We start from the raw sequence: 43,700 nt of genomic DNA, 5'->3' as shown, positions 1-43,700 counted from the left end.
ATCCGAACGGTCAGAAAGAGCCAGCGTAATGGTAACCACTAACTTAGAGTTCTCCCGCTGGGTAGAATTTTTTCAAGACACCATGCTGACAGCAGCTTTAATAGACCGTTTAACCTTTAGATCTCATATACTCAATATGAACGGTACGTCATACCGCTTAAAGCAGCAAACAGCAGCTCAGCGAGGATAGAGCCATACCCGGTCTTGTCAAGGGTCGGTGAAAAGCGTGAGCATAAAGGCTTCGCGGGTCAGGCCTTGAAGAATTTATCCCTCCCGCTTTTTACCTGACCGGCTCCCCCGATGTAACTGTAGAACTCGATCATTTAGTTTGCCTCGGACTCAAAAAAGAAGCAAAAGAACTCATTTTGCAGGATTTAAAAGCAAATCCTGCAAAGGTGGCTCAAAATTTCGATAGCAAGTGGCTCAAAAATTCATTGACGATCGCATTTTATGGTGGTATTGTAAAAACAGTATTTTGTAACATATTTTAATTCTTTGTTATATTTATCTGTTATATTCAAAAACTTCATAAGTTAAGAAGTTTTTGACTTCAAAAGTTATCGTGTTATTGTCAATTTTCCCTCCTACGTATTTCCATTGATTTATCTTATCTTTTGAAGAGTATACTCTTGCTCTTCTTATATTTTTTGCGCCTTTTATATCAAATGTCATTTTTACTGGACAACCTAATTTTATGTCTTTGTCTCCTGCTTTTATTGTTATTTCATAGGCGCTTGTTATTGGTTTGAAAGATACTGCTTCATTTTTGCCTCTGTTGTTTATGTTAAGTTTTATTGCCCTTGCTTTGTTTATTAGATCAATTGCTTCTTTTGATGCTCCCCAAGTTTTTGCATCCAATTGAAGAGTTATTTCGTCCGATTTTACTACTACGTTTTTATTGTTCTCTTCTATTAAATTAAGCACAGATACAGGTATCTCTAACGCTTTTTGCGGCGTAGTCCCTATATTCGTCAAGTTAAATTGTATTTCTTTATTTGCAGTATCTTTTATGTTATTTAATACTTTGGCTTCATCTATTATAAGTGTTGTTGTGTTATTTTCTACAACTACTTTGCCTTGTGAAACTTCTTGAGGCGGTTCAGTTGTTCCTGTTGGCGGGACAGGAGTAGGTTCAATCACTTGAGCGGACTTCTGCCTCGTAACAGTTATTGTTATATCTTTTGTAAGTTCATTATCCTCGTTAGCATTTGGTTCTACATGTATTTTAATAGTATTTACACCATATTCTAATGGAACTATCTTTGTAAATATACCATTCTCTTGTTGTACAAAAGATTCATTATTTATAGTTACTTTTGCACCTTTGTAAGTATTGCCTTTAATCTCTATTTCACTCGTATTTGCATCAACAGTGGTTTTGTCTTTTGGGGAATAGATATATACAGGCAAATCACGCCATCTTTGTACTGTATCATTTACAACCATTTTATTTGAACCTTGATTAACAACAGTTATTTTCCTGTTGTTAATTTCATTGCCGTATTCACCTTTTTCCACCTTATCCCAGCTGCCTCTCGCATATTTATATTCAATTTGTATACCTTCATTTAAAATTAACTTAATGCTGTATGTGTTAGGTCCTATCTTTGTCATTTGCTGAGCTCCTGGATTCCAGGAAGCATCAGGAAAACCGCCGGCAATATTTACACCATCATCAGGAGTGTAATCCGGTACTGTGACATTAAATGTCACTTCTATAGGTATTATATCAGGTGTCGCTTTTACTGTATTTGATGCTGTCCTATTATAGGATGTATCAACTGCCACGACTTTATAATAATACTCATTGCCATTTACTACATCTGTATCTACGTAGTTATACACACTGTCGGACACGGCTGCAATCTTTATAAATGGACCTTCTTCACTTGAAGACTTGTAGATTTCATAGCCGTAAATATTAACATTATCAGTTGATTGACTCCAATTAAGCGCAACTCTTGAGGACTCAATTCCAGGTTGTTGTAATTCTGGAGCTGCAGGTATTTCGGTATCATCTGATGGAATGACAACAAACTGTTTTGATTCATCTGTTTGCCCATCTTGTCCTTTTGTAGATATCCAATCATGACCTTGGTTGGAAGAGAATCTCATAATATATTCCCATGTGCCTACCATATCCGGCGTAAATTTAGCCATATATTTATCATTATTTCCAGAGTCCCCTACATATTGTGCATTAACCCATTTCCAGTCATTACTTATTTCAGCACCTTCCACTTTATTGCGTGTAGCGTCTTGCTCACCATTTCCACTATACTTATATCCTAGCTGGGCAATTATATTTTCTCCTTGGCCAGTTTTATTTGTTAGTCCTTCGGCAAACACTTCAGCATATACCTCAACTGGATTATTTACGCCTATTTTATGTTCTTCAACTTGATTCATATTTCCTGCCCAGCCAATAGAAAATGCTGGATATGCCTCAACTTCGTTGCTTAAAGCACTTTCATTTCTATAACTATCTGCAGTGGTTACAGCATAAACGTACTTTAGGCCGTTAGTAACCTCTGTATCAGTATAGGTGGTTTGCTTAACATTTGAAGCTATTTTTTTATATAATCCACCCTTAACTGTAGAACGGTAAACATTATAACTTTCTGCTTCATCTACCGCACTCCATGAAAGCTCCACTTTGCTATTCTCTGAAACTGCTTTAAGGTCTGCTATTGGCTGAGGCGCAGTCAAATCCTGGCTTGAATCTGAAATAAGTATTGCCCCATTCATTGATCCAACTTCTACAAAAATTTGGCCATCATGAACCGTGTACGTCTTGCCGCTTAGGGCATCTGTAAAAACAACTTCATCTCTTATAAACTTAGTTGTATCTATAGGCACTTGCTTTTCGTTACCTTTATTTATTACAACAATAGCTGCACTATCAGGATACGATTTCCCAAAAGCATCTTTTCCATTTGTGATTTTCCTTCCAAATGCATAGACATCGCCTTTTGCATAAAGTGTTCCAAGGTCTCCTGTTTTTAAAACTTGGTTTTTATTTCTTATATTTGAAATATTCTTAAAGAAAGCTTGCAAATTTGTGTCTTCCGCTCCCCAAGGGAACATCCTTCTATTATCCGGGTCTTTTCCTCCAGATTGGCCTGCCTCATCTCCATAATAAATGGAAGGCATACCTGGATAACCCATTTGCATTATCGCGGCAAGTTTAAGCCTTTTAACCGCAAGGTCTTTTGCTTCCTGAGAATTTTGATTTTCGTCTGCAGAGTTATATCCAAATACTGTTAATATCCTCATGGTGTCATGAGAATCTAAAAGATTCATAGTAGAATAAAACACCGGAAGAGGATACCTCTCATATATGCTCGTAAGCCTTTGGTCGAGCTTAGCCGCATCTATAGGATTATGGACACCATTGCCGTCATTAAATGATTCATTCAAGATAAAATCAATTACGGCATTTCTAAAGAGGTAGTTCATAACAGAGTTAAAAGAATCTCCCAGTAAATCAAGTGAAGCATCATTCCAATTTTCTGCAACCATTGGAGCATTTTGCTTCACACTATTAATTGAACCCCTAAAATGAACCCAAAAATCGTGAGCAACTTCATTCGCGACATCTAATCTCCAACCATCCGCGCCTAAATTTTTATCACCTTCAGGATTTAACCAATATTTAGATATTGCATTAGAGTTATTTATAATAAAATCTGCCCAACTTTTGACATTATATTCGCTGCCGTTTATCTGCCTTATTACAGGTAAACTGTCATATCCCCACCATCCTTCATAGCTGCCGTCAGGCTTTATCTCATACCAGTCACCATACGGAGATTTTGACTGATCTCCTTGTTTCCATGCTTGATAAGCACCTAAAACTTCGGTATTTAAGTATTTGCCATATCTATCGAAGTAAATGCTATCATCACTTGTATGATTGAAGACGCCATCAAGTATTACCTTGATCCCTTTCGCATGTGCATCTTCCATGAGCTTTTTAAAAGCAGGTAAATCTCCTAATAGTTCGTCTATTTTCGTGTAATCACTTGTATCGTACCTGTGATTAGAAGGCGATTGAAAAATTGGATTGAGGTAAATGACTGATATGCCAAGGTCTTTTAAATAATCCAATTTATCATCTATACCTTTTAAATCACCGCCAAAGAAGTCATTTGACCATATACCATCTCCCGTATATCCCGGTTTATTTTTATTATCTGGATTATCTGGGAGTCCGCCACTACGATATTCAACAGGATCAAAGCCCCTGCTGTATTCCTTTAACTGGTCATTTGAAGAATCCCCATTAAAGAACCTGTCGGGGAATATTTGATACATTACTGCCCCTTTCATCCAATCTGGGGTGTCTAAATTTTTATCGTAGACAGTAAGTTCGAAGTCTTTATTTACGGTATCTGTGGCTTTACCTACGCCACCCAGTTGTTCATCGTTATCTCCATAATAAGCAGTTTTTGTTCCATCTTTAAGTATAAAGTAATACCAAATTCTTGTGGGGCTATCGAAACTTAAGTTAACTTCCCAATATTCGTATCTCCCGTCGGGGCTTTGGCCAATGCTGTACATCGGGACTTCTGTCCTTGTTTTTTTAATATCATCCCAACAAGAAATTTTAGCTGATTCAATATCATGGCTTTTTGTTTGTATTCTCAATGTCACAGTATCTCCAACTTTTATTGCACCGAAAGGCGAGCGGAAGAATGAATCGTGTGTATCATGTTTTAAATTATCATAATATATATTATTATCAGGGCCTACAATAGGTGGATTATAGTCTGTCCATATATTATGTGAAATCGAATCATAATAAAATGTAATTTTACTATCATCGACCACATTCAAAGGGATATTCGAACCACCTTGTTGCCCATTTAAGCCATAATTTGTATCCCATGATGGGCCCAAAGCAACTTTAAATTCATAGTTCCCTTTTGGAACGTTTGCGGTGTATGCGTAAACATTATCGAACTTATAGTCCCTCATTATAGCAGTCGATGTGTCAGGAGACCAATCACTGCCTGCCCCTATTTCGGACTGCATGCTCCCTACAAGCCTTGGAAGATTTTCTTCGGAAATTGGTGTATATTTTGTGGAATCGGTAACGCTTGAAGTGTTGTAATTGTAATAAAAAGTTACTACAGAATCTGAATCAAGATGGAAGCTTAAATTAGCTTGTGAAGGAATTCCTCCACCGTCCCATGAATGATTAAGACAAACTTTATACTCATAATCACTCGCAGGCAGCTCAACTGGAGTAGTAAATTCATAAAAGCCATCACCTTTATATGTCATTATCGTTTTAGCACTATTTATATCCCAGTCGTCAGAATCTCCAAGTTCGGATTGAAAACTGCCAACAACATTGGCTATCGCTGGTGCTGCATCTGTCTCAGCCTTTGCAAATTCCAAAGGCATTGTGCCAAATACTGCTGTAAAGACTAAAAGAAAAGCCAACAAAAATCCTAAAGCCTTCTTTTTAAACATCTATAATCCCCCTATCTTAATATTTTGATTTATTTTTCTCTCTCGTTCTCAGGATTGCTCCTATTTTCATCGATTCTGAAAATGAGAGCAAATGAGAGTACTTGCCCTATTTACACCAGCTGCCTCGTATAAATAATATTTGTAGAGGCTGCCAGTATTATCTCCAAGGCTTGCTGCTACGCAGTAAGCGCCCGCTCATATCTTCGCGGCTTTGTACCTTGTCAATTAAATATTACTATTGCTCTTTACTTTGCTTCTAGCCTATGTAACAGCGGCTTTGTCCAATATCTCATTGGTACGCTGCAATCGACGGTTCTGCTGACGGCAGCTTTGGCAAAGCGCTTAGCCTTCAGAGCACATATATTTATTTAAATCACGCAAAGGTGGCTCAAAAATGCGTTGACGATCGCATACTAATAAACGTCTATGGTGCTCAGTCCGTTGGCTTCACCAGCATCTATAACATCTGATACTGCCTTATCCGGCACAACCTTTGGCCCTCCCAATATCACTATAACATCGGCCATTATAGCGGTATTATCCCTTATAAGGTCTATTACAGTATCGTCTACAGGATTACGGGCATCGCCGGTCAGCAACAGGGCATAACCGTTTTTAGCAGCGTATGGGCCGCCTGCCAAAGCATCAGGATAATCCTTACCAGTGGCTAACACAACACCCTTATATCCATCGTCAGGCACAAATGCAGCGGCTATTTGCGCAGCAGTCTTAAATCTATCATCGCCACCCACGCGGAAAACATAGGATACCACATTACCGATCTGCTCTTCTATAGCCTCAGACACAGCACCTATATCACCTACTATGACAACATCCTTTACGCCAAGATCTACCAAAGCATTCTCTGTAGTTTCTGGAAGCAATGTGTCTGTATGCGAACCAGCAAACAATATGGGCAATGCAGGTTTTACAGCTGCTGCGGCTAAAGCATCAGCATAATCGTCACTGCGCGTTATTATGACACCATCGGTTGAAACGCCCAAATCTTTCAGCTCCTTAGCTACAGCTACAGCTGTTTCATGCTTATCGTTGCCACATATGCGCTTTACGGGCTTATCGATCGTATCAGCCACATCTTCACTTACAGCAGCAGTACCACCCACTATGTATACCTTCTTAGCGTCTAGCCTATCTATCTCATCTTTGGTAACATCTGGCAGTTTATCCTTCATTGTAAGAAGAATTGGTGCATCCAGTTTCTGAGCCAGCGGCCCTGCAACTAAAGCATCCGGGAAATCCTGACCACTTACCAATACAACACTATCAGATGACTTCCATCCTTTCTGACTGATTTCTGCGGCTGTTTCATACCTGTCACTGCCGTATAATCTTGTGCCTTCATCAGCAGCAAACCCTACAGCTCCTATACCACTGAATAGGCTAGTAAATACGAAAGCCAATGCCAGCAATAATGTTATGCTCTCAGCTTTTCTCGGTTTACTCATGTTTAAGTCCTCCTCTACCTCTAAATTTTTTTAATATGTTTGATATATTAATTAAGGCGTCATCGAATTTCCCGGCGCATAACGGCAGAAGCTCTGCGGCATCCTTCAATACCTGCTCAATGCTGTCCAATGTTTTTTCGCTTTGGTTATAGTAAATCACAACGTTCCAATCATCCTTATTGCAGTAGTGCTGCAGGCTTTCCGGAAGCGCTTCCGGAAAGCCTGCAGCAAAAAGATTGGCCATATTTGATATGCAAGTGTAAAGCAGCTCCAGATGACTCATCTTTTTGATATCGGACGCTACTATCATATCATGGCTCATATATCGCTGTTTGATAAGGATCTAATTTCACCTGCACTTTATTTCCATTTATATCTATATGCGATACACCAGAGATAGAATCTTTCAGCTTGCCATCCTTTATACCTAAATCATTGGGTAAATCAAAAGTTTCGTCTACTATTTTGTCAGTATTATTTATAAACACAATAGCATATTCATCTCCATCTTTTCTTATAAAACCTACGACATTCCCCTCAAGGGAAATATAATCGCCATGTGTAAATGCGCTGTTTTCTCTCCTTATGCCTGATAGTTGCTTTAAGTATTCAGCTAGAACTGGTTCCTCATTCCAGTCCATATCCCTGCGGTTATCTGGGTCTGCTCCACCGTTCATGGCTGCCTCAGTGCCGTAGTATATCACCGGTATACCCCTGGTGGTCATGAGATAGGTCAAGGCAGCTTTTAACTTTTTTATACTGTTTTCGCCAGCTTGGTTCACAAACCTAGGAACATCATGATTGTCCAAAAAATTTGCTAGCATCCCGGCATCAGTAAAGACCATATCCTCAAACTCTATAACATTGTTCGGGATCATTGACCCATACCTCGCCCAATAGGAAAAAGTCGGGATACTTTTGTTTTATAGTTTGGGAGAGCTTGGTCCAGAATTCCTTGGGAACATGCCTTACTGTATCCAGCCTAAAACCATCTATACCCGTCTCATCTATCCAGCTCATAGCCATATCTATAAGATATTTTTCCACATCAGGATTAGACTGATTGAGATCCGGGAGTCCAGACAACCATCCTTTTTCTACTTCTTCCTGATTATTATAATTTACAATATCCATTTTCTCATTAAACCAATCGCTTTTGGCAGGATCGCTAAGCCATGGACTATTATAGCCTGTATGATTAAACACCATATCCAGTATTACTTTTATATCTTTGTCATGAGCTTTATCCGTCAGTTCCTTCAGCTTAGCTGTATCACCTAGGTGTTCATCTACCCTTTCGAAATCATAAGCCCAGTAACCGTGATAACCCCCCTCTTCATTGTCCACAACCGGCGTTATCCAAATGGCCGTAGCACCTAGGTCCTTTATATAGTCAAGCTTATCTATAATACCTTGCAGATCTCCACCATGATATGCCTTAGGGTCTGACGGATTGGCATCCATATCGTTGGTTGTATCCCCATTATAGAATCTGTCCGTCATGATAAAGTATATTACTTGGCTTTCCCAGTCTGTCTTTGTCGTTTGGGCACATCCTGAAAATACAACAGATACAAGAATTAATATAAGGAAAAACGCTGTATATCTATGTCTTTTAAGCATGCTGGTGTATCATCCTTCCCAAATGCTTATCCTGGACAATCACGGCCGCTGAGTAAGGCTCTGTTTCAATAGACCGTTTCTCTTCGAACATATATTTTCTCCCGCTTATTATGTCCGTAGACAATCCGACCTCCACTCCTACCAAGGGTACTGACATTCTCTCGCCGGAATTGTTTATCACGATAAATATATCGCTGTTTGTATATGCGTATACATTGCCCTTGGCATACTTCGTCTTTATATTTCCATCGGACATTTCTGGACATGTTCTGCGTAGCTTTATAAGCTTTTCATATAGCCCACGAAGCTCATTATCCCACACTCTCTCGTCCCATGGGAAGGTCCTGCGGCAATCAGGATCCCCTTTGCCCTTTATGCCTATCTCGTCACCATAATAGACCATAGGCAACCCGTGATATGTCAGCATGAACACAGCCGCCAACGCAGATTTTCTTGCATCACCGCAAAGTGTCTTTATCCTCGGTGTATCGTGGCTTCCTAGTAAGTTCAGCAACCCCGGCCATATGTCAGTATGATAAGACATACGAAGTCTTGTCAATCTGTTGTCAAATCCTTCAGCATCTATATTCCCCCTGGCAAAAAAGTCCAGAACAGCCTCCCTCCATGGGTAGTTCATCACTGAATCGAACTGATCTCCTCTAAGCCATTCCAAAGAGTCGTGCCATACCTCACCTATGATGAAGGCATCTGACTTTACTGCCTTAATGCGCTTTCTAAATTCTCTCCAAAAAGCATGGTCTATCTCATTGGCTACATCCAACCTCCAGCCGTCTATATCAGCCTCTCTTATCCAGTACTCGCCAACATCTAGCAGATACTCCCTTACCTCTGGGTTTTGTGTCATCAGCTTTGGCATCGTCCATATACCATTAGCAAATGTCTCATAATTAGGGTTTTCACCCACATATACAGGAAATTTATATATATTAAACCAATCTTTATATTTTGACTTCTCACCTTTATCCACTACATCGCGGAATGCAAAGAAATCCTTGCCACAATGATTGAACACACCGTCCAAAATAACTTTTATATCCCTCGCATGGGCCTCGCATACCAGCATTTTGAGGTCTTTCTTGCTACCGAAGGCTGGGTCTATATCATAATAATCAATAGTATCGTACTTGTGGTTTGATGGCGAACGAAATATTGGTGTCATATATATTATTCCTATTCCCAGATGCGAAAGATAATCCAGCTTGTCTGTTATCCCTTTTAGGTCTCCACCAAAGAACGAGTCCGCCTTAGGCGGTACGCCCCATTTAAGGCATCCCTTAGGATCGTTACCCGTATTACCATTATGGAACCTATCCGGGAATATCTGATACATGGTCCTTCCCCTTATCCAACTCGGCTCTTTGATGATATCAGCAAGGCAAATATATGGATACTGGAAATAGCCAGAACGCGGCCTGGAGTTCTTGAAACCTTCTTCAGTGTACCATACTATCTCTTTGTCGCTTCTAAGACGAAATATATACCTTACTCTCCTTGTCTCTGTATGAATTCTTGCTGTAAAGTAATCAAAGAGTCCATCCGAGGCCTCTTTATCCATACGTAGCCTGTCATCCTTGCCTAAAGGGGCATATCTATCGCCATAGTATACATTAACTCCACTAAGGTCATCCTTACAAGCCTTAAGGACCACTCGCAGTTCATTCTCGCCGATTGGCCATGCCATAGGCATTGCTGCTCTGTGACATACGCACGCCAGGTTCATTAAATAAATTACCTCCTTAACCTTTTACGCCTCCTGCCGCCAGGCCCGCTTGCAGGTATCTCTGCAACAGCATAAAGACTATGGTTATAGGTACTGACGCCATAACTGCCGCTGCAGCAAACAGAGTCCAATGGGCAGCAAACTGATTAACTATAAACCTTTGAAGACCGAGAGCTACAGTATAGCTTTCCGGATCATGGATAACAATACTGGTAATAGCAAACTCGCTGTATACACCTATAAAGCTAAATAGGAATATGACTACCAGCATGGGTAGAATAAGGGGTAATATAATTTTTGTAAATGTCTGCCAGAGTGTAGCCCCGTCCACCTTAGCCGCCTCATCTAATTCTTTTGGTATACTATCTATATAACCCTTCAAAAGCCATATATTAAAGGCATTCCCTCCTGCTAGAACAATCATTAGCGCATATATACTATCCAGAAGATTTATTCTTGCTAATATACTGTATATGGCTGGTATGGCCATTATGGTCGGGAACATTTGAAGTATCAGCAAGGTCATAAGACCGTATTTTCTTCCTTTAAACCTCATCCTACTGAAGGCATATGCCGATGTCGTCGTCATAAAGAGCTGGATTATAGAAACTCCTGTGCAGAGTATCATGCTGTTTTTCACCCATATAAGGAAATCAGTATCATTTATAACCTCAACATAATTGTCCAAGCTCACTTCCCTAGGCAAAAGGCTCCCTGTGAAAAACGCATCTCCAGGGCTTAATGAAGCCATTAAAACCCAGTATGCAGGAAAGATTTCTACTATAATCGCAGCCCATATTATTATTCTGCTTATCAAAAGCAGCCTCCTATCTCCAGGCTTTAATCTTTCTCTATAGTCATTCCCTTTCATTGAGACTGTCGCTACAGGTTCCCGCATTTAGTCCACCTCCTCGAAGGCGTGGGTTGCTCTCATATTTATAATGCTGATAACGGCAACTATTAAAAATATGATTACACTTAGGGCAGCTCCGAGGTCATATCTGTTGAACTGCATAGTCATCTTATACGATGATGTAAGCAGTATATCTGTGTATCCGGCAAACTGGGTGTCCGGCCTGGGCGGCATGCCCTGCATAATAAGATAAGCCGTACCGAAATTGTTGAAGTTATATGCAAATGTAGAAACCAATAGCGGCAGCGATGAAGGCATAATCATGGGAATGGTTATTCTAGTCAGCTTCTGCCACCATGTGGCCCCGTCCAAATCAGCCACCTCGTACATCTCGGGCGGTATGGCTTGTAGGCCGCCTAGGCATACGTTCATCATAAATGGATACCCTAACCATAAGTTGGCTATAATTATACCTGCTCTGGCCCAATTAGGGTCAGTCATCCATGGCCTTGGCGATATATTGAGCATACTGAGAATCATATTTAATCCTCCATATGTCTCATTTAAAAGGCCTGACCATGCCAGCACTGCTATAGTACCAGGAAGTGCCCACGGAATAATTAGTATTGCCCTGTATATATTAGTCTCCCACATATTCTTGTTGTTCAAAAGTACAGCCAATATAAGTCCCACAACATAACAAAGTATAGTAGATAGAACCGCAAAGGCTAGTGTCCACAAAAAAACGGAGAGAAATATCTCCTTAAAAGGCCCCGTAATCACATATTTAAAGTTTGCAAAACCCACAAATTCATAGTTCTTAAAATGGTTGAGATTAAAGTTTGTAAATGCAATATAAACCGTATATCCTATTGGAAATAGGCTCAATATAGCTATTGAAATAAGGGCGGGAGACAGATAGGCATATGCTGCCCATCCGTCTCCACTATTTTTTCTTTTCACTATAATACCTCCTCTACCTTTTTCTATTGCATCGTGGCAATGCCTTCCTTCATCTGTGCCACAATCTGGTCAGCAACTTTGTCAGGAGCAAGCTTACCTGATGTAAGCAGTGTTAAATTATTATTAGCAGGTGTCCACATTGCTTGGACCTCAGGTATATTAGGCATAGGTTCTCCCTTTGAAGCAGAATCTGCAAACCCCTTCATTATTTCGTTAGACTGAACTTCATCACTGTTTAATACGGAGTTGACAACAGGTATTCTGTTGCCGATTTCAAACAGCGGAATAGGTGTGTTTTTAATCAAATATTTCATAAGGTCCCACGCCACATCCTTATTCTTGGAATTGGCGTTCACAAATGCAGCCTGCACACCCACGAAGGGCTTCATGTCATTCCCATTTTCCAGCTTTGGCAACGAAGTAACGGCAAAGTTTACACCCGCATCCTCGAAACTTGGCACATCCCATGGTCCTGAGATGTACATACCTATCTTCTTGTTCTGGAAATTGCCCTTTGCTATATCGCCCTTTATATCAGCCGGCATAAACTTGTACTTATTAACCAAGTCGGATATAGTGGCGAATCCTTTCTTTGCACCATCATTGTTAAGACCAATATCGTTAATATCATAGGCTCCGTTATTATTCTTGAATACGTATCCCCCATACCCGCTCACAAAAGCATATGAATAATAAAAGTTGTTTATGTCATACATAAAGCCATATTGCTGCGCAGCATTGATAAATTCGTCCCATGTTTTAGGGGGGTCTTTTATCATATCAGTGTTGTAGAAAAGGGCATAGGACTCCATTGCCAGAGGCACAGCATACTTCTTTCCGTCAAAACTTACCGCCTGTATTGACAGCGGCACATAATCGCTATCGTTTATCAAATCATCAGGTATAGGATCTAATAGGCCGGCTTTGTAAAAAGTACCGAGATTATCATGGGGAAGCCCGAACATAATGTCTGGCCCTTTACCGCTGTTTGCCGCCGTAGCAAAAGCCTGGAAATCGCTGGTATCAGCCAAGATCTTTGCCTTATTGCCCGTCTCGGCCGACCATTTATCAGCAACCTTCTGCACCTCTTCAATCTCTTGGTCAGTGAGATGTGACCATACGGTAATCTCAACGCTCTGTTTCTCCGTTGGCTGAGTCTCTTGACCACCTTCCTGGCTGCCTTCATTACCTTGCTGCGACTGGTTTGAACCACCGCACGCCACCAATGAAACAGCCAAAACTACCGCCAATAAAGCTACTAAAAACCTCTTCATTTTTATACCTCCTAAAAATATTGTTAAGTACTTTCGAAAACTTCGAAAGCTCTTAAAATCTATGTCAAAGGCTCGACTATTTATATTTGTCTTACCCCCAACATCCATTTGAGACCGATCACACAATTATGTTATTTCCAATATATAATAACTCTAATTTGTGTTGCATTACGCTACGCCTTAGCCCTCCGTTAGGCTCTACTACCACAGCTGTAGTATTATGCTCGAAATCCGCTAAATCCCCATCAGCTTTCGAGATTCTTCATAGTAATTTTATGCTACAGAATGTGCAAATTTGCGCAAATAATATTACACAATTTAAATTGTTTATACAAATATTTGCGCTAACATTTTTATTATATGCATACTTTGCATACTTGTCAAGCAGTTTTTTTTGGTTTGGACGCTTTGATGAGCTACCACCGCGAAAGCCCACCTTTTTGCAAGTTATATTAAGGACATAACATTAGCAAGAAGCTCTTTCCACAAGCCTTCCATGAATAATAACGTGATCGCTATATTCAGACCCAATTTCGATTCTTTTCAGCAATAATTCAACCGCTGTTTTCCCAAGCATATATGCGTATACTTCTACGGATGTCAAGGGTGGTGTAATATATTGGTCAACATTCATATTATTAACACCTATTATACCTATATCATTTGGTATAACATATCCCCTATCTCGGCAAGCTCGCATAGCTCCTATGGCGAACATATCATCTACGGTAACAACAGCTGAGGGTTTACCGTTGCGCAGTATTTTCAACATAGCATTATAGCCCCCATCTTCACAAACATCGGCTTCTGCCATATAAGCCCTGCTAGTTGATTTGCCAACAGCCTCCATAGCTTGCTTATACCCTTCCAATCTGTCTATATTCACTACAAATCTTAGATCGCCGGTTATAATACCTATATCTTCATAGCCCTTATCTATGAGATATTGAGTTATCATCCTACCTATCTCCACATTATCGTTATCTACCCAGCATATTCTTTCCAATCCTAATGGCCTAGGGTTGCCTATCACCACAAATGGGAAGTTTATCGAATACAACCACGTTATCAATTCGTCAGAAATACGCGATGATAGCAGTACAACACCATCTACTTTGCCGCTTAGCACCATACGTTGAAGTGCTCTGCGCTCTTCTACTGCATTGCTGGCAGGGCTGAACAATATATCGCGATCGTGCATGCGCAATACCGCGCTTATACCGCGCAATGCTTCAGGAAAAAACGGATGGTTGAATTCCTCATCATTTGGCTTGGGCAACATTATACCTATATTGCCGGTATTCTTGCTAGCCAGATTTTGAGCCATTGCATTCGGGAAATAGCCCAGTTCATTCATTACCTGTCTGACACGTTTCTTAGTTTCATCGCTTATGCGCGGGCTATCTTGCACAACGCGCGATACTGTAGAAGGCGATACATTGGCTGCTTTAGCAACATCTTTAATAGTAACACCCATAAATTCATCTCCTATCGTTAAGACAAACTGTTGCATAATTTTGCTTTTATTATATCATACACGTCATACAGTAGCAATCATAAATGAATAAACATGACCTTAAACAGCAAAAATATAGTATATGCATTGGAGGATGAATATGGACAAAAAGGTCAAAGGCAATTTGATCATTATAGGCGGCGCCGAGGATAAATATGGTGACCGCACAATATTAAAAGAAACCGTGGCATTAAGCGGTGGCAACGACAGCACTATACTTATCATCACCGTCGCTACCGAATACCAGAAAGAGGTTGGCAATGAATATATAGATATATTCGATCAATTGGGAGTAAAAGATGTAAAAGTATTGAATATAAACGACAGGCAGGACGCTAATGAACAAAAATATGCCGATGCAATATACAATGCCAGGTGTGTCTTTTTTAGCGGCGGTGATCAGCTTCGCATAAGCAGTATACTAGGCGGCACGTTGGTAGATGAGGCGCTATTGCGGGCCTATGAGGAAGGACTGCTCATAGCGGGTACCAGCGCCGGTGCTTCGGCAATGAGTCAAACTATGATAGTATCGGGTGAAGATGACGATTCACCCCGAAAATGTACGTTGAAAATGGCACCCGGGCTCGGATTATTAAAAGACGCTGTAATAGATCAACACTTTGCGCAACGGGGAAGGATAGGCAGATTGCTGTCGGCTATAGCGCAAAATCCATATATGCTCGGCATAGGCATAGATGAAGATACCGCCATACACGTTATGCCGAATGGCTGTTTCCGCGTCATAGGTTCCGGAGCCGTAACGGTATTGGACGGTATACATATCGACTACACCAATGTATCGGAACTAAAACCTGATCAACCATTGGCTCTAACCAATGTAACATTGCATATCCTGCCGGCAAGCTACAGGTTCGATATGAACATACGTCAGCCATCGTTCGCTTATGATACAAAACAGGAGGAGACAAGCATTGCACATCTGTGAACTCAAAGCATATAAAGGCAGAAATATATACAGCCATAAACCTGTCATAAAACTGGTAATAGATCTCGAAAACTTCGATAATATTGCTACCAAGGATATAACAGGTTTTAATCAACGTTTACTTGAAATGTTCCCCGGCCTGAGGCAGCATAGGTGCTCGCGGGGCCACGAAGGGGGCTTCGTGGAACGCCTGTATGAGGGAACTTATCTGGCTCATGTTATAGAACATCTATCATTGGAGATACAGCATTGCCTGGGCTACGACGTAACCTTTGGCAAAGCCCGCTGCATAGATGAAACTTCACAATATCTCATAGTATTCGCATATGATGTCGAATGTGTCGGTCTGGAAGCCGCGCGGTTGGCAATAGACATCGCGGAGGCATTGATAAACCAGCAAACCATCGATACCGACAACAGGCTAAAAAGGCTAAAAGCCAAGGCCGTCGGCGCACAGCTAGGTCCCAGCACGCAAGCTCTGGTAAATGCCGCCAGAGAAAGCGATATACCGATAATGCGCATAGGCGATGGCAGTATACTGCAATTAGGCTACGGTAAATATCAAAAGCGGATAGAAGCCACTATAACCGAGAATACAAGCTGTATCGCTGTTGATATAGCTTGTGATAAAATGATCACAAAATCCATATTGGCAGATATCGGCATACCCGTTCCCATTGGTCAAAGCTGCTTAGAAGCGGACGAAGCGATATCGATAGCCGAAAGCATCGGCTATCCCGTGGTAGTAAAGCCTAAAGGGGGAAATCAAGGCAAAGGCGTATGGTTAGAGCTTAATAACCCCGAGGCTGTAAAGCAAGCATTCAAAAGCGCCAGCCTGTTCGACCAAGAGATAATAGTAGAAAAATATATAAAAGGCCGCGATTATAGAGTACTGGTAGTAGGAGATAAGGTAATAGCCGTATCCGAGAAAATACCGCCTTACGTCGTAGGCGACGGCCATCACACTATAATCGAACTGGTAAATATGATCAACAGTGACGAAAGGCGCGGCGATGATCATGAACGTCCGCTCACTAAGATCAAAATAGACGAACAGGTAACATCCTATCTAGACAAAAATGGCTTAAGCATAGACTCCATACCTCAAAGCGGACAAAAGGTGTATTTAAGGGCCAACGGCAACCTTAGTACCGGTGGGATAGCGATAGATCGTACAGACAAAATTCATCCTTATAACGCAGATCTGGCATTGCGCGCTGCCAGAATTATAGGCCTAGATGTAGCCGGTATAGACATAACAGCCTTGGATATAGGTGCTCCATTAGACGGCGTAAATGGCGCCATCATCGAGATCAATGCGGCACCCGGAATACGCATGCATCACTATCCTTATAAAGGAAAGCCGAGAAATGCCGCCAAAGCCATAATAGATATGCTTTACCCTCAAGGGCAACGCTCGTCAATACCCATCGTGTCGGTTACAGGCAGCAACGGCAAGACCACCACCGTGCGCATGATCGCCCATATGCTGCGTACTCAGGGTCTTAATGTCGGTATGACCACAACGGGAGGTATATATATCAACGATGAGTGCATAATGAAAGGCGACACTACAGGGCCGGCCAGTGCGCAGATAATATTAAGCGACAAATCGGTGGAAGCCGCCGTATTGGAAACCGCACGAGGCGGTATAATACGCTCGGGACTGGGTTATGATCTTAGCGATGTGGGTGTCATTACCAATATAACCGGCGATCACCTGGGTATAGACGGTATACACACATTGGAGGATATGCTGCATGTCAAATCCCTTATAGTGGAAGCTGTTAAGGACAACGGCTATGCCGTACTCAACGCTGATGACGCTATATCGGTACAAGCAGCTAGGCGCGTACGCTGCAACCTAATTTACTTCTCCTTTAATCAAAATAACATCCTGATACAGCATCAGATAGACAACGGGCGACCTGCGGTATATCTAAAAGACGATTATATAGTATTGTTCGACGGCGAAAACATATATAATGTTATAGCTATCGATGAGATACCCGCCACATGGGAAGGAAAGCTTACCTACAATATTGAGAATAGCATGGCAGCCATAGCAGCCGGCTATGGTATAAAGATACCCGTATCGGTTATGGAAAAGGCGCTGCGGACATTCTACAGCGATTCGCTGCAAAACCCCGGGCGATTTAATATATTCAACGTCCGCGACTTCAGGGTTATAGTCGATTACGCGCACAACGTCGAAAGCTACAAATCGGTGATAAGCGCGTTAAAACAAATGAATCCCGCCAGGCTTATAGGCGTTATAGGGGCGCCGGGTGACCGAAGGGACGAAGATATTATCGAGATGGGCCGCATAGCAGGGCATGGATTCGATCGCATAATAATAAAAGAGGATATAGAACTACGAGGAAGGCAAACGGGCGAAGTAAGCCGCCTGCTTCAGCAAGGGGCATTGAGAGCAGGCATGCCAAAAAGCAGCATAAACATCATATTATCGGAAACCGACGCTATAAGTGCTGCCATGGGTCAGGCGCAACCGGGCGATATAGTAATAGTATTCTATGAAAGATTAGAGCCTATATTGGACGCTATAAAGAGAGCATCGCCGCTCGAACCGCATGTTTTCAGCACAGCCCAAAATATGCTACTATAATTTCGCTTATATACTGAGCAGCCATATGAGCGCCGGCAGTGTTACCAAACTTATCAATGTGGACACCAACACGCATTGAGCTCCATAGGTATAATCCGCACCATAGCGACGGGCTAATGCCGGTCCCAGCGCCGAGGCCGGCATACCCACTTGCACGACCACTACCAGTTTCACTAGATCGTTTACATGCAATAACGTCAGCAGTCCATACAGCAAAAGCGGCATAACAGCCAATTTGGCTATAGAGAGTACAAATGTGCTGCTGTTGGTGACAGCCTCCTTTATATTGAGCTCAGCCAACGCCGCTCCTATAAATATCATCGAGAGATATATAGTAGTTTTCCCTAGAGGACTCAATGCGGCAAACACCAGACGTGGCAGCTTTATACCTGTCAAAAACATTACCAGGCCTATGAAAAACGCTATAGTATTCATATTAAAAAGATTTTTCCAGCCATTGGTATGACCATCCTGTCGGCGCGTCAATAACCATAAACCAAGCGTCCACAAGGCCGTATCATTGGCTATAGTAAAAACACTGCCGTAGAATATACCTTTGTCGCCCATAAGTGCTGACAGCACCGGGTATCCGAGATACACCACGTTGCCAAACATCAGCTCAAACCTCAATACATCGGCACGCTCATCGGGCATATTCAACCTGCCGGACAACAACCATCCCAAAACAAAGGATATAATCAAGGCTATTATAGCAAATAATACTATAAGCGAACCATCCATGAGTATCTGAGCAGAAAAATCATAGTCGCTTAGCGTGGTTATAATGAGCGCCGGCTGCGTTATCTTTATCATGACGTTCGATATGCCATCTTTATCCGATGAGCTTATGAAATTAGCCTTGGCCGCTATATAGCTAACGGCCAACAATATCATCAATATGACTATCTGATCTATAATCGATGAAAAATCTGCCATATTCCTATTTGCCGCGCGCCCGATGCACTATATCGATAAACTTGCGTGCCGTTTCAGTGACAGCAGTGTAATCCCCGTCTTTAGACCTGCCGGTCAGAGCGCCTCCCACACCAAGAGCTACCGCCCCTGCTGTAATCCATTTCTCGGCGTTATCCAGGCTTATACCGCCAGTAGGCATAAACGATGCCTGTGGCAATGGTCCCTTAAAGGCTTTTATAATATCCGGCCCAAATAATTCACCGGGAAATATTTTTATAATGTCGGCCCCTGCCTCCATACCCTCCACAGCCTCTTTTACAGTCATAGCGCCCGGCAAGCATGGTATTTGGTATCGATTGCATAATTTAACAGTGTCGATATTCAACGATGGACTCACCACATAGTTAGCGCCATTTATTATTGCCAGTCTGGCCGTCTCGGCATCCAATACCGTACCGGCTCCCAGCACGAGCCTATCCCCATAATGGCTATTCAATTCTTTTATAACCTCCACCGCACCTGGTACGGTAAAAGTGATCTCTATAGCCGATATGCCGCCCTGCATGCAAGCATCGGCTATATTCAGAGCCTTCTCAACGCCCTCGGCGCGCACAACGGCGACAACGCCCGCCTCTATTATGCGCTGTTCTATCATAAGTTTCTGCAGCATAACATAACCCCATTTCTATTATATTTTATCAGGTTTTGGCGCCGTAGCCTTTAATTTCGCTACAAGCTCATCCTTTTTCTTTATGCCCCTCAAATAGCCTATACCGGTGGCTATAGGCATAAGAGGCAGCGTTACATACGCCAGCGCTATCATGATATCCTCATGTGTGCTGTATATCTCAATATACGGGCTCATCCATATGCGATGCACAGCCTTTATCCATGCCACATCGCCCCCGCTTACCGTCAATATAATGGTCAACACCAGGCCGGGTATAGATGCTATAGCACCCGCTATAAAGCCATTATATAGTATGCGCTCCCTATCCGCAAAGCCGGAACCCTGAGCCACTAACACCATTATAAAAAGGTATAAAGCGCCTGTGATAAGGCCGGCTATAAACTCTGCCGTAAGGTTTCGTTCAACCTCCGCAGGCAATACCTCACCCGGCTGAGCGGTTCCGGCTTGATCCGGCAGGGTATTCTCTGGTTGAGCAGGGTTATCTGCACCGGACTCCGGCTGCTCTCCGACAGGCTGCTGTATATCGGGCGTATCCGGCTGAGCAGCGTTATCACCGGCGCCCGGTTGCTGTTGAGCGGGTTGTTGATCTGCATCACCCTGCTGTTGCGACATATCTGCCGGCGGCGTGCTTGTGCCCAAATTGCCGCTTAAAAGATTGACCAATCCCAACACTGCCGGTAAAAATGCAAAAAAAGCTATGGCCAGTACGGCATGAGTGGCCAGGAAATTCATGCTCAATTTCCATGTAGATGATTTTATCAAAAAATTTACCTCCATTCTCAAACGAGTGAACGATTCATCATCAGCTTATACTATGTTAACATTATACGGCAATTCGCGTCCATGCTCAGTGCCGGCTGGTCGGGCGTCCATGCCCGACCTACGCTTGCTCTGCGCTACACTCATTGAGTACGCCTACGCAATATTTTAAGGCGTTCTCCGGCTTTATATCATTTGCATCGCTTTATGTCACTCGTTTTGGTCATATATTACGGATTGAAGTTATTATATATGTCTTGTCATCTGTATAGACATTCAAGCGAAAACGTGTTATTATATAATAAAACCAATAGTACTTTAACATGAAGAAGGTATGGCAAATGGATGAAACCGTCTTGCACAGGATAAGCGTGCTGAAACAGGAACGCAACGCCGTTATACTGGCGCATTTTTATCAGCGCCCGGAGGTACAGGATATAGCCGATTTCGTGGGTGATTCATTGGAATTAGCCCGCAGAGCATCGACTACCGATGCCGATGTGATCGTATTTTGCGGCGTGCATTTTATGGCTCAAACGGCATATATTTTGTCCCCGGATAAGGCCGTGCTGCTGCCCCAGATAAAGGCCGGCTGCCCCATGGCTGATATGGCTGACGCCGACGACGTGGCTGCACTGAAAGAGCGGCATCCGGACGCGGCGGTGGTCAGTTATGTAAATACCACAGCCGATGTCAAAGCCATAAGCGATATATGCTGTACGTCGGCCAACGCAGTAAAAGTGGTCAATTCCATCCCGGCCGATAAGGAAATCATATTTGTACCCGATAGAAACCTCGGGCAATACATTATGGAGCAAACCGGACGCCATCTCATATTATGGAACGGTTACTGCAATACACACGATCGGCTTACGGCAGAAGAGCTATCGGCAGCCAAAAGGTTGCACCCCGAAGCTGAAGTGCTCGCCCATCCGGAGTGTCGTCCCGACGTAGTGCACATGGCTGATTTCGTAGGCAGTACCGGCGGTATGGTAACGCATGTATGCGACAGCCATGCGCCCGAATTTATCATAGGCACAGAGGTCGGGGTTATACACCGCATGCGGCAGCTTTGCCCGGATAAAGGCTTTTATCCGGCCTCCCAAAAACTAGTGTGTCCGAACATGAAACTAACATCATTGGACAATGTGCTCAAGGCACTGGAAACCATGAGTCCGCGTGTAACGGTAAACGATGATATACGCTCCCGTGCTTTATTGCCAATAGAAAGAATGCTGGCTTTATGAATGTAGCATCATACTGCGTAAACTTCGACTCCGAGTCATTGCCTCAGCAACAATACGACTATATAATAATAGGCGGTGGCATAGCTGGATTATACGCCGCGCACCTGGCCAAACAGCATGGCAGCGTCGCCCTTATAAATAAAGGCGACTTCGACAGTTCAGACGCATACAGGGCGCAGGGCGGCATAGCGTGCGTATGGAACGACGATGACAGTTTCGCCTCACATATAGCGGACACGTTATCAGCCGGCGACGGTTTATGCAACGAGGAAAACGTAACCCTTATGATAAACGAGGCTCCAACACACATACGACGACTGATAGATTTAGGCGTGCCCTTCGACACGGATGAAAACGGATATGCCCTTGGAATGGAGGGCGCCCATTCCCATCGACGCATACTGCACGCCGGCGATTATACGGGAAAGGCCATCGTAATCAATATAGCCAATGCAATAGAAGACGTGGCATTATACAATCAATATCTCGCCCTAGACCTGTTGGTCGGCAACAATAAGTGCTATGGCGTATTGATTATGAATATCCAAAGCGAGCAACGCGTTATCCTATGGGCCAAAGCTATCATACTGGCAGGTGGTGGCGCCGGCAATCTTTTTATTAATACCACAAACAGCCCGCTCATCACAGGAGATGCCATAGCCATGGCTTATAGAAAGGGTTGTGCATTGACCGATATGGAATTTATGCAATTTCATCCCACCGCTTTATACGAGCAAAACGGTCAACGCTTTCTCATATCCGAGGCGGTCAGAGGCGAAGGCGGCATATTGCGCGATATACGCGGCGAACGGTTTATGGAGCGCTATCATCCGCTTAAAGAGTTAGCGCCCAGGGATATCGTGGCACGTGCTATATACGCCGAGATGAAAAAACATGATACGCCCTACGTATATCTTGATGTAACGAGCATCAATAAAGCATATTTCGCCGCCCGCTTTCCTACTATATATGCCAAGTGCGTTGAAGTAGGCATAGATATATCCACGGATTATATACCGGTGTCGCCGGCGGCTCATTTTCTAATGGGCGGCATAAAGACCGGCAGCTTTGGGCAAACGGATGTAGAAAGGCTCTATGCCTGCGGAGAATGCGCATGTACCGGCGTGCACGGCGCTAACCGCTTGGCCAGCAATTCATTGTTGGAGGGCCTGGTATTCGCAGCGCGTGCGGTAGAACACGCCTCATCGTTAAACACTATACCCGAGCACAGGCGCTTTAGGCGGCGGCATCAGCGCTTACCTGAAACGTTCTTAACGCCCGATGAAATAGCGGCGACTCGCCGCCAACTCCAAGCCGTAATGGAGCGATACGTCGGCATAGAACGAGATGAAACCGGATTAAACAAAGCTATAGGCTGGTTTGAACAATATGAATGGATATTGGGCTTATCGGCTGATAGAACAGATATATATGAGCTACAAAGTTTGATAATCGTGGGATATGCTATGGCACGCGCCGCTCTTTTCCGCTGCGAGAGCCGTGGCAGCCATTACAGGACCGATTATCCGATTAAAAATGATATGTTAAAACATCACATAATAATCAAAGGAGAAAATATAGCATATGATACCGATTATAGACAGATTTATAGCCAAAAAACACATTGAACGATATCTTGAGGAGGATTTGGGCTGGGGTGATATAACCACCGATTTGCTGGTGGACTTAAAGGTAACCGCTCATGCCTATATAAAGACCAAAGAAAGCGGCGTAATAGCAGGCCTGCCCGTTGCCGAGACGGTATATAATGCTCTCGACCCCACAATACAATTCATCCCATTAGTACAGGACGGTTCTTTCATAGATACGCAGACGATAATAGCCGAGGTAAAAGGGCCTATGAACCCTGTCTTAAAAGGCGAGCGGCTATGTTTGAATCTGCTTCAGCGTATGAGCGGCATAGCTACATATACGCGCCGCCTGAGTGATATGATAAAGCCCTATAAAGCCGAGTTGACCGACACACGCAAGACTGCTCCAGGATTAAGATATTTCGACCGCTATGCCGTAGCCGTAGGAGGCGGTATAAACCACCGCTATAATCTGGCCGATGCCGTATTGATAAAGGATAATCATATAAAGCTGGCCGGCGGTATAAAAGCGGCGCTGTCCAAAGTCCAAAGCAGCCTGTCCCATACCATGAAAATCGAGATAGAGGTTGAGGATTTGCAGCAACTGCAGCAAGCGATAGAATGCCATGCCGACATAATACTGTTGGATAATATGCCTTTAGATATGATGCGCCGAGCTGTTGAGATAACCGACGGCAGAGCCATACTCGAGGCATCGGGCAATATAGATGAATCTAACATCGCAGATGTGGCTGCTACAGGCATCGATATAATATCATCGGGTGCGCTGACGCATTCCGTAAACGCGCTGGACATAAGCATGCGCATAGAATAAGCTATCGGCCACGCCTGTTCCTTTCTTATGTCAAGGTTTCTTACATCTTATCGCATGCACTGATATATATGTCCTTCATCTTTCTGGCATCTTCAGCCATTACGTCGCGGGATTCACATATTATGGTAGGAGAGATGCCCCAACGGCACAATGCTTCGGCCAGCGGCTCGAAGTCAGGTCCATACTGCGCATCATCCAATGTCCAATGCCTTTTCTCTCCGCCTTCGGTATACTCTATGCGGCTGAAATGGCAATGCATATGATCCAATCTGTCATGCCCGAGTTTATCCTCTATAACGCGCAATATGCTCTCGTATTCCTTTATGCTTTTGATCCACCCCGCATCTCGCGCGTTTAAGTGGCCGAAGTCTATGGTGGGTATAAAGCTGTCATCCACCATGCACATCTCCATAATTTCTTCCAAGTCCCCCAATTGGTTCTTCTTACCCATGGTTTCCGGACACAAATGCACGCCGTCTAACCCTTCGGCTTTGCACCGACGCCACGCCTCGGCCAATGCCTTCTTAGCCCGCTCAAGCGATGGCTTGCGGCCATCGGCTACATTACCCGGATGAATAACGATGCGGCTCGCGCTCATCCATTTAGCCGCCCTGGCCGACTTCAGTATATGGCCTATGGATTTCTCTATCCTTTCGGCATCGTCCGATGCCAGGTTAATATAATACGGCGCATGTATGCTAAGCGCTATCCCGTACATCTCCGCCTGCTGCCCCAGCGCCTCGGCCGTAGCTTGTCCTATATTGACACCTCGGCCACATTGATACTCGTATGCATCCAAGCCCATATCGGCCAGCCATCGCGGCATATCTATGCTGGATGAATTGCCTTGATCGTAAAAACTCTTGGAATTGCCTGCCGGCCCAAACTTTGCTGCCATAATATTATCCTTTCTTCCTATCGTGCCTCGGATTCTTCGAGACCACTTTGGCGGCCTCTATAAGCGCCACCTCCGCGTCCACCTCAGACTGCTGCATCAACTCGGCCAATTTTGAATACAATTCGCCTTCAGGCGTCACCACGTACTTGGGCGGCAAATGGTTTAATGCATATGCCATCATATCCATCTGGCATATCTCACACTTGCACACATCCAAGTCCGGCAGAATAAGCTTCAACGTATGCTTCACCACATCCTCCATATAATTTCTCATAGCATGCGCCATATCACCGCACCTCTTTCCATTCATTCACTTCTATAAGTACTGACGTTTGATCAAGAATCACCTCGGCCTTGACCTCCACCGTGCTCACAGCATTTCTTACATAGCCGCGAGACTGTATAGTATATGTATTATCGCTGCCGTTGAACCGGACCTCAATGCTGCTGTAGCGATCCTTTCCATTGTCAAAATCTATCCTCATGCTATATGTTGTCGGGATTTCATCATAAAAATGCTGTTCTATATACTGCTCCGCAGGTAAATCCACTTGGGTTTCGGCCTCTTGTTTTAATCGCTCATAAACCTCCTTTACCTGCGTTTTAAGCTCGTATAGCGCCGCTGTAGCTCCGCCATCAGCGATGTAATAGGCATCGTGGCTGCTATCGTCCGATTTAGCTATGCTGTAATCCGACATAGCAATCGACATGATACTCAAGGCTAAAACGGACAGCACCAATACCAACAGAAGCACTATTATATAAGCCGAGCCCTTATGCTGCCGCATGACATCTATTTCTTCATCGTATATGAGCCGCTCATAGAAAAACTATGGCCTTTTCCATCATCGCCGCATATAACGATATTTATAGTATTGCCCGTTTGTTCCACATCGAAACTCTTTATATAATATGCCATCTCGTTGGGCACTCTGTCTATTGTTTCATACAGCGAACTCCCATCCCTGTAAAAAGTAGCTTCACCAGCCGTTATGCAATCTTCTGAATCATCAACCGTTATTTGCGATTCGTCGGATGCTCTCAACGCCCTCATTATATCCCCCATGGCAAAACGTACATTTTGCTCGACATCGGCATACGCCGATACACGCTCAAATGATATACGACCGCCCAATAGCAGCATATAAGCTGTATCGATCACTATAGCCATTATAGCTACTGATATTACAACCTCTACTAACGTAAATCCTCTATCTTCAGTACTCATCCATCTTTACCTGGATACCGCCACTATACTTTGCCTTACAGCCAAGGGCTCGCCTGCATTTTCCGATTCATATACCTTCACATCGACCCTCTTGAGCACGCTATTCTCATCAGCAATGGCGGCACCGTTGTTAACATAATCTTCTATTTGTACTTCTATATAATATCCGTCCCGCTGACCGGTATTTACCACTATACCGGCTCTTACATCCTCGATGACATTTTGGGCTACATACCCGGCTTTGGATATATCACCGGCTCTGGCCTGAACATTGGTGCTTTGAACAAATATACCTGAAAATGGAATTACTATAACGCCCAGTATAGCCATAGCGATAATGACCTCCAACAGGGTAAATCCGCCATACTCTCTCATCTGTACACCTTCACTCTGCCGGTTACCGGCAATACACTTACCTCTACCCATTCTTGCCCGGCGCGCAGCTTTATAGTACCGCCGCCTCCCGTAGGCCTGCCGTATGCATTAAAACCTACGACTTCTATATTATAGAGATCATCGGGAAATGTTGAACTGATATCATCCAGCCGCGCGCTTAACTGCTCTGTCTCAAGGCTGGGCTTTGTAACATCATACTCCCTTATAGTATAACGGCCGTTGCTGTATAATTCCAGTTTCATGTCTTTACCGTGCGTCATAGCCACCTGCCGGGTCTTTCGTATGGCTGCAGTAATCTGCCTTGCCGAAGATTCCACTGTTTCCCTGTCCAGCCAACGGTTGATATCAGGCATCGCCATACCTGATATTATGGCCATTATAGCCAAAACGCACAGTATCTCTATAAACGTAAACCCTTTATCGCACCTCATGTGCAAATTATAACATATTACGCCAAAAAAAGATACCAGTTTATGAATTGACATCCAAACCACCATGATATCGCCGTGCCGATCGATAAAAAAGGACCAAACGGTATCTCACTGGCCATATCCTTTTTCTTTAGGGCTATCATTATAATCCCTGCTATAGCCCCTATATATATAGCTATAAAGAAAGCCAAAAGCGTGCGCTGCCAGCCTAAAAGCAGGCCGACGACGGCCATGAGCTTGATATCACCGATGCCCATGCCCTCCTTTTTCAGAATAATAAGCGACAAAATATAAATCGCACCTATCGTGCCTGCACCGGCCAATGCGCCCAAAGCAGCGAATTGCCATGCTACCGACGGATCGATGGCGACCGCTATCACTCCGACAGCCATTATGGGTATAAGCGCCGCATCCAGTATAATACCCTCATCTATATCCACAAATGATATAACAAGAAGCGAGGATATCAGCACCAGCGAATACACAAGCTGCATGCTGTACCCGTACACCAAAGCGGATATGACGAAAGCAGCGCCGGTCAGCATCTCCACTATAGGGTATCTTATAGAAATCGGTTCTTTGCAATGCCGGCATTTGCCGCCTAATATAATATAGCTTGCGATGGGTATAAGATCATAGGGTTTTATCCTTTGTCCACATTTCGGGCAATATGAAGGCGGATAGGCTATCGACAATCCTTTCGGTACGCGGTATATGCATACATTCAGGAAACTGCCTATGACGACGCCTAATAAAAATATAAAAATCAAAATAACATATTCCATATCATCATGCTCCGGCGGGCACAGTGCTTATCATGGTAAACATAGGCAACGCTATAGATATGACGATAAACCCTATGGCAAGGCCGAGCACCACGATTATGGCCGGCTCTATAAGCGATGTAAGCCGCGTGGCGGCATTTTCGGCCTCTGTTTCATAAAATTGCGCCGTTTGAGCCAACATGGCATCCAACGAGCCGCTTTCCTCACCTATGCGCGTCATCTGCACCAGCATTATGGGGAAAATCCCCGCCTTGCCTATGGTATCGGCCAATGCCACGCCCTGCTCGACATCCTCTATGAACTTATCTATATGGTCTTCTATCACCTTGTTTTTTATAACGCCTTTTGCTATGTCGAGGGCCTGATTTATATCTATACCGCTGGCTAAAAGCGTACTCAGTATCTGCGCAAAATTCGCTGTTATGGAACGTATCATAAAGTCCTTTACAACCGGTACTTTAAGTTTTAAGCCATCGAACCAGCGTCGTCCGGCATCAGTGGATATATAATAAAACAATATCAGCGCCAATACCGCTATAACAAGCAGTAAAATGATAGCATAGCTTTGCACAAACCCGCTCAACCCCAAAAGTATACGCGTAGGCAGCGGCAACTCCATGCCCGAATCGGTAAACATACTCACAAATGTCGGAACAACGAAAATAAGCATGAATATAACGACGGCTACGGCCACCACGCATACGACAGCGGGATATATCATGGCGTTGGTCACCTTTTGCTGCAGCTTATACTGTTTCTCATACGTATCGGCCATGCGCTCCAGCGATGTGTCCAGCGTACCACTGACTTCGCCTACCCTTATCATCTCGACTAACATGGCCGGAAAAACACGCGGATAATCCCTCATGCTATCGGATAAGGCTTTGCCTACCTGAACGCTTTGGTATATCTCGGCCAGAGCCTGTTTCAAGCTCTTATTGGTAACCTGATCATGCATTATATCCAGAGCCTGTACTATCGGTATGCCTGCCTTTATAACCGCTGAAAACTGCCTGCAAAATACCGATATATCCTTTAGCGGAACACGCTGCAGACCGGTCAGCCAATCGCCCGACCCTTTATCCTTTATGGGCTTTACTTCCACAGGATAATAGCCGCGTTCCCTCAGCATAACCATAACGGCATCCTTATCCACAGCCTCATATTGCCCTGCTTGCATAGCTCCGTCAATATTCACACCTTTATAAGCATACAAAGGCATAGTCGCTCCACCTCCGTTTTTAATCGCTGCCGTATGCCGTGGCTATGGCCTCGTCAATAGTGGTGACGCCTTTCAATACGAGATTTGCGCACTCATCTTTAATCGTAGTCATACCGTTGGCCACGGCAAGTTCCCTTAATTCATCCGTAGTAGCCCGCCGAGCTATGGCATCCCTGTGAGCCCTGGTCAGGCGCATTATCTCAAACACGCCCTGCCTGCCTTTATAGCCGGTACCGTTGCACAGCGGGCATCCGCGGCCATGATATACAGGCACATCATCGCCTATACCCAGCATCCTCCTTTGGGAAACCGGCGGCTCATAGACCTCCTTGCACTGCGGGCATATGCGCCTGAGCAAACGCTGTGCTATCACAGCCACTACCGAGGATGATACGAGGTAAGGTTCTATGCCCATGTCTATAAGCCGCACTACCGTACCGGGCGCATCGTTGGTATGCAGCGTCGATAGCACGACATGGCCGGTTATAGCGGCTCTTACGGCTATCTCCGCCGTCTCGTTATCCCTTATCTCACCCACCATTACTATATCGGGATCCTGTCGCAGTATGGATCGCAGACCGCTGGCAAACGTAAGCCCTGCTTTTGTATTTATCTGTATCTGATTTACGCCGTCTACCATATATTCTACAGGGTCTTCTATGGTTATTATATTATACGCCGGATCATTGAGCTCGTTTAACATGGTATACAATGTTGTGGATTTACCGCTGCCCGTAGGACCGGTTACCAGTATCATCCCATTCGGCGCGCGCAGTATCTCGTCGAATTCGGACAGATGCCTCTCGTCAAAGCCCAATTGGTCCTTCGGTATGAGGAAATTGGTCTTATCCAGCACGCGCATCACGGCTTTTTCACCGTTTACGGTGGGTATAGTGGATACCCTGAGGTCTATATCGCGCGAGAGCACATTCATATTTATCCTGCCGTCCTGCGGCAGGCGTTTCTCGGCTATATTAAGATCGGACATGATCTTTATGCGCGCTATGGCCGGTGCATGAAAGCTTTTGGGCACCGTAAGATAATTCTGAAGCCTCCCATCTATCCTCAACCGTATGCGCACCTCATCTTCCATAGGCTCTATATGTATATCGCTGGCGCCTATCTTGACCGCCTGCTCTATAACGGAATTTATCAGCTTTATTATAGGCGCGGTCTCAGCCTCGGCGGTATCCATGTCGTTCATGACTTCTTGGGCCGTAGCTGCTATTTCCCTTTTGTATTCCTCTATGGCCTGTTCGGCATGCGGGTCACCGTAATACTGCTCTATAGCCCTCTCTATAGCCTTGGCATCGGCCAGCATGGGTACAATGTCCTTGCCAGTTATCCTGTGTATATCATCAATGGCTATGATGTCCAATGGATCGCTCATAGCCAGCCACAGCATATTGCCGTCCATCCTTACCGGTATGGCGTTATGCGTACGGGCCACTTGCACAGGTACCAGGCGCACGACACTTATGTCTAAAAAGGTCCTGTCCAGATCAACATAGGGTATACCAAGCTGAAATTCCAGTACCTCAAACATCTGACGCTCGGTGATAAAGCCCTGCCGTACAAGTATATCGCCCAATTTATCGCCGGTTTGACGCTGTATATCCAAAGCGGCCTCAAGCTGGTCCTGGGTTATAAGGCCGGCTTCCAGCAGCAAATCCCCAAGCTTTTTCTTTTGTGTCCTGGGCATATCATCGCCTCCTTTATACCTTACATAATATTCTTTTCCACAAAATGCATGGCTGCAGTTTCTTTGGTTATGATACCTTTGTTGTAAAGCTCCTGTATAGCGCTGTCCATAGTCCTCATGCCGAGTCTGGAACCCGTCTGCATGGCGCTTATTATCTGATATGTCTTATTCTCGCGTATGAGATTGCGTATAGCCGGCGTGGCCACCATAATCTCTACCGCTACCACCCTGCCGGTACCGTCGGCTCTAGGCATAAGCTGCTGTGATATAACGCCTTGTATAACCATGGACAATTGCACCCTTATCTGCTGTTGCTGATGCGGCGGGAAAACATCCACAATACGGTCTATGGTTCTGGCCGCGCCTATTGTGTGCAATGTCGAAAGCACGAGATGGCCGGTTTCAGCCGCCGTTATAGCGATGGATATGGTCTCGAGATCGCGCATCTCCCCTACCAATATCACATCAGGGTCCTCTCTCAAAGCCGATCTCAAAGCCGCTGCATAGCTTTTGGTATCGCTGCCTATCTCCCTCTGATTTACTATGCTCTTTTTATGCCTGTGCAGGTATTCTATAGGGTCCTCCATGGTAAGTATATGGCAGCTCCTGTGTTCATTTATGTAATCTATCATGGCCGCCAGCGTCGTCGACTTGCCACTGCCTGTGGGGCCGGTCACCAGCACTATTCCCACATTGGTTTCAGCCAATTGCCTTACGACATCCGGCAAACCCAGACTGCCGATATCCGGAGGTTGGGCGGGCAACGCGCGTACGGCGGCGCTGTACGTACCACGCTGTTTATAAACATTTACTCTAAACCGTCCCAATCCTGCTACCGAGAACGAAAAGTCACATTCACCGTTTTCTGCCAGCTGCTCCAACTGTCTTTGGCCCGTCATCTGATGCGCCAGGCTTTCGGTATCAGCGGGCGATAACGGCTCGCCAGGCAATTGAACAAGCTCGCCGTTGATCCTAACGATGGGAGGCATATTGACCGTTATATGGAGATCGGACGCCTTACGCTCCACAGCCTCCTTTAATAGTTCGTTTATAAATATCATGCGAAAAATCCCCTTTGTCTCAATGATGCTATTATTTCATCGCTTACTGCTTGGGGTGTTTTATTATCTATATATACGACGATATCAGCGCGATGATAAAGTTCCCTGCGCTTATCCATAAGATCGGTTATGCTTCGGCGCACATCCCCGGCTTTGAGCAAGGGGCGCCCCTCGCCGCCGCCAACATTGCGCATGACTGTATCAACCGATGCCTCAAAGCATACTATTACGCCTGTGCGGCGCATAATATCGATATTGCCGCTGCACAGCACCATGCCCCCGCCGGTGGATACAACCACGCTTTCTCTGCCCGCTGCCGATATCAATGCATTCTGTTCCAATTGTCGAAAAAAAGCCTCGCCATATATTCTGAATATCCCAGGCACAGTCATTCCCATTCTCTGCTCTATAAATTCATCGGTATCCACAAAATCCATATTCAGCTCTTCAGCCAGCAATTTGCCTGCGGTGGTCTTGCCAGTACCCATAAAACCTGTTAAATATATGTTACCGGACATCGTCGACCCCATATTTAGCAGAATAGTATATGTCAACGGTCAAAGACATATCGGATAGGCCGCTTTCAGCCTGCCGCGCCGCATCTACGCTCACATCCTTCACAGCGTGAACATACGGCAAATCGCTCTCCATATCATGCAAAAACTCCACCGTCGCTAGCTGCGGCATTGAAATGCTCATGTTAAAAGATACAGTGCTATATTCGCTGTCTGCAGTGCCCTGAGCTTCAGAGCGCGCTATTGAATTTATAACAGCCCCGTGCGCCGCGGCTATGTTGGATATATGTTTCAATGCCTCAGGATTATCCAAATATGTGCCCATTATCCCGCCTTCTCTTGCAAGTATCTTTTTATAGGCATCTACATCGGCAACTTTCGCTGCTTCTTCCAGCTCATTATTTGCATTGGCTATCTGCTGTTCCAGCAACGCCCAGTTATCCATGGCCGGCAGCAGTATAATGTTATAATATATGGCAAAAATGAGCAGCGCTATGGCGATCGCTATAAGATTTCTTTCTCTTTTACTAAGCTGCATATATCGTCCACCTCACTTTTTCTCGCCTATGCGCGCTGAAATTTTAAAATTATACGTACCACTCTCCTGGCCTCCATCGATGCTGTCAAATGTATTGTTTATATAGTACTCCGATGCGTCCAGCGCCTCCATAAACTTTATTATACTCTCTATATCGGGCGCAGTGCCGCTCAATTGCGCATCGGCACCGCTGTAGTCTATATTGTCGACGATGACGCCGTCCGGTATAAGAGACAGGAGGCGGGCTTCGGCTTCCGAATACGATATATTGGATTTATTGATTTCACCTATTATGGCCATCTGTTTCTCAAGCTTCGAGGCCAGCACTTTTTGGACGGCATTGGCTGCCCCGGTCCTCTCGATCTGCTGTTGTATGGATATGAACTGCTGCTCCAAAACGGATGTGCGGTAATAGGGATATATTATGGCAACTGCCAGCGCCACTGCCAGCACTATTATGCTTATGAATGCCCTGGTACTTATTATTACCGGTTGCTTCATCGACAGCGCCGGCATAAAGTTGAAATCCTTCATCTCTCACTCCCCTTTCAGCAATAAACCCAAAGCGGTGGCGAAATCCGGAATATTGAAACTGTCTCCGCCATGGCGCAATTTAAGCCACTGCCCGCTTTCGGGCAGCGATACCGGCATACCCAGAGCCTGTCCCATGTATTCACATATACCGCTTATATACGCTCCCCCGCCGCTTAGATAAACCCGTTCTATTGTATGCCCCCTGTACCTTGCGTTGAAATAGTCCATTATGCGTATAGCCTCCGCCGCAACATCCTCAAATACATTTATGATGGCATCATACACCTCATGCCGGTTATCGGGTGAAGGGTTGTATTTCCTGTTGGAAACATCGTCGGGATCGCTGTCCAACGCACTGGCAATCAAAATATCGACATCATAGCTGCCATGATTTATGATCCTGTTTATGTATATCTTATCGGCGTTATATATTATAACCTGCGTAAACTCATGCCCTATATCCAATACCATAGCGTCGCTGCCAGCCGCACCGTCAGCCCTGTCGATAAAAGCAAAAAACCGGGCCAGCGCATTGAAATCCAGATCTATGGCATATACGCTCAAGCCGAGGCGGCGCACTACATCTGCTGCATCCTGCAGCAGCGTCCTGGATATAGCGGCAGCTATTATGTACATACGCTCCGCCGAGCCTTCACCTTCGGTTTCGCGCACCGCCTTGTAGTCCACCGCATACCTTTCGGTATCAACGGGAACGTATTGGTTCAATTCGTACATTATATTCTCTCGTAAGCTTTGCTCGGGCATATCCGGCAATACCATAGGCCGAGCTATGATATCCGACGTGGATATGGAAAGGATGCATTTGCCGCCTTTTATGCCGGCATCAGCCAATGCCGGCTTCATGGCCCGCACTACGGCATCCTTATCTTTTATGGCATCGAAGCTTTTATAATCCGCAGGCAGCGGTATGCGCGCATAACCGTCTACAGCAACAGCATTGGCCGTCGCCCGTCCCATCACAGCTTTAGCCGACGATGCGCCCATATCGACGGCCACAACGCGCCCAAAATTTATCAAAGCCTTTCCCCCTTTACATTTGAGTTAATATATACTATAGTATATCACAGCGCTGCCCTGCTGGATAGATACAGCACTGATATTTTCCAATCTTATGCTGAAATTTATATCATAATCTCTGCCATCGCTAGCTGTTACATTAATATTTACCATATTTGAATTGTTTGCTGAAAATGCTATTTGGTTCAATGGAACGATAAACGCATCGCTGGTTTGACCGCTTGCTGTGCGAGTGGTTTTTACAAGATATCTTTGGCCGTCTTTATCTTTTAATTGCAATATGTAATAATCTTGACCAGAAAACTTTCCGGCATCGGCTGATATGTCTTTAGCCGTCCGCAGTTCTTTTGAAATGAAATCGGCCGCCGTCCTGGCATATTTTTGGGCAAAGCTCTGATCGGCAGCAATGGTAAAAGTTTTGGTACCAACAAAATACATTGAAAATACCACCGCAACCAGCACGCTAAAAAGCGCCACCGTTATCAGAACCTCTACCAGGGTAAAGCCTTTATGCCTCATGATCCACCTCCATCCGCCACAAAAGTAGTAAGCGTTACGTCGCCCACTGTCACGGTTATACTGCGGCCGGTGACCGAGGCATTGCAGCCATCTATGCTAATAGATACGTTACGGCTAACCGTCACCCTGCTGTCCGAAAAATTCGGATCGTTTATGGCTTTTTGCATAAGCTCGTGGGCGGTGAACTCATCCGATGTCTTTTGACCGGCATTGGTAATATTGAGCAGACCACCCGAGAGTATGCCGACCAGCACTACGAGCAGTACGCCCAGTATGGCCAACGAAATAAGCACCTCTACCAGCGTCATGCCTTTACCTTGACGAGCGGCCTTCATTTCCAGTACCTCATCTCAAATTTTATTGCGGAGCCGCCTATTATAACGGGATTATCAGATATGACATCTGTATTATAAGTTATAGTAGGACCTCCGCTCATATTCACCGTATCAGCTATCAAGCCGCCGGTTATGGCCGCGCCGCCGCTCATATTCACCGTAGCCGCCGGCGCGTACAGCACGCCATTTACTATGTCGGTGCCGCCGCTCATATTCACCGTATCGCCGGCGGTCACTATATTGCCTTCCACAGTAGCGCCACCGCTGAATATAATATCGGTATTCCCGCCATATATGGAGCCGCCTACCGATATGCCGCCGCTAAGGCCGACTTTTGAACCTGAGGTATATATATCCCCTCCTATTTTAGCGCCGCCACTTAAATTAACAACCGCATTGCCGCTTCGTATATCGCCGGCTATATTTGCGCCGCCGCTTATGCTGACGTTTGAACCGCTCATATATATATCGCCCTTTACCGTAACTCCGGCTGATATATTCACATTCCCCTCCACATGAACATCGCCATCTATAGTCGATTGTCCCGACGGTTGGAAACTATTTCTCCAGTATATCGCTACATTTTCGGGATGCTGGCTTTCTATAAAAAAGCCGCCGCTGCCCGTATAACTATCTATATACAGAGTCACTCTTCCCCCGCCCGTTATCTTTATCTTACCGTCACTGGATATGTTAAGCTCTTTTATCCTTATAACGGTATCGGACTGCGCATCGATGGTCAGCATGCATCCCTTATAGGCTATCTTAATATAATTATACAAAGCACTGCCTTGTATAGTACGCTCTTTCTGATCCTTCCCCAACTCAATACCCTCCTTGGCCGGAAGGTCGTTCGGAAAGACCGGGAAAGCTATGGGTGAAGGCGAGGTGGGAAGTTCATATGCTCCATCCTCGGAAATATCGGTTTCAACAGGAGGCAAATCATACCAGTTAGGTTTGTCAATAACCACATTTGGGTTTGCCCCTTCGGGTATATGTATGACGCAGTTTTGCAGACTGGGGTTACCACTGATGCTTATAGCCCTGCTGGCGTCCGAAGCGACAGCTATATCGCCGCTTACGTTACCGCCCCCGCTGGTGGTTATGTTGGAGCGCGCGAATATGGCGTATTCTATATCGGCTGTATGGGAGGACCTTACTTTATCGAGCGCCACGCTCATTTCGTCCTCTATATAACCGTTGGTATCTTTCACCCTGCCTGTGGACGTTACGAGGAGCGTATCGCCGGCATCCTCTACTGCTATGCGAAAGCTACCGTTTCCGAACGGCGTTTCATTTGACTGGATAGGGAAAGAAAGGTCTGCGGCCTGATCGCTGTCCAGAGAGGTCAGCCACCCCACCGCCGCCTCGGCACCCGAGCGGGCCACATAATATGCGTCCAGCTTTTTTTGCTGCAGCGCCGTCTGCTTTACCTCGGCTACGGCATAAAAGCTCATGCCCGCCGCCAAAGTAAGCAGCGTCAGCGATATCATCACCGTCAGCATCAGCGCCGAGCCTTTGGAACCTTTCTTGCGCATTGCTTTCCCCTCCTTCACACATCTCAAATATACTTGGTATCATTTGTGCATGGGACTGCGGGCATTAGATTAAGGTGTTGATATCTTAGCCGGCTTAACTGTTATGGTACCATTCTTATCAATTGTCACCTCATAGTTTACACCATCTACCTTTTTACCATTCACATCATTAGAACCAGTGCCGTTGGGCGCCTTAGGCCATTCCTGGAGGTAAGGATCCCAGCCTCCACCATCTTTGTTCCACGTAACTTTACTCGTCGGATTACCATGGTCGGCTATATACATCATAGCGGCGCTCTCCAGCGTCCTGACATTGGCGTTATGCGCCGTTATCGCCGCCGTTTTCCTCGAGCCTCCCAGCTGTGGCACCGCCATGGCTACCAGTATGCCCAGTATGGCTATGACCACTACCAGCTCTATAAGCGTAAAGCCCCTGCGTTTCCTTTTCTTATTATCCCTTATCAATTAAGATCCCCTTTCTTTTTTTATTAATTTCTTAATTTTTAACAGCGAACCTCGCAAGCCCCATGCTCAAACGATTATGTAGTGCAAAAGCCCTATATCCATGCTACAATACGAAGCTATAATGAAAATATAACGCTCTTACAACATTCTCACCATTACCATTATATCGTAACAAAGTTTAAATCACAATATGTTCTATGTAAAATTTTCTATGTTTTTCATTTCATTCATAACAAGGCTATAGGGCACATCTACGCCAAACCATATCCTTATAGCCTCTATAGCCTGCCATATGAGCATATCCAGTCCGTTAACGGCCATGCATCCATGCGCCTGTGCCTTTTTCAGCAATAATGTCAGCCCAGGGTTGTATATAAGGTCATATACCACCTCTATACCTGCAAAATCATAATCGTCGGGCAGCGGGCATGCTTCAATATGCGGCCACATACCAACCGATGTGGCGTTTACCAGCATATACGGGCGCGGCGTTTGGCCTATATCCTCCACCGAGATGCCGTAACACGCCTTGCGCCCCATATGCTCGTTTATGGCATCGGCCAGAGCAACGGCTTTAGCAGGCGTGCGGTTGGCCACAACCACGCGCGCGCCATTAATAGCCAGCGCCGCCGCCACCGCTCTGGCGGCACCTCCGGCGCCGAGCAGCAGCACATCTTTGCCGCTCACATCGACGCCGCGATGCTCGAGCAAATGCATAAATCCCGAAGCATCAGTATTATAGCCGGTCAGGACGCCGCTATCGTTGACCACGGTATTGACGGCGCCTATGGCGGCCGCCGTTTGATCGACGGCGTCGAGGTAAGGCATGACGGCCTGCTTATGAGGCACCGTGACGTTAAAGCCCCTCACCTGCAGCGCGCGAAATCCCGCCACCGCTTGTCCCACATGCTCGGGCGACACATCAAAGGCCACATATACGCTGTTTATACCCATATGCCGGTATATGCGGTTGTGCATGCGCGGCGACAGGCTGTGCTCTATCGGATGGCCTATTAACGCTATCAATCGCGTAGATGCATCTATCAAGGCCGCGTCTCCCCCTTACCGAAAGGCCGGCGGTTGAATAGCACCTTCTCCAGCCAGCGCATAATCTTTGTTCCTATAAATTCCCTTTCATCTATCGGATCCACCAGTATGGTGAACATACCCATGCGCTTGCCGCCCAGTATGTCGGTCAGCAATTGGTCGCCTATGACCGCCGCATGGTCATAAGTCGCCCCCATGATATCCAATGCTTTCTGATATGAACGGCGCCGCGGTTTGGCGGCATTGTATATATAAGATACGCCGAGCTTGACCGACAGCCTTTCCACGCGTTTAGGCCCGTTATTGGATAAAAGGCATATCTTAAAACCCTCGTCACGGGCCCCTTTCACCCACTTTCCAAGCTCGTCGCTTATATCGCTGCTGTTCCATGGCGTCAGCGTATTGTCTATATCCATTATAAGGCAGTATATTGAACGATTTTTTAACATGTCCAAGTCGATATCGTATATGGATTTAACGTGTAAATCAGGTTGTAATTTAGCCAAACTTTATAACCTCTCATCGTTTTATTATATAATTTTATCATCCATCCCCTTTATATTCAAATGAATTTTTTGATTTGTGCGATGTGGAATATGGCCAGACTCGGTAACTGATGCGGTGAAACTATGGCATTGCATTGGTATCTGTCGTCGGATGCTTAATGACATCCTTCGGCTCGCAGCTCTTTATTCAGCTTGTTCAAGGCTTTTTTCTCTATACGCGAAACATATGAGCGCGATATGCCGAGCATCTGCGCTATCTCGCGCTGCGTCTTGTCGTCGCCGTTGATAAGGCCGTAGCGCAGCTCCAGTATAAGGCGCTCGCGGTCTTTCAGTACCGAGCCCATTTTTTTATAGAGCTTGGCTATCTGCATTTTATCCGATACCTGGTCGGTAATAGTATCTTCATCGGTACCCAGTATGTCTATCAGCGTCACTTCGTTGCCTTCTTTATCGGTACCTATGGGTTCCTGCAGGAATACCTCTTTTTTCTCTTTTTTGGATGCGCGAACGTACATCAATATCTCATTTTCTATACATCTGGCCGCATAGGTGGCCAGCCTCGTACCTTTATTCGAGTCAAATGTGGTTATACCCTTTATAAGGCCTATAGTGCCTATTGAAATCAGATCCTCCGGATCTTTGACCGCATTGTTATATTTTTTTACTATATGAGCCACTAAACGTAAGTTATGCTCTATAAGTATATTTTTAGCTTGTTGATCGCCTTGTTCGTATAGCTCGAGATAATGTTGTTCCTCTTCGTAGGATAACGGTTGTGGAAATGAATTATTATTCGACACATATGATGTCAGCAACAGTATTTCTTTTAACGATAGGATAACGCCGCCTATAATGCTCAATAGCATGGTAATGCACCCCTCACCGATAAATATGTCACTTTAAAGTATATGAGCGATACCTATGATATGTGCATGTACCATTTTATTTATAAATTTTATAGATACCTTCGGCGATATCCTTAAATATAGGCGCCGCCATCTGACCCCCATATCCGTCATTATAAGTCAATACGACTATGGCATACTCGGGCGCATGGACCGGAAAATACCCGGCAAACCATGCGTAAGGCCCCACATCGGGCGTACCTGTTTTGCCGGCCGTACCACCTACCATATCGGAATATGCGCGCTTCCCGCTGCCGTTTATGGTAACCTCTTCCATCAACGTCATAAGCTTATAGGCCGTAAGCGGCGATACGACGCGCGCTGATTGGCCGCTGCCCTGCCCCTCTACGAGCGACACGGCAGGCTTAATACCCCCATTGGCCACAGTAGCCACCATAGCGGCTATCTGCAACGGTGTGGCTTCTACTTTGCCTTGACCAAGGGCCAGATTACCTATGCCCGGTCCGGCATATTCTTCTTTGCCAGGAAGTAACCCCGGCTGTTGATCGGGTATACCATCTATGACATGTCCAAGGCCAAAGGCTTGGGCATAGCGTACTATATCGTCGCCCCCTACCAGTTGTGCCAGTTGAATGAAATATGAGTTGCATGATACTGCAAACGCCTGTTTCATATCCAAAAAACCGGCTCCGTCTTTATGCACATCGCAGCCAAATCTACGTCCTTTTATATCCACATAACCGTCACACTTGAATTCGGTATCCAAATCAGCCTTTCCTGTATCCAGCGCGGCTGCTGCTACCACGATCTTAAAGACCGATCCCGGAGATACGTCAAGCAAAGCTTTATTTAAAAGCGCATCGCCATCAGCCTTCTCTATATTATACGGATCAAACGCCGGCCGATTAGCCATAGCCAGTATATCGCCGGTATGCACATCCATCACCACCGCCGCCCCTGTATTTTTATTCTTGTCCATGGCCTGTTCAGCTATTTTTTGTATATGGTAGTCCAGCGTAAGCGTTATATCTTGTGCGCCCCTGCGTTCGTCTATGACGGTATAGCCTATCCCGGGTACCATACGGCGCTTGGCGTCCACCACGGCGTTTATGCTGTATGAACCGGTACCTTTCAATAAGCTGTCATACGCCTTCTCTATGCCTTGAACGCCTCTATTGCTCTTGTCTGTATATCCGACGACATGCAACGCGAGCATGTCCTGCCCATAACGGCGCGGAACTTCCACCAGCAATATACCGCCGGCATTTTGCGGTATAGCCGTTGTATCATCCAATACGTCGAGCACTACATAAGAGCGGTTATCGGCGGCTTTTTTTACATCATCGCGTTTTTTCCCCGTAACGGAGTATATGTATTCATAAACGCTGTCATCCTGTACCATAGCCGGAAACACGATAAGCTTTTTAGTCGTTTCTCTATCGGTAAATGGTATGCCGCTACGGTCTAATATGCGCCCTCTGCTGTTATATAAAGCTATACGCACCGTGCGCTGCTTTACAGCCTTCTCGGCGTAGGCCATGCCGGTTATGAGCTGCGCCGAGCCCAATCTTACTATAAGCAGCGCGAATAGTATAAACACGCCTATACCGATGCGATATATGCGCTTTATGCTTTTTTCATCCATAAAAAAACATCCCTTTCGCCATATCCATATTATGGCCTAAAGGGATGCTATATATTCCCGATTTAATTGTCCGAATGCTCCTTCTGCCACTCCAACCACACATCTCTGTACTTAGCCACCACTTTATTGTGCTCCTCCAGCGTCTTGCTGTACACCGTCTCTTTGGTATCTGGGTCGCTCACGGCAAAATAGTAATACTGATCAATGAACGACTGTTCGGGATATAAAGCAGCTTGTATAGCATTTTTGCCTGGGTTTGATATAGGGCCAGCAGGCAGACCTTTGTATTTATAAGTGTTATAAGGCGATTCTATCTTGATATCGGAGCTAGAAGCAAACAATATCGTCTGCCCTTTTACGTAACTTATCGTGGCGCATGACTGCAAAGGCATGTCCTTTTTTATGCGATTGTGAAAGACCGCTGATACCTTGGCAAAATCCTTTGCGCCAGCTTCTTTTTCTATAATCGAGGCCAATGTTACCACCTGGTCCACGGTCATGTTGAGCTCCTGCGCGCGCTGTCTATATTCCTCCGAAAATACTTTTTCAAATTGATCCAGCATTTTTGTTATTATCTGTTCCTCATCGGCGTTGGCATATACCTGGTATGTGTCGGGATACAAGTAACCCTCAAGTTTATAGCGGCGTTTATCAGCATTTTCTATATCGGCTATAAACCAATAGCTATCGAATTCATCGCTTTTAGCCAGCTCCAAAAAGCGCTTGGTATCTTTTATAAGGCCTTGCTTGACAAGACTATTGGCCATACCCTCTACCGTAGAGCCCGGCACTACGGTAAACGTTTTGGTAGCCGCCATGGCCTTGCCCGTAAGCATTTCTTCCAACATCTGGCTCATAGTCATGCTCGGCTTGAGCTTGTATATGCCAGCTTTGAGCTTATCGGAATTACCGGAAAAATCAACATAATACCGGAATACGGTAGCACTGCGGACCAATTTATTTTCTTCCAATATGTTGGCTATCTTAGTGGTAGACGATCCCAACGGTATTTCTACCTCTATTATTTCATCGCTGCCGGGATCCATAGGCCCAAAGTAATGCTGATACAGCTCCCATCCGGCCAGTGTCAAGCCACCCAGTACTATAGCCAGGCTTATCAAGAATATAGCTGCCTGCGACAAGGTCTTTTTCCACCATGGCCTGGGCTGAGGCAACGAATTATTCATCTGTTTTTCATCAGTCATAATCTCGGGCATCATTATTCCCTTCTATCGCGTAATTTATAGTTTATCATATCAAAGCCGCACAACAGACCAAATTAAGCTTGCTTAGTTTTTATTTGCTCCAATATCTGCTTTTTCAGCGCGGTATTTTCGGTCTTGAGGCTATCGAGCAACCGTTCGTATTCGGCCACTTTTTGTTCAAGTGCTTGATTAGTGCGCTCCAGCAATTGATTGCGCTCCTGCAGATGCATCGATGATTTCATTATATCTTCGTTTATCTGACGCAATTGATTAATATCCAGTCCGACCTGCCTTTGCCTGGCCTGCGCATCTCGCAGCGACGCTGTGCGGCCTGCATAATTGTCAGCATTCATCTGCAGCAATATACCTTTTATATCTGTATATAAATCCACCAATAACGCCATCTGTTGAACCAGCGCCTGAGCATCCTCCGGTTGCATAGCATCCGACCGTCCTCTCTCACTTTTTATAATACACCATTCGCCCTTAATTGTAAATGCATCGATTTTATTGCATCTTAAAACCCCTTTTCCTTTAATACATTTACATTTTATTATATCATCTTTTGCATATATGAGCTCATCTTCTTGCCATGCAATCAGGGGTGAAGCATGAAATTTTATGATCTGTGCCTGGTTATTTCTGAAGAACCATATATTTACTTTTATTTGACGTTCACCTCTCTTGTCGACCATTTA

The 43,700-nt window shown here is 45.0% G+C and carries 43 protein-coding genes; 6 read left to right on the top strand and 37 right to left on the bottom strand.

Annotated elements, in window-relative coordinates:
* A partial coding sequence (locus JG770_RS06195; RefSeq protein WP_291956580.1) for an ATP-binding protein occupies nt 1-190 on the top strand: 190 nt, incomplete at its 5' end.
* 314 nt (nt 191-504) lie between these two features.
* Here the strand turns inward: JG770_RS06195 and JG770_RS06190 are convergent.
* The 10 genes from JG770_RS06190 to JG770_RS06145 all read right to left on the bottom strand — a co-directional run bounded on the left by JG770_RS06190 (nt 505) and on the right by JG770_RS06145 (nt 14,878).
* Entirely contained in the window at nt 505-5,481 is a 4,977-nt protein-coding gene (locus JG770_RS06190) for an alpha amylase N-terminal ig-like domain-containing protein (RefSeq protein WP_291956578.1), read from the bottom strand.
* A 413-nt stretch (nt 5,482-5,894) separates the two neighbouring features.
* The gene (locus JG770_RS06185; RefSeq protein WP_291956573.1) at nt 5,895-6,947 is read right to left on the bottom strand and encodes a cell wall-binding repeat-containing protein; all 1,053 of its coding nucleotides are present in this window, start codon (nt 6,945-6,947) and stop codon (nt 5,895-5,897) included.
* Entirely contained in the window at nt 6,940-7,257 is a 318-nt protein-coding gene (locus tag JG770_RS06180; protein ID WP_291956571.1) for a hypothetical protein, read from the bottom strand. Before JG770_RS06180 ends, JG770_RS06185 begins: the two co-directional genes overlap by 8 nt.
* A 1-nt stretch (nt 7,258) precedes the next feature.
* Nucleotides 7,259-7,825 (bottom strand): alpha-amylase family glycosyl hydrolase, encoded by a 567-nt coding sequence (locus JG770_RS06175; protein WP_291956569.1) that lies wholly within the window; start codon nt 7,823-7,825, stop codon nt 7,259-7,261.
* Nucleotides 7,797-8,570 carry an alpha-amylase family glycosyl hydrolase gene (locus tag JG770_RS06170; protein ID WP_291956566.1) on the bottom strand — a complete coding sequence of 258 codons (774 nt, stop codon included), beginning with the start codon at nt 8,568-8,570 and terminating at the stop codon, nt 7,797-7,799. Before JG770_RS06170 ends, JG770_RS06175 begins: the two co-directional genes overlap by 29 nt.
* Nucleotides 8,563-10,311 carry a glycoside hydrolase family 13 protein gene (locus JG770_RS06165; protein ID WP_291956563.1) on the bottom strand — a complete coding sequence of 583 codons (1,749 nt, stop codon included), beginning with the start codon at nt 10,309-10,311 and terminating at the stop codon, nt 8,563-8,565. Before JG770_RS06165 ends, JG770_RS06170 begins: the two co-directional genes overlap by 8 nt.
* 16 nt (nt 10,312-10,327) lie before the next feature.
* Nucleotides 10,328-11,182, bottom strand: a complete 855-nt coding sequence (locus JG770_RS06160) for a sugar ABC transporter permease (RefSeq protein WP_291956588.1) — start codon at nt 11,180-11,182, stop codon at nt 10,328-10,330.
* Nucleotides 11,183-11,209: 27 nt separating this feature from the next.
* Nucleotides 11,210-12,127, bottom strand: coding sequence for a sugar ABC transporter permease (locus tag JG770_RS06155; RefSeq protein ID WP_291956561.1), 918 nt, complete (start codon nt 12,125-12,127; stop codon nt 11,210-11,212).
* 23 nt (nt 12,128-12,150) lie between these two features.
* The gene (locus tag JG770_RS06150) at nt 12,151-13,401 is read right to left on the bottom strand and encodes a maltose ABC transporter substrate-binding protein (RefSeq protein ID WP_291956559.1); all 1,251 of its coding nucleotides are present in this window, start codon (nt 13,399-13,401) and stop codon (nt 12,151-12,153) included.
* Between the two features lie 466 nt (nt 13,402-13,867).
* Complete coding sequence (locus JG770_RS06145) at nt 13,868-14,878, bottom strand: LacI family DNA-binding transcriptional regulator (RefSeq protein ID WP_291956557.1); 1,011 nt, start codon at nt 14,876-14,878, stop codon at nt 13,868-13,870.
* Nucleotides 14,879-15,017: 139 nt separating this feature from the next.
* Between JG770_RS06145 and JG770_RS06140 the strand changes: the two genes are divergently transcribed.
* Both JG770_RS06140 and cphA read left to right on the top strand, forming a co-directional pair.
* A complete protein-coding gene (locus JG770_RS06140; protein WP_291956556.1) occupies nt 15,018-15,863 on the top strand; it encodes a cyanophycinase in 846 nt (281 codons plus the stop codon).
* Nucleotides 15,850-18,489, top strand: coding sequence for a cyanophycin synthetase (cphA, locus tag JG770_RS06135; protein ID WP_291956554.1), 2,640 nt, complete (start codon nt 15,850-15,852; stop codon nt 18,487-18,489). The genes JG770_RS06140 and cphA overlap by 14 nt, the downstream gene beginning before the upstream one ends.
* Nucleotides 18,490-18,495: 6 nt before the next feature.
* Here the strand turns inward: cphA and JG770_RS06130 are convergent, their stop codons facing one another.
* Genes JG770_RS06130 through JG770_RS06120 form a run of 3 tightly spaced genes read right to left on the bottom strand, consistent with a single transcriptional unit; the run spans nt 18,496 to nt 20,857 of the window.
* Entirely contained in the window at nt 18,496-19,425 is a 930-nt protein-coding gene (locus JG770_RS06130; protein ID WP_291956551.1) for an AEC family transporter, read from the bottom strand.
* A gap of 4 nt (nt 19,426-19,429) precedes the next feature.
* The gene (locus tag JG770_RS06125; RefSeq protein WP_291956586.1) at nt 19,430-20,071 is read right to left on the bottom strand and encodes a bifunctional 2-keto-4-hydroxyglutarate aldolase/2-keto-3-deoxy-6-phosphogluconate aldolase; all 642 of its coding nucleotides are present in this window, start codon (nt 20,069-20,071) and stop codon (nt 19,430-19,432) included.
* A 21-nt stretch (nt 20,072-20,092) separates the two neighbouring features.
* Entirely contained in the window at nt 20,093-20,857 is a 765-nt protein-coding gene (locus JG770_RS06120) for a hypothetical protein (protein WP_291956550.1), read from the bottom strand.
* Between the two features lie 338 nt (nt 20,858-21,195).
* Here JG770_RS06120 and nadA point away from each other — a divergent pair, with 338 nt between their 5' ends.
* The 3 genes from nadA to nadC are packed head-to-tail and all read left to right on the top strand — an operon-like array spanning nt 21,196 to nt 24,528.
* Nucleotides 21,196-22,101 carry a quinolinate synthase NadA gene (gene nadA / locus JG770_RS06115; protein ID WP_291956547.1) on the top strand — a complete coding sequence of 302 codons (906 nt, stop codon included), beginning with the start codon at nt 21,196-21,198 and terminating at the stop codon, nt 22,099-22,101.
* Entirely contained in the window at nt 22,098-23,729 is a 1,632-nt protein-coding gene (gene nadB / locus JG770_RS06110) for an L-aspartate oxidase (RefSeq protein WP_291956544.1), read from the top strand. Before nadA ends, nadB begins: the two co-directional genes overlap by 4 nt.
* Nucleotides 23,686-24,528 (top strand): carboxylating nicotinate-nucleotide diphosphorylase, encoded by an 843-nt coding sequence (gene nadC, locus JG770_RS06105; protein ID WP_291956542.1) that lies wholly within the window; start codon nt 23,686-23,688, stop codon nt 24,526-24,528. Before nadB ends, nadC begins: the two co-directional genes overlap by 44 nt.
* Before the next feature lie 40 nt (nt 24,529-24,568).
* Here the strand turns inward: nadC and JG770_RS06100 are convergent, their stop codons facing one another.
* The 24 genes from JG770_RS06100 to JG770_RS05985 all read right to left on the bottom strand — a co-directional run bounded on the left by JG770_RS06100 (nt 24,569) and on the right by JG770_RS05985 (nt 43,442).
* Nucleotides 24,569-25,426 carry a TIM barrel protein gene (locus JG770_RS06100; protein ID WP_291956539.1) on the bottom strand — a complete coding sequence of 286 codons (858 nt, stop codon included), beginning with the start codon at nt 25,424-25,426 and terminating at the stop codon, nt 24,569-24,571.
* A 4-nt stretch (nt 25,427-25,430) separates the two neighbouring features.
* Nucleotides 25,431-25,712, bottom strand: coding sequence for a late competence development ComFB family protein (locus tag JG770_RS06095; protein ID WP_291956536.1), 282 nt, complete (start codon nt 25,710-25,712; stop codon nt 25,431-25,433).
* A gap of 1 nt (nt 25,713) precedes the next feature.
* Complete coding sequence (locus JG770_RS06090; protein ID WP_291956534.1) at nt 25,714-26,214, bottom strand: PilX N-terminal domain-containing pilus assembly protein; 501 nt, start codon at nt 26,212-26,214, stop codon at nt 25,714-25,716.
* A gap of 5 nt (nt 26,215-26,219) precedes the next feature.
* On the bottom strand, nt 26,220-26,654 hold the full coding sequence (locus tag JG770_RS06085) for a type II secretion system protein (protein WP_291956533.1): 435 nt from the start codon (nt 26,652-26,654) through the stop codon (nt 26,220-26,222).
* A gap of 6 nt (nt 26,655-26,660) precedes the next feature.
* Nucleotides 26,661-27,029 (bottom strand): prepilin-type N-terminal cleavage/methylation domain-containing protein, encoded by a 369-nt coding sequence (locus JG770_RS06080; protein WP_291956531.1) that lies wholly within the window; start codon nt 27,027-27,029, stop codon nt 26,661-26,663.
* Nucleotides 27,026-27,481 (bottom strand): prepilin-type N-terminal cleavage/methylation domain-containing protein, encoded by a 456-nt coding sequence (locus tag JG770_RS06075; RefSeq protein ID WP_291956585.1) that lies wholly within the window; start codon nt 27,479-27,481, stop codon nt 27,026-27,028. The genes JG770_RS06080 and JG770_RS06075 overlap by 4 nt, the downstream gene beginning before the upstream one ends.
* Before the next feature lie 17 nt (nt 27,482-27,498).
* The gene (locus JG770_RS06070) at nt 27,499-28,266 is read right to left on the bottom strand and encodes an A24 family peptidase (RefSeq protein WP_291956529.1); all 768 of its coding nucleotides are present in this window, start codon (nt 28,264-28,266) and stop codon (nt 27,499-27,501) included.
* A gap of 4 nt (nt 28,267-28,270) precedes the next feature.
* A complete protein-coding gene (locus tag JG770_RS06065) occupies nt 28,271-29,488 on the bottom strand; it encodes a type II secretion system F family protein (protein ID WP_291956527.1) in 1,218 nt (405 codons plus the stop codon).
* A gap of 19 nt (nt 29,489-29,507) precedes the next feature.
* Nucleotides 29,508-31,190 (bottom strand): type II/IV secretion system protein, encoded by a 1,683-nt coding sequence (locus JG770_RS06060; RefSeq protein ID WP_291956525.1) that lies wholly within the window; start codon nt 31,188-31,190, stop codon nt 29,508-29,510.
* 20 nt (nt 31,191-31,210) lie between these two features.
* Nucleotides 31,211-32,248 carry a type IV pilus twitching motility protein PilT gene (locus JG770_RS06055; protein WP_291956583.1) on the bottom strand — a complete coding sequence of 346 codons (1,038 nt, stop codon included), beginning with the start codon at nt 32,246-32,248 and terminating at the stop codon, nt 31,211-31,213.
* A complete protein-coding gene (locus JG770_RS06050; RefSeq protein ID WP_291956523.1) occupies nt 32,248-32,769 on the bottom strand; it encodes a shikimate kinase in 522 nt (173 codons plus the stop codon). Before JG770_RS06050 ends, JG770_RS06055 begins: the two co-directional genes overlap by 1 nt.
* Complete coding sequence (locus JG770_RS06045) at nt 32,759-33,304, bottom strand: hypothetical protein (RefSeq protein WP_291956521.1); 546 nt, start codon at nt 33,302-33,304, stop codon at nt 32,759-32,761. Before JG770_RS06045 ends, JG770_RS06050 begins: the two co-directional genes overlap by 11 nt.
* Nucleotides 33,305-33,316: 12 nt before the next feature.
* Complete coding sequence (locus JG770_RS06040; RefSeq protein WP_291956518.1) at nt 33,317-33,838, bottom strand: PilN domain-containing protein; 522 nt, start codon at nt 33,836-33,838, stop codon at nt 33,317-33,319.
* 3 nt (nt 33,839-33,841) lie between these two features.
* On the bottom strand, nt 33,842-34,876 hold the full coding sequence (gene pilM / locus JG770_RS06035; RefSeq protein WP_291956515.1) for a pilus assembly protein PilM: 1,035 nt from the start codon (nt 34,874-34,876) through the stop codon (nt 33,842-33,844).
* Between the two features lie 24 nt (nt 34,877-34,900).
* Nucleotides 34,901-35,395, bottom strand: a complete 495-nt coding sequence (locus JG770_RS06030; RefSeq protein WP_291956512.1) for a prepilin-type N-terminal cleavage/methylation domain-containing protein — start codon at nt 35,393-35,395, stop codon at nt 34,901-34,903.
* Nucleotides 35,392-35,730, bottom strand: coding sequence for a prepilin-type N-terminal cleavage/methylation domain-containing protein (locus JG770_RS06025; protein ID WP_291956509.1), 339 nt, complete (start codon nt 35,728-35,730; stop codon nt 35,392-35,394). Before JG770_RS06025 ends, JG770_RS06030 begins: the two co-directional genes overlap by 4 nt.
* Entirely contained in the window at nt 35,727-37,268 is a 1,542-nt protein-coding gene (locus JG770_RS06020) for a hypothetical protein (protein WP_291956506.1), read from the bottom strand. The genes JG770_RS06025 and JG770_RS06020 overlap by 4 nt, the downstream gene beginning before the upstream one ends.
* Before the next feature lie 69 nt (nt 37,269-37,337).
* Nucleotides 37,338-37,733, bottom strand: a complete 396-nt coding sequence (locus JG770_RS06015) for a type II secretion system protein (protein WP_291956504.1) — start codon at nt 37,731-37,733, stop codon at nt 37,338-37,340.
* Between the two features lie 195 nt (nt 37,734-37,928).
* On the bottom strand, nt 37,929-38,780 hold the full coding sequence (locus JG770_RS06010) for a shikimate dehydrogenase (protein ID WP_291956501.1): 852 nt from the start codon (nt 38,778-38,780) through the stop codon (nt 37,929-37,931).
* Nucleotides 38,777-39,286: a YqeG family HAD IIIA-type phosphatase gene (locus JG770_RS06005; protein ID WP_291956499.1), complete on the bottom strand. Its 510-nt coding sequence runs from the start codon at nt 39,284-39,286 to the stop codon at nt 38,777-38,779. Before JG770_RS06005 ends, JG770_RS06010 begins: the two co-directional genes overlap by 4 nt.
* 155 nt (nt 39,287-39,441) lie before the next feature.
* Nucleotides 39,442-40,152, bottom strand: coding sequence for an RNA polymerase sporulation sigma factor SigK (sigK, locus tag JG770_RS06000; RefSeq protein WP_291956496.1), 711 nt, complete (start codon nt 40,150-40,152; stop codon nt 39,442-39,444).
* Between the two features lie 76 nt (nt 40,153-40,228).
* On the bottom strand, nt 40,229-41,797 hold the full coding sequence (locus JG770_RS05995; protein ID WP_291956494.1) for a penicillin-binding protein 2: 1,569 nt from the start codon (nt 41,795-41,797) through the stop codon (nt 40,229-40,231).
* Between the two features lie 62 nt (nt 41,798-41,859).
* Nucleotides 41,860-43,014: an endolytic transglycosylase MltG gene (mltG, locus tag JG770_RS05990; RefSeq protein ID WP_291956490.1), complete on the bottom strand. Its 1,155-nt coding sequence runs from the start codon at nt 43,012-43,014 to the stop codon at nt 41,860-41,862.
* A 62-nt stretch (nt 43,015-43,076) separates the two neighbouring features.
* Nucleotides 43,077-43,442 (bottom strand): hypothetical protein, encoded by a 366-nt coding sequence (locus JG770_RS05985; RefSeq protein WP_291956487.1) that lies wholly within the window; start codon nt 43,440-43,442, stop codon nt 43,077-43,079.
* Nucleotides 43,443-43,700 lie beyond the last annotated feature (258 nt).

The organism is Mahella sp. (genome assembly GCF_020054945.1).
In the GTDB taxonomy this organism is placed as follows: Bacteria; Bacillota; Clostridia; order Mahellales; family Mahellaceae; genus Mahella.
Note: the sequence above shows the minus strand (reverse complement) of the source record. Positions and strands in the feature narration are given on the sequence as shown.

Bases quoted from the DNA above. Each gene is read 5' to 3' on its own strand.
- JG770_RS05995 (WP_291956494.1), bottom strand. From the start codon at position 41,797: ATGGATGAAAAAAGCATAAAGCGCATATATCGCATCGGTATAGGCGTG.
- JG770_RS06085 (WP_291956533.1), bottom strand. From the start codon at position 26,654: ATGAGTACTGAAGATAGAGGATTTACGTTAGTAGAGGTTGTAATATCA.
- nadA (WP_291956547.1), top strand. From the start codon at position 21,196: ATGGATGAAACCGTCTTGCACAGGATAAGCGTGCTGAAACAGGAACGC.
- sigK (WP_291956496.1), bottom strand. From the start codon at position 40,152: ATGCTATTGAGCATTATAGGCGGCGTTATCCTATCGTTAAAAGAAATA.
- JG770_RS06145 (WP_291956557.1), bottom strand. From the start codon at position 14,878: ATGGGTGTTACTATTAAAGATGTTGCTAAAGCAGCCAATGTATCGCCT.
- JG770_RS06095 (WP_291956536.1), bottom strand. From the start codon at position 25,712: ATGGCGCATGCTATGAGAAATTATATGGAGGATGTGGTGAAGCATACG.
- JG770_RS06150 (WP_291956559.1), bottom strand. From the start codon at position 13,401: ATGAAGAGGTTTTTAGTAGCTTTATTGGCGGTAGTTTTGGCTGTTTCA.
- nadC (WP_291956542.1), top strand. From the start codon at position 23,686: ATGATACCGATTATAGACAGATTTATAGCCAAAAAACACATTGAACGA.
- JG770_RS06130 (WP_291956551.1), bottom strand. From the start codon at position 19,425: ATGGCAGATTTTTCATCGATTATAGATCAGATAGTCATATTGATGATA.
- JG770_RS06160 (WP_291956588.1), bottom strand. From the start codon at position 11,182: ATGAAAGGGAATGACTATAGAGAAAGATTAAAGCCTGGAGATAGGAGG.
- JG770_RS06100 (WP_291956539.1), bottom strand. From the start codon at position 25,426: ATGGCAGCAAAGTTTGGGCCGGCAGGCAATTCCAAGAGTTTTTACGAT.
- JG770_RS06050 (WP_291956523.1), bottom strand. From the start codon at position 32,769: ATGTCCGGTAACATATATTTAACAGGTTTTATGGGTACTGGCAAGACC.
- JG770_RS06070 (WP_291956529.1), bottom strand. From the start codon at position 28,266: ATGGAATATGTTATTTTGATTTTTATATTTTTATTAGGCGTCGTCATA.
- JG770_RS06140 (WP_291956556.1), top strand. From the start codon at position 15,018: ATGGACAAAAAGGTCAAAGGCAATTTGATCATTATAGGCGGCGCCGAG.
- JG770_RS06020 (WP_291956506.1), bottom strand. From the start codon at position 37,268: ATGCGCAAGAAAGGTTCCAAAGGCTCGGCGCTGATGCTGACGGTGATG.
- JG770_RS06030 (WP_291956512.1), bottom strand. From the start codon at position 35,395: ATGAGGCATAAAGGCTTTACCCTGGTAGAGGTTCTGATAACGGTGGCG.
- JG770_RS06075 (WP_291956585.1), bottom strand. From the start codon at position 27,481: ATGAGGTGCGATAAAGGGTTTACGTTTATAGAGATACTGTGCGTTTTG.
- JG770_RS06180 (WP_291956571.1), bottom strand. From the start codon at position 7,257: ATGATAGTAGCGTCCGATATCAAAAAGATGAGTCATCTGGAGCTGCTT.
- JG770_RS06170 (WP_291956566.1), bottom strand. From the start codon at position 8,570: ATGCTTAAAAGACATAGATATACAGCGTTTTTCCTTATATTAATTCTT.
- JG770_RS06165 (WP_291956563.1), bottom strand. From the start codon at position 10,311: ATGAACCTGGCGTGCGTATGTCACAGAGCAGCAATGCCTATGGCATGG.
- JG770_RS06185 (WP_291956573.1), bottom strand. From the start codon at position 6,947: ATGAGTAAACCGAGAAAAGCTGAGAGCATAACATTATTGCTGGCATTG.
- JG770_RS05985 (WP_291956487.1), bottom strand. From the start codon at position 43,442: ATGCAACCGGAGGATGCTCAGGCGCTGGTTCAACAGATGGCGTTATTG.
- JG770_RS06175 (WP_291956569.1), bottom strand. From the start codon at position 7,825: ATGATCCCGAACAATGTTATAGAGTTTGAGGATATGGTCTTTACTGAT.
- JG770_RS06040 (WP_291956518.1), bottom strand. From the start codon at position 33,838: ATGAAGGATTTCAACTTTATGCCGGCGCTGTCGATGAAGCAACCGGTA.
- JG770_RS06190 (WP_291956578.1), bottom strand. From the start codon at position 5,481: ATGTTTAAAAAGAAGGCTTTAGGATTTTTGTTGGCTTTTCTTTTAGTC.
- JG770_RS06060 (WP_291956525.1), bottom strand. From the start codon at position 31,190: ATGCCCAGGACACAAAAGAAAAAGCTTGGGGATTTGCTGCTGGAAGCC.
- JG770_RS06090 (WP_291956534.1), bottom strand. From the start codon at position 26,214: ATGCGGCAGCATAAGGGCTCGGCTTATATAATAGTGCTTCTGTTGGTA.
- JG770_RS06080 (WP_291956531.1), bottom strand. From the start codon at position 27,029: ATGAGAGAGTATGGCGGATTTACCCTGTTGGAGGTCATTATCGCTATG.
- JG770_RS06045 (WP_291956521.1), bottom strand. From the start codon at position 33,304: ATGCAGCTTAGTAAAAGAGAAAGAAATCTTATAGCGATCGCCATAGCG.
- JG770_RS06065 (WP_291956527.1), bottom strand. From the start codon at position 29,488: ATGCCTTTGTATGCTTATAAAGGTGTGAATATTGACGGAGCTATGCAA.
- nadB (WP_291956544.1), top strand. From the start codon at position 22,098: ATGAATGTAGCATCATACTGCGTAAACTTCGACTCCGAGTCATTGCCT.
- JG770_RS06025 (WP_291956509.1), bottom strand. From the start codon at position 35,730: ATGAAGGCCGCTCGTCAAGGTAAAGGCATGACGCTGGTAGAGGTGCTT.
- mltG (WP_291956490.1), bottom strand. From the start codon at position 43,014: ATGCCCGAGATTATGACTGATGAAAAACAGATGAATAATTCGTTGCCT.